The sequence below is a fragment of the Streptomyces sp. NPDC093094 genome (assembly GCF_044754345.1).
Taxonomy (GTDB): domain Bacteria; phylum Actinomycetota; class Actinomycetes; order Streptomycetales; family Streptomycetaceae; genus Streptomyces.
Genome location: NZ_JBIVOX010000027.1, coordinates 1 through 54,609, shown reverse-complemented (window position 1 = coordinate 54,609; position 54,609 = coordinate 1). Strand labels below are relative to the sequence as shown.

Sequence of the window (54,609 nt, the reverse complement as noted above, 5' to 3'; positions counted from 1 at the left end):
CTCGTAGGCGGCGGGCGCGGAGAACCGCAGGCGGACGTGGCCGCCGGGGACGAGGCGCTTGAGTTGTTCGGCGGTGCCTTCGGCGGCGATCTTCCCGTCGTGCAGGACGGCGATGCGGTCGGCGAGCTGGTCGGCCTCCTCCAGGTACTGGGTGGTGAGGAAGACGGTGGTGCCGCCGGTGACCAGTTCGCGGATGATCTGCCACATGTTGTGGCGTGAGCGGGGGTCGAGTCCGGTGGTGGGCTCGTCGAGGAAGATGATGCGGGGACTGCCGACCAGGGTCATGGCGATGTCCAGGCGGCGCTTCATGCCGCCGGAGTAGGTGGAGGCGGGCTTCTTCGCGGCCTCCACCAGGTCGAAGCGCTCCAGCAGTTCGGCCGCCACCCGCCGCCCCTCCTGCTTGGACAGGTGGTGCAGGTCGGCCATCAGGAGCATGTTCTCCTCGCCGGTGATCAGACCGTCGACGGCGGAGAACTGCCCGGTGACACCGATCGCCGCGCGGACCGCCTGGGGAGCGGTGGCGAGGTCGTGGCCGCCGACGCGGATCTCGCCCGCGTCGGCGCCGATCAGGGTGGAGAGGATCTTCACGGCGGTGGTCTTGCCCGCGCCGTTCGGGCCGAGCAGGGAGAAGATCGTGCCGGCCGGGACGGACAGGTCGATGCCGTCGAGGACGGTCTTGTCGCCGAAGGACTTGCGCAGTCCGCTCGCGGCGATGGCCAGTTCGGTCATGAGGAGAGTGCTCCGTTTCGCAGAGGCTGGGGGGCTCAGAGGCTGCGGGCGGCGATGTCGCCGTGGGCGGTGGTGGCGCGGATGGTGAGACCGGCGGCGGCGCCCTCGGTGTTGCTGAGCGCGTTGTGGACGCGGCCGTAGCCGGTGCCGGCGTCCAGGGAGGCGGAGACCCCGGCGGCGGCGTCGACCTTGATGTCGCCCATCTGCGTGGACAGGACGACCGTGCCACGCTCCGCTCGAGCGATGCTGATGTCGCCCTTCTGGGTGGTGATCTCGGCGGGACCGGTGAGACGGCCGACGAAGACGTCCGCCGCGGCGGCGGTGAGGCGCACGCCGGACGCCTCGTCGATCTTGACGCTGCCGTGCGCACCCTCGAAGACGACGTCGCCGAGGCGTCCGACGGCACGGAACTCGGCGCTGGCCGCCTTCGCCTCGACCCGGGAACCGGAGGGCAGCTGGACGGTCACCTCGACGGTGCCGGAGGGGCCGAAGTACTGGTTCTTCGCCTCCGGGGCGTCGATCCGCAGGACGCCGTCGGCGTACGCGACCGTGATCTGCTCCGCGGCCTTCACGTCACGGCTCTTGGCGGCGTTCGCGGGCAGAACCTCGACGGTGGTGTCGGTCCGGTCGGCGGCGATGAACCGGACGAGACCGGCGGGGATGTCCAGGACCGCGGTGACCGGGGCGGTGGTGTCGAACTTCTGCATGATGCTCTCCCGTTGTGTGTGCCTGCCGGCGCCTGCCTGGCGTTTCCGACATTGGAAAAGCTACGTTGCGTTCAGAGATCCGGCAACACGCTTGTTGCACCTCTCCCATGTAAATGAAGGTCAGGGCGGCAAAATCGTTGCAACGGCTCTGCTTTTAACGCAACGACACGCACGATCGGTCGTTGCAATGGAGTGGATCGAACGCTACAGTCGGCGCATCAGGCACGTACGAGAGGAAGTCCGCGATGCCGGGAGGCAGACTCACCCAGTCCGAACGTCAGCAGATCGCGCTGGGCCTGGCCGACGGCCTCGCCTACGCGGAGATCGCCAGACAGCTGGACCGCCCCACCTCGACGGTCACGCGCGAGGTCATGCGCAACGGCGGCCCCACCGGCTACCGCGCCGACCTGGCCCACCGGGCCACCGAGCACCGCGCGCACCGCCGCAGGCAGGCCACCGCTCCCCGGGAGGCACGGACGCCCGGGCAGACCCACGGACGGGACTCCGAGGCCGTGCGCCAGTACGAGGAGGTGTTCACCACCCTCCTGATGCAGCAGGGCCTGCCCAAGATGATGTCGAGGGTGCTGACCTGTCTGTTCGTCACCGACGAGGGCAGTCTCACCGCGGCCGAACTGGTGGAGCGCCTCCAGGTCAGCCCGGCGTCGATCTCCAAGTCGGTCGCGTTCCTGGAGACCCAGGGCCTGATCCGCCGGGTGCGCGACGAACGCCGCCGCGAGCGCTACCTCGTCGACAACGACGTCTGGTACCAGTCGATGATCGCCGCGGCCCATTCCAACGCGGCGCTCGCCGAGACCGCCCGCCAGGGCGTCAACGTCCTCGGCCCCGACACTCCGGCCGCCGTGCGGCTGGAGAACATAGCGCGCTTCGTCGACTTCGTCTCCGAGAGCATCTTCCGCGCCGCCGAACAGGCCCGCGACATCCTCTACACCGAACCCCCTCAGGCCCTGGACGGCCAGGACGAGGAGAAGCCCGAGTGAATCCGGGCCCGGCCGGGTGACTCCTGTGTCCTGACGGCGTTTAAGGACCCGTGACAGATTCCTGGAGACCCGGCCGGAGCTCCGCCGCAGCGATGACCCTCGCCGACGCCGAACGCACCGTCACGGAAGCGCGCCAGAAGGCTTTCAGAGCCGAGCAGGCCACGGTGGAGGCACTCGGCATCGACCCGCAGACCCTGTACCGCCAGGCGGCGGCGGACGCGGCCGAGGCGGAGGCCGACCACCCCCTGATGGACGCCCTGAGACGACGCGCGGCCGCGGCGACGGCCGCCGAACTCCCCACGATCCTCGAAGAGGCCCGGGTGCTTCTCACCCGCGCCCAGGCCCGCCGCCGGCGACGCCAGGAGCACCAGCGCGTGCTCGACCGGATCGCGGAAGCCTGGGCCGCGGTCACCGGCTGACCGGAACGGGCCCGGGGAACGCCGGCACAGCCGTCGGCACGGAACCCGGTCAGGGCCGGCCGGCCCGTGGACAACCGGTGGAGCCCGGCCCGGTGCGGGCCGCTGTGGGCCGCTGTGGCCCACACCGGATCGCTGCGGCCACAGCGGGCCACACCGGGCCGAAGCACCGCAGGCCGTGCGCGACGTCGGTGCGGGAGCGGAGACGACCGTCCCCACTCCGCGTGGACGGTCACCGGCTCCGTCGGCGCGACCGGCGTCACCGGCGGCCGTCGCGGTGTGTGCCGTGGTCAGCAAGGGGTGCCCCCGTGGGTGGCCCCGTCACGCACCGGGTCATCAGCAGCCTGAGCCTGCCACCGTGTCCCGCAGCAGCGCGCTCCAGCGCCGCGCGATGCCCGCCCAGTCGAACTCGGCCGAGCGGGCCCGGTCCCGGGCCCGCCGGCCCAGCCGGTCGGCTTGTTCCCGGTCCCGGCACAGCGGGAGCAGCACCTCGGCGACATCGGCGGGGTCGACCGGCCCGTATCCGTCGACCGCGGACGGGGCGACGGGCACGAAACCCGCCGCAGACCCCCAGATCTCGCGCAGTGCGGGGTGGCCGGGCATGACCTGTGCGACGCCCGCGGCGGCGTGCTCGAAGGCGACCATGCCCCAGCCTTCCGCCGTGCAGGTGTTCAGACCCACGTCGGCGCTGTTGTAGTAATGGTTCAGGGCCGTGTCGGTGTCGGGCGGCCGGTCGGGGATGAGGACCCGGCCCCGCAGCGACGGACGGCGCGCGTCGTCGCGCAGCCGCTGGCCGTGGGTGAGGATCAGCCGGGTGTCAGGTGCCTTGTCGGCGACCAGGGCGAATGCCTGGAGGGTCGTGCCGAGCCGCTTGCGCGGTGTGTCCCGGTTCGCGTTCAGGACGACCGTCTCCCGGTCGCCCAGGCCGAGGAGGCGACGGGCCGCCGCCCGGGCGACCGCGCGCCCGGCCCGGCGGTCGGGCAGCCCCTCGGCGTCGACGGGCCCGAAGACCTGCCGGTCCACGCCGTGCGGAATCGGCTCCGAGAGGATCGGCGCGCACAGGCCGGTCCGCGCTTGTATCCAGCGCCTCGCGGTGTCCGTGTAGCACACCAGACGGTCGGCAGAGGCGAGCTCGCGCAGCATGGAAGGATCCTGCTCCTGCCATTCCAGCGGCAGGTACAGCACGATGCGGGAGCCTCCATGTGCCCGCACGGTCTTGGTCTGGGCCGCCAGGATCTGGGGATCGTGGCAGGCGAGGACCACGTCCGGCCTGACCCTGCTGAGTACGGCCGGGAGTTCTGCCAGGCCGTACGGATCGCTGCGCAGCAGCGGCGCGATGTATCTGACTCCCGCCAGTGCGGGCGGGGCCGGGGACATCAGGCAGAGAAAGAAGACGTCGAATTCGTGGGCGAGCTCCACAGCCAGGGTTCGCAGGACCCGGGCGTAGCCGGTGTGACGCGAACCCTGGCCGACGATCAGCAGACGCACGGACGCTAGCCGGCGCCGAGGACGTACTGGCCGCCGTATGCCTGCCGGTACAGATACACCGTCATGTCGAGGCTGGGACTGCCGTCGTAGTAGTCACCGATGAAGGCTTCGATGCCGGTGCCGGGTCCGTGCCCGAAGACTCCTGCCAGGGCGTAGACCCGGGGAAAGGCGGTCCAGACGCTCGGATCGTCCTGCTGGCTGCCGGGGTCGCAGTGCGTGATCCAGTCCTGCACGACGGCGGAAGCCCCGGCCGTCTCGAACATCGCGAGCGCGCTGTCGGTCGGAGGCATGTTCAGGAACTGGCCGAACGTCACCATGAGCAGGATGTTCCCGCGCTGGTCGTAGCCCTCGAGGTCGGCGGCCATCTTGTCCCACATGGCCTGGTAGGTCATGGGCCACGCGTACTCCACCGGAAGGCAGTAGTAGCGGTCGAGCAGAACCCCGTGGGGACTGGCCGCATTGTTGCCGTCCAGGACGATGACCTGCGCGCCGACCGGGGACGCGGGCGGATCCTTCGGCTTGATCACCTTGTCGGAGATCAGGATCGGCGGACGCGCCGGAATGTCGCAGGGCCAGGGCAGCCCCGTCGACCAGCTCTGAACGCTGATCTTGAGGTGCATGATCTCCGAGTACAGCTGCCATGCCTCCTGCACCGCGGCGGCACGCTCGGGATCGGAGATCAGCTCCCACACCCCGCCCAGGTCGAAGTCCACCAGGCCGGCCGCGGATCCCAGGGACCGGGTCCACGCGGTGGCCAGGTCGGCCGATGCTTTGGAGAAGTGCCAGGGGTCCACGCCGGCGAGTTGGGCCAGCAGCGCCTGATCGCCGCCGACGCCCTCGACCATGACCCTGGAGTCGTCCCGGTAGGACGACCACTGGTTCGTGGTGATCCCGGACAGGTCCAGCTTGCCGGTGGCGTAGAGCCCGTCGTACTGCGCCTTCACCGAGAGCTCGACGCTCGCCTTGGTGATGGACTCGTTCCGGGTGACCTGGTTGAGGAACGTCAGGTTCCCGCCGAGCGTCACATGCCGCGTGTAGAAGGGCCCGAACACCGCGAAGAAGTCGAAGTAGTCCTCCTTGTTCTCCTCGCTCAGCGGCAGCGGCAGCCCGTCGACCGCCGCGGCGAAGTCGTCGCTGATCGCCTTCTTCGCCAGGTCGGGATTCGTCTCCAGGACGGCGAGCGAGTTGACCGAGCGCCAGTAGCAGAAGTAGCTGTCCGACGAGGTGTTGCGCTCGAAGCTGAAGTCAGCCTCCATCTCCCCGGAGAACGCCCCGTAGGATCCGCCGACACCGGCGTGCACGGACAGCGCGTTCTGCGCCTCCTCACGGGTCTCTGAGACGGTCCTGATCACGTAACTGCTGGGGTCCTCCACGCCGACCACGTAATCGGGGATCGTGTAGTCCACGCCCTGGAAATTGAAGACCGTCGTCCCGGCCTTGGTCGGGTCGACCAGCGGGCGCACCAGGCTTTCGGAGCTGAGAGCCCCGTACACGTTGAATCCCTGTCCGACGGCCTTGGCCTGGGAGAGGCCGGGTATGCCGGATCCTGCCGTTCTGCTCACCATGATCTGCTCCTTCGTCCTCTGCGGTTCCTCGGTGCGGAGGGGTGGGGCATCGGGTGGTCCGCACCTGCACGTGTCAGTGCGCTGCGAGCCAGGCGCGCGCGACGAGCCTTGCGCGTGACTGCAGTCCGGTCCACGGGTCGTGGTCCACCGCGGCGGCCGACGGGGCGAGCGCGTCGAGCACCTCCAGCAGGAAGAACCCGCCCGGGTCGTCGAGCTGGGCGACGACCAGCGGCACGATCCGCTCGCCGAGCGCTGTGAGATCGGTGAACTCGGGGAACTCTGCGAACGCCTCGATCCGGGACGCCGGGCTCGCGGCCACCGCGGCGAGGAACGCCTCGCGCCGACGGGTGAACTCATCGCTCAGCGCGGCGTCCGCGATCAGCTCCACGGCGATCCCGTGAAGGGCCCGACGTTCCTCGGCGGTCAGTTCCGGTTCCATGTCGGGAAGCCTGATGCGCCCTGCAGAAGGGCTGAAGCTCGTCAGGATGGAGCCGTACACATCTCCGCAGAGTTGGTTGCGTCCATGCGTGATGCGTTCCTGTGGGCCGAGCTTGGACTCCCACAGGCCGTCCTCCGAGAACCGTGGGTCCGGCGAGAGTCTGCTGGCGTGGTACATCTTCTTACCCCTGTCCGGGCCCGAGTCCGGCGATCCGAAGCCGTCGACGGTCCCCTCGGCGTACGGGGTGACGGTGAAGCCGTAGTCGTCGTAGAGGGCTTCGAAGGCGGACAGGGGAGAGACCTCTCTGATCCACCGGTCGGTGTAACCCATGCTGAAGGCGACGCAGTTGTACACGTCGGTCGGTTCCCCGGTGATCCACACATCGCCTCTGACCAGGCCGGGCCAGACCATGCTCAGTCTGTTCCATTCCTTGTCGGTCGGTCTCCGCGGCACTTCATCGGTCGTCCCGGGTTGCGCGGCGCTGTTCGAGCCGCCGGTCACCAGCTGTGAGCTGGGAGAAGATTTATCCACATATGCACGTTAACTAGGACAGGATCATATGGCGCTGCCTGAGCGCCTTTCGGGTGACCTGCCGGTACAGGACCTCTGGCCGGACGTGCGGTGGCTCTCCGCCTCGGAGCTGCACCACGCACCGCCCCTCATGAACGCGGCCCGCACCGGCGTCCTCCCGTCGGCAGCCCTTTTCACCGAAGAAGCGTGGCCGGTGCCGCAGGTGGGCCGAGGGAGGCACACGCGCGCCTGACCGGTCGACTGCGGCGCCGCTGTGGCGTGCTTTCGGTGGTGCGGGTCGTGAGGGGGCCGGATCGGCTCGATGCGCGTTGGAAGGTGGCTGGAGGAACGCATGACCTGCGTGCCCGGCGGCCGAACCCCCCCGCCTCGGCCCCGTTCCGGCGGTCAGTGACGTAGTAAGAGAGCGCGCCGCCCAAACAGCCTGTGACCTGCATGAATGCCCATCGGCACCAAGACCGTGGGAACTGCCAGGCAGTTCCTGTGGACGTGGAGGCGGTTCACAGGAGCAGGGTGCCCGGTTCCCAGGATCGTGGCACCCGGTTCCCAGGAACTGCCACCACGTCCACAGGAACCGGGTGCCACGATCCTGGGAACGCCCTAGATTGCCGTGAGGTCAATGAGCTCAGCCCGTTTTTCGGCCTTCCGGCCTTTCCTCGGGGGCAATCGACACGGCCGACAGACCGGCTTGATTGACTTCATGCACATGTGCGTTAGGTTCATCAGGTCGGCCTCGCAGCCGCCTTGATGAACCTTGTCCACAGATCCCCGTGCCCGGAGGGACCGTTGGGAGCAGTACGCAGACTGGTCGACGCCGACACGGGCGAGCCGGTCCCCTATGCGCCGTACGCCTTTGCGGGCAGGCACACCCAGGTGGACAAGGCGCGCGTCGAGGCGATCAGTGAGTCCAGGGCTTTCACGCCCAGTCAGAAGTTCCTGGTCCTGTGGTGGATCGGCGCCTCGCCGGAAGGCATGGACCCGCTCAAGGCGACCGGTGCGGACATCGCCAAGCGGGTGGGAATGTCGACCGATGCGGTCGGGAAAATCAACCGGAAGCTGGCGAAACACCGCATCCTGATCGTGCGCGGACGCATCGGTAACTACAACTTCTACCGGATCAGCCCCTACATTGCTTTCCACGGAACGGGGCTCGAGCAGCGTGAAGCGGTGAAGACGTGCAACCCGCCGGACATTCCCGGTTTCGACGAGAAGACCCCTGCGCGGTGGGAGGCCAAGTGACCAGCGACGACAAGCAGAGCAACCTGGAGCTGCTGAAGGCCACGGCCGGTATGAGCGCCAATCAGCGTCTCGTCGTCATGCTCTACGCCCTGCACCCCACCGACCGCGCGGGAGCGGTCCTGGAGACCGCCGCCAACCTCGCCGCCCTCGTCGGCATGTCGGCGCCGGTCTTCTCGCGCACCCGCAAGCAGGTCATCGAGGCGGGCTGGCTCGAGGAGTCCGACAAGCTCGCCCACATCCGCTACTACCGGCTCAGCCCCAGAGTGCTCGGCGAGAACGTCGTGGTGCCTCTTCGCCGGGCAACCTGAGCGTCCCTGCGAACGTCCCTCATTGCCGTCACGTCAATGAGGCGCGAGGCTCCGCGCACCCTCTTCATCGCCTTCCCGTCGACGATCGCCTTCCTGCCGACGGAGGACGGACGTCCCCGTGAGCGCTCCTCCTTGCCGTCAGGTCAATGAGGAGCGCCCATGAGGACGTCCTCATTGCCGTCACGTCAACAAGAAACGTTCCGCTTCGCCGTACCCGGGGCGCCACAGCCGCTTCCGGGAGCCTCCGGAAGCCCGGACCCGCGCTGACGCCGAGACTCCGCTTGACGGTGACCCAGGTCACAGTCCTTCCCCTGTCACATCACCCCGACCTCACGGGTCAGTGAGGTGAAGCAGCCGACGAGGCGGCAGACGAACCAGGGAGATGACGATGGAAGCTCGTTTCGACTACTACGGCAACGCGGTCTCGGCGAAGTTCGCCCGGTACATCAACTCGGCGGGCAAGGTCGTCAGCGACTCCACCCTCCCGGCGACGATCCAGGAACTGGTGAAGATCCGCGCGAGCCAGATGAACGGCTGCGGCTTCTGCACGGACATGCACACCAAGGACGCCGCCCACGCCGGTGAGACCCAGACCCGCCTGAACCTCGTCGCGGCCTGGCGGGAGGCGAACGTCTTCACCGACGCCGAGCGCGCCGCCCTGGAGCTGACCGAGCAGGGCACCCGCATCGCCGACGCGGCGGGCGGCGTCCCCGACGACGCCTGGGCGAACGCCGCCAAGCACTTCGACGAGGACCAGCTGGCGGCCCTGGTGTCCCTGATCGCCCTGATCAACGCCTACAACCGCATGAACGTCATCGTCCAGCAGCCCGCCGGCGACTACCGGCCCGGCCAGTGGAGCTGACCTCCCCTGCACGACGGACGGCCGTCCGTGCCGCGCCCAGGACGTGCGCGGCGCAGACGGTCAGCAGGCGTAACGGCCGTACGTGCTCCAGAAGTCGAGCGCGCTCCACGTCCTGGGACCGACGACCCCGTCGACCCCGGTGAAGCCGCAGTCATCGCCCTGGAACCTGATCACGGCGTCGTAGGTCTGACGGCCGAACACCCCGTCGATCGCCAGGTTCGTGTTGCTCATCGACGTGTTCAGCTCGCACTGCAGGGCCTTCACCGCGGCCCCCGTGGCGCCGTGACGCAGCGTCGGCTCCTGCGTCGAGTACCTGCCGCAGTTGTCGGGCGAGGTCGCGGCGGACGCCGCGGGGGCGGCCGTGAGGACGGCGCCGCCGACCACAACGGCAGCGGCGGCGGCCAGGGCGGCAAGTCTCCTGCTCATCGGAACTCCTGTCGGTACGAGGACGCACACTGACGTACGTCCTGTCGGTGCGCAGACGCCCGCGGACGCACACGGAGGTGCGCCGGGCAGGGTGCCTGCTGGAGGAGTTCAGGACTGTTCCACACCCGAGATCCGCCGGACAACGCCGGACCGTCCCAGAAGACGACGAGAGCGTCCCAGGACACGACCACACGCATCCCACGCCTGTGACCTGCGGATTCATCGGTATCCGACGGAAATCCCAGGACGCCCGGCGCCCCACCGCCCTCCCGCGCGCGGCGAGCCGTCCCGCAGGGATCCCGGTACGCGTGAGGCGCGGCGCTTCCGTGCAGGTCAGCGCCGGGGGATGTCCCAGAGCGTCCCTCTCTGCCGTGCGCGCTGGTGGGACGGAGGTGCCGTGCCCAAGGATGGTCGTCGCCGGCCGGCACTCCCCCACCCTTCATCCGTCCCTCCCGGGCACGCCCCGGAAAAGCAGGGAGAGATTCCACTTGCTTGCAACGACCCTCCGCACGCCCACGCGTGCGGCCGGCGCCCGTGTCACCTCGGTGGCACTCGCCCTCGCCGCGATACTCGTCGGCCTGCTGCTCGGCCCCGGGCTCACCCAGGCCCACGCCGTCACCGACGTACGCCTGCTCCAGCGCGACCTCGCCGGCCTCGGCTACGCCCCCCTCAGCGGCGTCGACGGCGTCTACGGGCCCCAGACCACCGAGTCGGTACGGCACTTCCAGAGCGACAACTCCCTGGACGTGGACGGCGACGCGGGCCCCGCCACCATGTCCGCGCTCACCGCGAAGGTGAAGCTGGTGCAGAGCAAGGCCGGTACACCGGCCGACGGCGACTACGGCTCCGCCACCCTCACCGCGGTCAGGAACTACCAGAGCGCCCACGGCCTGGACATCGACGGCATCGCGGGCCCCCAGACCATGGGCGCGATGGACATCGACCGCATCACCTCCAGCGGCAGCGGCACCAGCAGCGACACCAAGCTCCTCCAGCGCAACCTCGTCGGCCTGGGCTACCTGGGCTCCGGCGGCGTCGACGGCATCTACGGGCCGGCCACCAAGGACGCGGTGCTGTCCTTCCAGAGCGACAACGGCCTCCAGGTCGACGGCATCGCCGGCCCCCAGACCAACGGCGCGCTCACCGCGAAGGTGCAGCAGGTGCAGGCCAAGGCGGGCACGTCCGCCGACGGCGACTACGGCCCCGCCACCCTCGCCGCGGTCAGGACCTACCAGCACGCGCACGGCCTGGAGGAGGACGGCATCGCCGGTCCCCGGACCATGGCGTCCATGGGCATCGCCCGTGAGACGGGCGGCGGCACCCCGGCGGGCGGCAGCGGCGGTACCCCCACCGTCCCCCCGGTGTCCGGCAGCGTCCGCGAGAAGATCATCCAGGCCGCCCGCTCGCAGCTCGGCCAGCACGAGTGGTCGACCAACTGCAACCCGTACGGCCCCTGCGTGCCCTGGTGCGCCCTGTTCGCCAGCTGGACCTGGAGGCAGGCGGGCGTCAACTTCAGCACCGCGTTCAGCGGCGACTTCTACTACTACGGCCGCAACCACGGCACGCTGCACAACGGTCTGAGCAACCCGCAGCCCGGTGACGCCATCGTCTTCGGCACCGGCCCGCAGAACACCAGCACCAGCGTGCACGTCGGCATCATCGAGAAGGTCTACTCGGACGGCAGCGTCGACACCATCGAGGGCAACGCCAGCGACCAGGTGATGCGACGTCACGGCACACCCTCCGGCCGCGGCGCCTACGCCATCGTCTCCCCCGCCGGAGCCTGACCCTGCCGTCTCTGCCGCGGCAGGACTGCGCCACCCTGCCCGTGTCACCCGCGGCCTTGAAGCCGCGGGTGGCACGGGTCCCACCGTCGGCTCCACGAGGCTGTGACACCGCCGAGGCGGCGTCCTGGTCCCCGGCCGGCGCGGCTGGCGCGGCCGGCGCGGCACACGGCCTCACGAGTTCATCTGGCGGTCGGTCAGCCACCGTGCCTGAGCCACATCCCCGCCGGCCACGGTCAGGCCGGCTCTGGCAGCGACGTAGAAGCGGTCCCGGTCCTCGTCCGCGCGCCGTACGGCAGCCTCCCAGTCGAAGCCGTCGCCGGCGATTCCCCGTGCCGCCCGCTCCAGCTGCTGCACCGACCAGCGCCACTCGCGTGCGGCGGCCACCGTGTCCGCGTCGCCGAGCAGGAGCACGCCCTCCCATGCCTTGGTCCGCTGGGCGTCCGCCTGGGCCATCAGCTCAAGGCCCGTGGACCGGTCGATCGCATGCGCGCGTGACCCGGGCCGGGACTGCGCCGTGATGCGGTGCGCGAGTATGTGTACCTCCTTGAGCGCGCGCCCGAACTCGGAGTAGGCGTCCAGCCGTCGCTCGTCCCACCGCACCGAAAGAGTGCGTGTCCACTGGGCCTTGTCGTTGAGGCGCGATGTGAGCAGCGTCCCGAGGACGCCGACGACGACACCCATGAGCGCAGGCAGTTGGTTCAGAAAGGCAGTCACCTTCGCAGCGTGCCCGTCACGCGGCCCGGCCAAGTGCGGTGCTCCACGTGACCAACTGAGCCGCTCGTCACATGAGCGACGTCGTCACCGGCCTTGGTTTCCTTCGTACCCCGGGCTCGCCGCCTCCTGAGCTGTCCGCTGTCGGTCCGCCGGGCGCAGACGGTCCAGTTCGTCCCCGATCGCCCTGCGCAGCGGGTCGTGCCGCGGACCGAGTGCGTACTGCTCGTCGGTCCATCTGTCGCGGGGATAGAGCCACACCGGCATGCGCACCAGGTCGGCCGGCTCCCACTCGAACCGTGGCCATACGTGCGCGTGCAGGAACCCGTCGGTGTTGCCCAGGATCTCCAGATTGACCCGCCGGAAGGCCGTGTCCATGCGACGGGACGCCCGCTCGACTGCTTCTCCGAGTCGGTCCATGTCGGACAGGAAGGCCAGCCGCTTGTCCCTGGACAGGTCCGACAGTCTTTCCACCCGGGGATCGTCCGCCAGGAGCACCGAGTAGCCCGGCAGGAACTGCACATCGCCGATCGCTGCGAACCCGGCGTCCAAACGCCGCAGAACTGCGGGGTTCTCGCCTCGCAGGGCACTTCCGATCCGATCCGTCCGCCAGTCGTCGACCATGGCCGGACCCTACCCGGCCGCCGCTTCCTCGGTCCGGGGGGAGAGCGAGGCACCTATTACCCGGTAATAGGTGCCTCGGGCATCTACGGCGGGGCGGGGGCACTCCCCCACCCCGCTCACCGGCGCCGCCCAGGCGTCGTCGGCATCCTCCGCCGTGACCGGCCGGGCAGGTCCTAGTCGAGATCCGCCTGCCACAGGTCCGGGCCGAACACCTCGTACTGGATGTCGTTCGGTGCGACACCACGCTCGAGCAGCAGGCTCCGCAGCGGTTGCATGAACGCCAGCGGGCCGCACATGTAGTACACCGCGTGCTCGGGCAGGTCGACGTGGGAGAGGTCCATCATTCCCTCGAAGACGCCCTTCACCGGCTCATTGGTCTGCGCGCCCTTCTCGTACCAGAGGTACATCTCGGCGTTCCGCAGTTCGAGAACGTCGCTGACCACCTGGCGGCGCAGCGCGAAGGACGCCTCGTCGACGTCGGCGTGCAGCATGGTGATCGGCAGCCGGGACTCGGCCTGGACGAGGTGGGAGAGCATCCCGGCCATGGGGGTGATCCCGATGCCCGCCGTGGCGAACACCACCGGCCGTCCCGAGTCGTCGAGCACGACGTCGCCGTAGGGCAGCGACAGCGTGAGGACGTCGCCCACGTCGACCGAGTCGTGCAGGAGAGCCGACACCTCTCCCTCGGGCTCGCCATTGCCGCGGACCCGCTTCACCGAGAACTGGCGGTGCTCGCCGTCGTCGGCCCGGGTCAGGCTGTACTGGCGCGGTTGCCGCACCCCGTCGGGCATGTCGATCAGCACGGTGACGTACTGGCCGGGCAGCGAAGTCGTCACCAGGCGGTCGTCGACCCGCTTGACCACGAACGTCACGACGTCACGGGTCTCCCTGATCTTCTTCTCGACCACCCACTTCCGCCACACCGTCTCCGGCGTGACCCCTCGCGCGCTGTACAGACCGCGTTCCTGGTTGATCAGGGCGTTCGCCATCAGCCAGTAGACCTCGTCCCAGGCCGCGGCGACCTCCGGGGTGACCGCCTCGCCCAGTACGTCGACGATGGCCCACATCAGGTTGTCGTGGACGATCCGGTACTGGTCCGCACTGATGCCGAGGGACGCGTGCTTGTGCGCGATCCGCTTCAGCAGGTGCTCCGGTGTCCGCTCCGGCGTGGCCACCAGACCGCTGGCGAACGCCGCCACGGATCCGGCGAGTGCCTGCTGCTGCTCCCCGTGGGCCTGGTTGCCGCGGTTGAAGACCCCGTCCAGGAGTTCGGGATGCTCGGCGAACAGGTGACGGTAGAAACGCTGGGCGATTTCACCGATGTGCTCGGCGACGACAGGAAGCGTCGCCGCGACGACGGGGCGAGACGTGTTCGAGAGCATGACGCGTTCTCCAGCGCAGGCGTAGTGCGAGCGGACCCCGGACGACCACGACATCACCCACGCGGTACAGCTGCGGCGGAGACCGACGGCCGCCCCACGTGACTGCCGCGGCCGTCCTCGGCGACCGGACCGTCGGGACGCGCCACACGGCGGCCCGCCCCCCACGCTAGAAGCGGACGGCGCGCTTCGCATGTCAGCCTGCTGCGCCGGCGTCCTTCCCCGCCGGGCCGTCGCACAGAACTTCCGCTCATCCTCGCCGCCTGACTCCGCGTCCAGCAGACGGACGGTCAGGGACTCACCCTCCGCCACACCCCAACCGAGGCGCTCTGCGGCCCGCAACAAGACCTCCGTCTGCCGCACACCCTCCCCCACTCCCTCACTCCCCCGCCGTCCGCCGTCCGCCGTCCGCCGTCCGCCTGACGATCGTCGTGCTGCGTGGGTCGACGAAGTTCGCCTTGCATGAGCGGAAGACCGACAGAGCCGACTGCACAGCACAACGACACCCCCTCTCAGGGCACGGCGGCTATTACCCGGTAATAGTTGCTTTAGGCTCCCATGGGTGGCCGTCTGGCAAGTGTGGCGGGCGAACTATTACCGAGTAATAGCCGGCAGATGCATCTGACGAGCGAGCGGCGGGATCGAGGTGAGCTATTACCCGGTAATAGGTGGCTGGGGCACCCAGCTGCCCGACGGTCCGGTCTCACCGCCCCTTCGACCGATCGCCGTCGGCCTGCTTGCTGTGGACGGTCGGCCACCTGGCTCTCGATCGGACCTCAGTGGCCGGTCGGTCAGTCGATGGCGGGGGCGGTGCCTAAGAGAGAATCGAGCAGGCTCGCTCTCGTGTCCGATGACAACACAGGCCGCGGCCTCTGGCCCCCGGGAGAGCTCCATGAGCCGGGCCAGGGCTGCCGCCTCGGAAGGCGCTTCGGTCGGGCCGAGACCGAGCACCCGGGTCGCACGCTCGCGCCGTCTGTCGAGGTCGGGCAGATCCTCCCGGCACTCCTCGGTGACCATCTGGAACTGTTCGGCCGTCCGGCCGGGAGCGTCCCGCCGCCACGGCGCCACAAGACGCAGCCGAACCAACTCGGGCAGCCCGACCGCGAGTGGGGCGGCTTCACCGTCGAAGCTCACGTACACCACCGGGCGCCGACCGTCAGGGATCGATCAGGCGAACAGGCCGCCCGTCGATCTGCGGCGAGACCGGTCGACCTCCGGTGCGCCAGGACCGCCTCGCCGGCTCTGGCTCCTGCCGCACAAGCAGTCTGGTGGCCTATTACCCGGTAATAGTTGCTTGAGGTATCTATTGAGGCGTCGGCAGCGGTGAGTCGGTACCGGGTAGTAGCCGGCTCACGCGCCCAGCGGATGGATGCCAACCGAAGGCGAGCTATTACCCGGTAATAGATGACCGGAGCACCCGGTGGTGTGACCGGAAGGTTCACCGTGCCGTAGCGCCCGGCGGCGCGTCATCAGCTGGTCCAGGGCAGGCGGACGGCTTCGATCTCGAGGTCCGCGAGCAGCGTCTCGACAAGCGGGCGAGGGCCGCAGACCTTGGCGCCCCAGAGGTCGTAGTCGGTACAGGCGACCCAGGAGCGGTCCGCGGCCCACAGGTTGGACGGGGTATGGAGGACGTCCGGGTTGTCGAAGAGGGACCGGGCGTCTCCCAGGCGGCCGGAGCGGACATGCTCCTTCTCGAAGTCCCGTACGACGATCGGGTTGTAGTACGCCAGGCAGGCGGTGTCCGCTCCCCGAGGGCTGTGCGCGGTGAGGAACCGGATCAGCTGGTCCCATGTCGGCCTGTCTAGACTGCCCTCGGCGGGCCATTCGACAGAGCCGGGCCGGATGCCCGCCTCCTGCGCGGAGGGGAAGCAGCGAGACCAGGGGTACAGGCCCTGCGGTACCACCGGATCACCGATACGGGCGGCCAGCTCCGCCCAGCGCAGCCGCTCCCACCCCGGGCCGGGGTGCTCGTCCCGGCCCTGTGCCTCGTTGACCGAATCCCCCGCGGCTGCCCCGCGTTCGTACATGCCGCCGAGCACCCAGGCGGCGTCGGGCAGCCCTGGTGCCTCGTAGCCGGTGAGGCCGTCGTCCTGAGCGAGCGCGGCGAGCCAGTCGGTCTCAAAGGCGGGCGCGAGGGGCCACAGGGCGAGAATGTCGTCGGGCATCCGGCCAGGCTATGGCCCGGCGGGAGCGACCGGCAGACGGTGGTGAGCTATTACCGGGTAATAGATGGCATGCACAACCAGTGGGTGTGCATCAGTCGGAGGCGAGCTATTACCCGGTAATAGATGACCGGGGCACCTGAGTGCCCCGGTCTCGGTCGGCCTGCCGGGAGCGACCGGCAGACGGTGGTGAGCTATTACCGGGTAATAGCCGCCCCTCACTCAGGCCGGTCCGGCCGGACCGGAAACCGCCGCCTGGACGAAGTCCTCGTAGTCCTCCGGGTACAGGACCCGGGCCCGGGCGTTGACGAGCCGGACCAGCTCCAGGAAGTGCTCCTTGTCCATCCGCTGAGCCACCAGCATCCCGATGTGGGTCGGGTCGTCGAAGCGAAGCCGACGAGCGCGGCACTCCGCACAGGTCTCCCGCCGTTCCTCGTCCGCGGCATTCGTACGCGGCTCCGGCACCTGCCCGTCCCCGGCCTGGGCGGCTGCCTCCGCAGGTCCGGCCGAACCCGGCGCAGCGCTCGTGCCGGTGAGGGACGAGTGCGTGTGGTGCTCCCCCACCGGGTTCTGGGGCACGGTCACCTCGGCCCGGACGGGCTCGGGTTCAGCCACTGCACGGGTCTGTGCCGGTGCGCTCGCGGGTGCTTCCTGAGCGGTGGCCTGCTGCGCGGCCTGCCTGACCTGCTTCTCGGCGTCCCGCGCCGCTGCGTCCTTCTGCTTCAGCTTCTCGAGCGCGGCTTCCTGCTCCGCTTCCGGCTTGTTGCCGACCGCGCGCAGGTGCTTGATGTTCTCGCTGCCGATGCGCTCCTGCAGTTCGGGCTTGAGGCTGAGCAGCGCGAGCCGCTGCGAGATCCATCCCTGGGACTTGTGCAGCCGCCTCGCCAGGGCGCTCTGGCTGTTGTCGTGCAGGGCGAGCAGACGCTGCAGTGCGTGCGCCTCGTCGAGCGGCGACAGGTCCCTGCGGTGGATGTTGGCCACCAGAGCGGACTCGAGGAGTTCCTCCGAGGTGCCGCCCTGTTCGTCGTTGACCCAGACCTGAATGTGGGGCAGGCCGGCTTCCCGGGCGGCGGCCAGCCGGCTGCTGCCGTCGATGACGACGTGTGTGGTGTCCGGTTCGAGCTCGGTCTCGTGAGCCGGGTTCGCCTTCACATAGGCGTCCCGGTTCATGACGACGATCGGCTGCTTCTGCCCGTGCTCCTTCATACTGGCGGCCAGTTCCGCCAGGTCCCCCAGGCTGGAACGGGGGTTGTCGGGGTTGGGGCTGACCTTGCCGACGGGAAGCCGGGTGGGAGGAGCGATGCCGTCGGTGGGCACACCCGTGGCGGCGGCGACCGCCTGGCGCCGTGCGCTGACGGGGGCGGCGGCGCTGCTGCCGAATCGTCCGGCGCCGAGCTGACTGGCTTTGCTCATGAGATCTCCCGCGCCAGAGCACGCATGCTGACGGCCTGCTGGCTGCTGGGGGCGTACGACAGCAAGGGCCGCTTGACGCGTACGGCTTCCTTCTGTTCCTTCAGATCGCCGACCAGACCGACCACCCGGGGATCCTTTATGTCGACCCAGCCCTGAAGGGAAGAGGTGGCGATGTACCCGCGGCGCCCGTCGTACAGGTTGACGACGATGCCGAGGTAGTCGATGTCCAGCTTCAGGTCGTTGCGCAGGTCCTCGATCTGAGTGGTGAGCAGATCGTAGGCGTCGGCGGAGGAGTCCTCGGCCTGGACGACGACGAGCGGACCGGAGTTCCCGGGCTCCTCACCGTCACGGCGCCGTCCGTAGTACACGGCGGCGTCCATGCTCAGGCCCAGGCTGGGCGGGCAGTCGACGACGATGACGTCGTAGTCCGCTTCGAGCGGTTCCAGGGCGCGTTCGAGCGCCGCTTCCCGGGCCCGCACGCTGGACAGGCGCACGTCCAGGAGGAACGCGTCGTGGCAGGCGGGCAGGAGATGCAGCCGGTCGCCGAAGGTCTCGGGCTCCACGGCGACGATCAGGTCCCGCAGGTCGCCCTTGGGAGTGCTGCCCATGTGGTTGGTGAGGCTGTCACCGTTCATCGGCAGGGGAGTGGCGCCCAGCTGGTTGGTGAGGTGGCACTGCGGGTCGAAGTCGACGAGCAGCACACGCTTGCCGAGCCCGGGAAGCTGCTCCACGTCCAGGTCGTCCTCCTGCGCCGGTGCGTCGGCACCGGTGTCGGACGCGCGCAGCGCCTTCAGCAACTGCTTGGCCACGCGGACCGGGAGGAGACTGCCCCGGTCCTCGGCGAGGGCCTCGCCGAGACCGGCGGTGATGGCGGTCTTGCCGACCCCGCCCTTCTGGTTGCAGACCACGATGCGTCGCGTGGCGGCCGCCGACTCGACACCGGGGGAGGGGTTCACGTCCAGCCACAGCTTGACGGACTGGGCGAGCCCCTGGGTGAGGGAGACGCCTCGGTCACCGGCGATGCGCCGGAACTCGTCCCACTGACCCTGCGGCAGGAAGGTCCCGAACGACTCGGCGCCGTCCGTCTCGACCGTCTCGGTGGCGGAAGCGAGGCGGCACCAGCGGGTGATGCCCTGTTCGACGGCCTGCTGGATCTCGAGGCCGTGCTGGGCGGCTCTGACCTTGAGGTCCTGCTTCAGCCGTCCAGGCAGCTTGGACACGACCTTCTCGCGGTCGGGCGTGGCTGGAGTAGTCATGGGGGTTACCTTACTAACACGCAAGATCAAATGTGTGGTCGCCACGCCAACTTTCTAGTTCTGCTCGATCGGGGCACCAGCTATTACCGGGTAATAGCTGCCGCGCGACTCGCGCCTCGGCAGGTGGCCGCACCACAAGTTCGCCCGACGTACCAGCAGTTCGAAGACCGCGGCTTCGGCCGGCACAGCCTCTGCCCGACGCGGGGCGGGACAGCGATGCAGAGCGGAGAAGGGGAGGGCAGGGGAGGGGAGGAGGGGAACGGGGGAGAACGGGTACCGGCCTGTTGTCCGCGGCAGCACGCTCCACAGGCCCCAGCGGCTGCCGCCGAAAGTTCCGCGTCCCGGACGTGATGCCGCCCGAGAGACGGGGCGATGAGGAAGGGTGCGACCATCCTCAGATGCGAGAGATCGACGAGTTGGTCCATGTGGAGGACCCTGCGTGGCCGGAGCTTCGGGAAATGCTTTCGGCGAGCCCCGTACCCGTTCGGATGCTGCCCGCCGACGTCGACGAGGGTCGTCGGTGCCTTCTGCAGATGCAGGTCACGGCGCGATCGGCACTGGGGGCTCTGGCGTTGAACACCGGCGGACTGCTCGTGGACAACGGGTGGGTGCGCGTGTTCGGCGGTGGTTCGGTCACGGGGGCGGGGCTCCCGAGTCTGGCGCAGGTCAACCGTTTTCCCGCGGACTTCGATCCGCTCTGGCGTCCCACGAGCGGCCTTGTCGTCGGCCACGACGTCGTCGGTGGGGTCTTCGCGTTGAACGGTGGCGATCCTGCGGCCATGGGCCGCCCCGGGGCACCTGGGCAGATGACGTACTTCGCTCCCGACACCCTGGAGTGGGAGGCGATGGAGACGGGCCACTCCGGGTGGCTCTCCTGGTTGCTCTCGGGCGGTTCGAAGACGTTCTACGACGGGCTGCGATGGCCGGGCTGGCAGGAGGAGACCTCGGCCTTGGCCTTCTCGCAGGGGATCTCCGTGTATCCGTTCCTGTGGTCGAAGGAGGCACATGCCGACCTCGCGGCGACGAGTCGGCAGTCTGTGCCGATGCGCGAGGTCATCGGGGTCTCCGCGGACTTCGCCCGGCAGATGGGACCGTCCGATCCTGGATTCCTCGGCGACGTGTGACCGAAAGTCCTGGCCTCGGGCGACGAGTGACCGCACATGGGCGAGCGCGCCGATCAAGAGGTGGGGGAACACCTCCACCAGGCCGGTCGGGCGTCCATCCTGGAAGAGCAGGCTGATCAGGCCGTGACCACGGGCCCTGCCGGTCGCCGGGTGACCGGCGACCCGGAAACCTCGATCCTGCCCGCCCGCCCCACCTCACCGGCGTCGGCTCCGAGGAAACGGTGCGCTGCGGCGTTTCTACGTCTGGGCTATGGCGGCTGATCTGTGCTGGGAGCGGGGTGTCTTGGCTCCGGGCTGTTTCGGTTCGATGGTGCGGGGGTCGACGGCTTCGCCCGGGGCGCCCTGGTGGTAGACGCCGTCGGGGTCGCTGTCGCGGTCGTGGGGGAGGAGGAAGAACACGCGCCGCTTGTAGAGCCCGCTGTCGGGGTCGGGTTCCGCCTGGTCATCGAGGACGACGTAGCCGACCATGCGGCCGTCGCGGAGGTAGGGCGGTTTGGTGTTGCGGCGGCGGGTCTTGTCCAGGGCCTGGCGGACGTAGTCGAGTCTGTCGAGGTCCTCCAGCCACACCACCTTCTCCTCGTGGAGGAGGTCGCTCTCCGTAAGTAGCGAGCTCATGGCTGCAGCCCCTCCTTCTTCTGTCGGCTCCTGCGCTGGGGTGGGGCCTGGCGTGTGCTGGTGGTGCGGTGCCCGGGCCGGAGCCCGGTGCTGTCCGGTCGGGTGCGGGCGGTCGAGTCGGTGACCTCGTACTGCCCATCGTAGAGCGGCCGCAGTGCGCGGGGCAGGGCGCGCGGCCTTGCGGAGTGCCGCGTGCGCCGGGTGCCGGTCATCTGGTCTCCAGCAGGGCGATGCCGGGGTAGTACTTGCGTCCGTTGGATTTGAGCATGTCGGCCGGTGAGGCGAGATTGAGTTCCTGGCGGACACGGATGGCGAAGGCGCGGGGGGTGGCGGCCCGTACGCCCTCACCGGCGTTGCACCAGGCGGTGTACTGCGCGTAGAGCAGGCCCTGCTCTACGCGCAGGTCGGCTGTGGGGTCGGTGTCGTGGGCGCAGCATTCGGCGAGGAAGCGGCCGATGTGGTCCTCGGTGGTGGCGTAGGCGCTGGTGGCCAGGCGGACGCGGTCGGGGCCTTCGAGGGAGTCGTGGGTGGCGAGATAGCGGCCGGCGCCGTCGATGAGCCACTGCAGGATGCCGGGGCCCTCGTCGCGGACGAGTTCGTAGGCGAGGTTGTCGATGCGCCGCTCGTCGGGGACGATCCGGGTGAAGGGGACCAGGCGGATGCGGCGCCAGAAGGCGAAACCGCCGGTGGACACCTCGGGCCGGTGGTTGCCGTGGAGCCAGAGGTGATGGGTGGGCGGGAAGGAGAAGTAGTCCTGCCGCATCCGGCGGGCTTTGATCTTGTCTCCGCCGGTCAGGAGCTTGACGCGTGCCTCGTCGAACTTGTCGTTGGGCTTGAGCTCCGAGCACACCACCAGGCGGCGGCCGTGGAGCTCGGTGAGCTCGGTGGAGTGCTCGCTGTAGGAGCCCCGGTCCATCAGGAAGCCGGGCGGGGCGGCGTCCGCGTAGTCGCCGAGGATCTGGACGACGGTCTCCAGCAGGACCGACTTGCCGTTCCTGCCCTCTCCGTACAGGAAGGGCATGACCTGGGCGCCGACGTCGCCCGTGATCGAGTAGCCGAGCAGCAGGTGCACAAAATCGATCATCTCGCGGCCCTCGGCGTCGTCTCCGAAGGTGTCGTCGAGGAACTGCCGCCACCGGGGGGTGGGCATGGTCTTCGGGGCGACGCTGGCGGCCCGGGAGTGGAAGTCGGTCGTGGGGTCCGCTTTGCGGAGGCTGCCCGTGCGCAGGTCGGCCACGCCCGCCGGGGTGCACAGGGCGTAGGGGTCGCCGTCCAGGACATCGGGGTCGACGGACAGATCCGGGGACGCCTTGGCCTGGGCGAGCAGTGCTGTCATGCCTGCGGTGGACATGGACTTGCGTTTGTGGTGGGCGAGTTCCCGGTTGCTGAAGACGCCCCGCGGGTCGGTGTCGGCGAGGTCCTCGGCCATTTCCCCCGCCGCCCACAGGACGGCTTTCTCCCCTCCGCCGCGTTTCCAGCGGTAGCCGTCCCACACGAACCAGCCGAGACCTTCGACGTGACGGAACTTGTCCCGGTAGAGCTGGATGAACAGGCGGGCGTTGCCGCGCTCGCTCAGCGAAGGCGGCAGCAGACCTGGGTGGGTCCAGCCGGAGGGCGCCGCGGGGGTGAAGGAGAACTGCACGGGCAGCACGGCCGGGGAGCCGTCGGCCGCTTGAAGGTCGAGCATCTGCTGCGCGGCCGCCTGCGGGTCGAACCGCGGGGTGCTCTCGCTGTCGGTGCTGCTCATGAACGTCCTTCAAGGTGGAACGGACGGATGGTCCCGGCGGCCATGCCGTCGTCGACGATCTTCTCGTTGCGTGCGGTCTGCCATGGACGGGCTGTGTTGGCGACGTCCAGGAGCTGCGCGCGGGCTGCCTGGGGGGACAGGTGTCCGGCGGCGGCCAGGCCGCCTGCGGTGTACGCGGCCCGGTTCAGCTTCTCGGTGAAAGCCGTTCCCTGTGACGCGGCCCCGCACCGGGCGACCACGTCGAGCAGGGGGTTGAGGACGTGGTCACCGGCCGGTGCGCCGCGTCCGGGACGGGAGGGCCGCACGACCGGGGCCGGTTGCGGGACCGAGGCCGTTGAGGTGTGTCCGGTGCGCACGAGTTCGTCGTACAGCCAGGCGGGAACCGGTCCGGGCATCCTTGCGGGGCCTTCCGGCTGGTAGGAGCCGTTCTGGGTGCGGGTGGTCGGGGCGACGATGTATCCGCCGTCGGCGCGGACGTCGACCTGCCAGGCGAGCGCCACCTTGGTACTGGAGCCGGTCGAACACCGCAGCCTGGTCTCCGGACGGGGGTTGCTGTACCAGATGTGCAGCCCGCCGGACGGGGTGCGCACGCGCAAGGTGCTCTCGTCGTCCGCGGGGTTCGGCCGGCCCCGGTAGGCGGCGAGCAGCGCGAGGGTGTCGAATCCGGAGGCCAGACCGTCCAGGTTCACCTGGTCGTGGATCGGGATGCCGGGCAGCAGCCTGCTCCGGTCCGGGACCGGAGCGGGGTGGGCGTCGACGTCGATGACCACGAGCCCTGCCGGACCGCACGCGATCCCCACTCCGGCGGCGGGCGTCGCCTCCCACCAGGTGTCGATGAGGGCGGGGCGGGTGGTCGCCGCGTGGAAGCCGTGACAGGGCCTGCCCGCGGGGAGGCAGGGGCACGCGTCCGGGGTGTGCCGGTCCCTGCGGCAGTGGTCGCAGTTCGCGGCAGGCGTCTTGCGGCCCCGGGCCAGAGGGTGGACCGGCCAGCCCTGCGCGGCACACCAGCGGGCCACCTCATGCGGCCGGGCCTGCCTGGGCTCCGAGGCAGTCATCGGCGTCTCGCGCGGCACAGGGGTCCTTCGTCGGGCTCGTCGTCTTCGGTCCCTGCGGGTGTATTGGCGGGCCACCAGCAGGGGCTGACGCTCTTACAGGGACCGAAGGGACTGGGCTTCGGAAGAGAGTGTAGAACCCTGAAGGGCCGGCCGGCCGCAACTTCGCACTGCTGCGTGCCGCCCTATCGGTTTCCCGGTCCCTTCAGTCCCTCAGTCCCTGCCGGGCGGGGCGGGCGGGCTCTTTGCGCCGTCACGCAGCTTTCGCGAGTGGCTGCAGAGAGTGGTGATCCTGAAGAGAGTGCTTGCCCCGGCCTGGCAGGGACCGACAGGGACGGACCGGAGCCCGGAGCCCGACACCTTCAGTCCCTGTATATCACCGCAAGTCAGAGCGATTCCGTGCCAAAAACAGGGACTGAAGGGACTCAACTTCCTAATTATCAGCTACGTAGACACTTCTCTTCGTACGCGCGTGCGACACGAACAATGCTCTATGCGGCTGATAATAGAGAACTTGAGTCCCTTCGGTCCCTGCAAAAGAGGCTGTATGCCCTCTGACCTGCGGTTATGGCTAAGGGACTGAAGAATGGCTCCAGGCACTCCGACCCTCGCTTCGATCCCTGGTCACTCCTTGGTCACTGCCTGACCCTCACAGAACGACCGCCAGTCGGCCTCCGCACGGAGGGACCGAACGACTTCCGTCAGCCTCCAGCAGGAAACAGGGACTGAACCGGCAGGCCTCCCGAGGCTCTGGTCCCCTGCGGAGAATCCCAGGGACCGAACAGCAACAGGGCGCCGCCCGCCCCGGCGTACCAGCTGGGCGGCGCTCTTGTCAGTGGCGGCCGTCAGACTGGGGCGCATGGCTTCGGTGACCGCTCATGACTACGCCTGGATACGTTCTTCTCCCGTGTTCCGCCATGCGCTGGAGGTCGGATACACAGGGACGGCAGCGCTCCTGACGCTCTCAACTCAGTGATGGGTGAGGTCGGTTTCGTCCTCTCGGAGAGCAAGGGGGATTCCAGCGGGCACGTCGACACCAAAGCGGCCGTCCTCGCTCTTGCCGAGCGGCTGACCGGTGTGCGGGTGACGGAGGAACTGCTCCAGAACGCCGAGTACCAGTTCGGTCTGGTCTCGGAGGGGCCCGCGGGGGAGTGAACCGGTGCGGCTGCGCCCCGGCTTGTCGCCCCTGGTGTGAAGAAGCCTGCGGCTCTCTCACGTCAGGGTGACGTGCATGCCGCCCTCGGACAGGGCGTCGAGCACCGCAGCGAAGAGGTCGTAGCGGTGGCCCTCCGGTGTCAGGGCCTGGGACAGATGCTTCCGGGCGGTTGCGGCGTTCCGCCAGAGGAGAACCGCGGGAGCCGTGTAGCCGAAGGTGCCGCGCAGGCAGTCGTCGAGGGCGGACACGCAGCCGCCGAAGTAGCCGCCCGGCCCGTTCACCGCTTCGCCGAGCGCCAGGTGGAGACCTGGTTCGTCGGTGATGTGCCTGCCGTCGAGCTCGTAGGCGTGTCCGGCAGGCCGGTTGTTGTGGGTGCGCAGGCAGCCGCGTGTCCGGACGAGGTCGAGCCATGCAGCGCGGTGCCGTGTGTCGAGGGCTGCCCGGGTGTTCAGGGTGTCCGGCGGGGCGGCGAGCCAACTCTCCCAGAGGGGCCGTGCGTGTTCCGGGAGGAGCGGGAAGGAGTTCCCTTCGAGCTCCAGATCGATCAGGTCCGGCCCGTGGGGAGAGGAGTGCCAGGCACTGACTCTGGCGGCCTGGAACGCGTGTTCGGCTAGGGTCTCGCCTCGGTCGTTCCGTGTCTCCAGGGAGACTTGCCCCAGGTCCAACGCCCGCTGCGTGGCCTTCAGCAGTGCCGCCCGCAGCCGGGCACCTGGAGCGAGCCCCCGTAGGACCAGCGGAGGCGCCGGTCGCTCGGGCGCGAGGATCCGGGTGAACTCCTGGCAGGAGCCCAGCCAGCGGTGTTCGTCGTGGACACGGACGCGGCCCCGGTGGCCTTCGGGCGGACCTTCGTGGTCGTCCAGGCCGGTGAGGACGAGGCTGTCCGTGCCGGGGTGGTGGCCCGGGCACCGCGCGTCCGCCAGCAGCCAGGGGCCGAGTGCCCGGTCGTCCGGGACCAGCCACACCCGGTCACCGGTCCAGCCGTGCACTTCTGCCTGCTGAGCCCAGCCGAACAGTTCGTAGATGCCGTGCTGAGGCTCTCCGAAGAGCCCCTCCACCTCGGCGCAGACACCCCAGGGACGTCCATGTTCCGTTTCCGTGAGCGTGTACCGCCCCGCCGGGGTCCGGTGGTCTTCGGCTTCGTGCACGGGGGAATCACGCCGAGCCCCGGTTTGCCCGCGCGATGTCTTTTCCCTTCCGGCCCGGGGAGCGGGTCAGAGACCTCGGGCGTCCGCGAGACCGGCGGCGTCGGCGACCATGCGGACGGGGATCCGGCTCGTGCCGTGTGCGTCGTTGAAGGACGGTACGGACTCGACGTCGTCGCCGAAACTGCGGCGGACCGCGTCCAGGAGCACGGCAGCGGCGTCGGCTTCCAGGCCGCGGTCGCCGTGGGCCTCCGCCCGGACGGCGCCGAGCATGCAGCGGGCGCCGTCCTCGTCGACCAGGGTGCCGGAGCACCAGCCGCCGGTGAGCAGGCGGTGGTGAGCCCGTTGCAGAAGAGCCGCGACCGGTGTCGGGTACAGGGCGGGCAGCGGCTCGGGGACGGTGCCGGCGGGAACGGTGACGACATCGGCCAGGTCCAGAGGGCCGGTGGGGATGTGAGCGGTGTTGACCTCGTAGGCGACGCCGGCTTCTTCCAGCCGCACGGTCATCACCGCGTCGACGAGGGCCAGACGTTCCTCCAGGGAAAGCTCCGCCGGAGGCGTGACCGACTGGGGGACCGAGGTGCCCTGATCGGAGGCGCGGGTGTGGGGCATGGGAGGTCCCGAGGAAGGAGTGGTTCCGAACGGTAAATATCGTATGAGACTTGAACATATCGGGCATTTTCTGAGGAAGTGGCCACTGGGGCCGACGTGGCCTCCCGCGGGCGTGTCCCTCGTGCAAGGCAGCCCCGCGGACGGAGACGGTCCTGTGAGAGCCGGGGCGGATGCCTGGAGTGCCGAAACGGGTACCGGATGCCGGTGGCCGGGGAACGGGGTGGGTGAGCGCCGCTCCCGGTGCAGTCCTGTTCCGGGCGCGGAAAAGCGCCCGGCCGGAGAATCGTTTCTGGCGAACAATCTGACGGGGGGTCATCCGGGCGGCCCTTGCCCTTCGTGGGGCCCGATGGGGCCCGATGAGGGCGTACGCCGTGGCTGCGCCAGATCTTCGGCCGCTGTCGGGTGGAGCGTCGGCCGCACCCAGCCGACGTCCTGCCCCCGAGAAGTTTTGGGTGGTGTGTAAAGAATCCGGGGGCCGGGCGGCTGTGGGGGTGCGTACGGCCGCTGCTTCACCGTGAAGCACCGACGGGCCGCGGACTGGGAGGGGTTTCCGGTGGAGATGACGGGCATCGGTGTCGCCGTGTTCTTGGTGCTGCTGTTCGCGCCGGGGGTGAGCGGGGTGCTGAAGAGCATCGCGTTCCGTATCCGCGCGGCGGGGAAGGCCGAACTCGTACGGGCCGGACAGGACGCGGACGGCCGCGCACGGGGTGAGCGCAAGGGCATGCGGGGGCGGCGTGGATGAGGAGCGGAGGGTAGGGCGTGCCGAGGCGCTCGCGGTCCTGGTCGCGGAGCGGCAGGGACAGATGGTCGGCTACGCCCGCAAGCGGCTGCGCTGCTCGGGGGTCCCGCCGTCCTCGGCGGAAGCCCGGGACGTCGTGCAGAACGCCCTCACGAGCGTGCTGGCCTGCCCCGAACCGGTCGAGCAACTGCGTCCGTACGTCTTCGCCGCCATCAGGAACGAGGTCCGGCACGCGGTCCGGCGCCACCGCACCGGCCGGGGATACGCGTCCCTGGACGCGGACGTCCGGTTGGAGAGCGGCACCTGCGCGGCCGACCCGTGCGCCGCGGCGGACCTGCGCCTGGACCTCGACGCCGCGATCGACGCCCTGCCGCCCCAGCAGCGCACGGCAGTGCTGCTGCACAAGAAGCTGGGGCTCACCCAGGCGCAGACCGCGAAGGCGATGGGCGCGGCGCCGGGAACGGTGGCCACCCACGTGGCCCGGGCACTCGTCACCCTGCGGATCACCCTGGGCGTGCTGGCTGTGGCGGCCGCCTGTGGCGCGGCGGCGCTGGGGATGCGGTCCGGACTGCTGCCGGTCGGTCCCGCCGCGGGAGGGAAGGCGCTGGAGCGGCTGCTGTACTCGCCGACGGGTGCGGTGGCGGGTGCCGCTGTCGGCGCGGCGCTGGGATGGATGCTGTGGAAGCCGCTCCTCCTGCGACCCGCTCGGTGGGCCGCTTCACAGATCCGCAGCCGGCGGCGGGCCGAGGAGTCGTCGGTGGACTGGCAGGGCGAGAGCTGGACCGTGCGGCGGGTGGCGGGGCCGAGTGCCGGGGACCGGATGTACCGCTGTCCCGGTTGCGACCAGGTGATCGCCTCCGGCGTCGCGCATGTGGTGGCGTGGCCCGCGCACGGCGGCGTCGAGGATCGTCGGCACTGGCACACGGCCTGCTGGAACGCGCGGGACCGTCGCAGCGCACGCGTGAGGCGGCCGAGGTCTGCTCCGGAGGCGTAGGGCCGGGCCGCCGCCGAGACACCGCACGGCGCTACGTCCGGGAACGGTGCTACATCCGGGAACGGTGCTACATCCGGGAATGGTGCTACGTCCGGGAATGGGCGAGCAGGTAGTCGACGGCCTCGGTGACGTCGTCGGCGGTGTGGTGCGGGACGGCGAGTCCGTCGGGCCAGGCGCGGCCGCGGACCCAGATCACGCGCAGGCCCGCGTCGTGGCCTCCGGCGATGTCCGTCTCAGGGTTGTCGCCGGTCATCCAGTCGCCGGAGGTGAGCTGGGTGCCGCACCGGGCGGCGGCGAGTTCGAAGAGTCTTGGGTCGGGCTTTCGGACGTCGATGTCTCCGGAAGCCGCGATTCCGTCGATGAGGTCGGCGAGTCCGGTGGCACGGACCTTGGCGCGCTGGATGTCGCTGGCACCGTTCGTCGCGATGCCGATGCTCCAGCCGGCGTCCTTGAGCCGGGTCAGGCTCTTGATCACGGCGGGGCGGCAGGTGACCGCGGCCGCCATGCGGTCGATGTAGACGCGCCAGAGATGCTCGCTGGTCTCCTTGACCGGGAACGCGACGCGCAGGCGGTCGAAGTACGAACGATCGGCATGGTCGGCGAGCTCGGTCAGCAGCCAGTTCTCGATCTCCGGGCCGTAACCGTGGTCGTGGCTGAGAGTTGCTATGGCGTCCGCGAAGGCGGCGGTTCGGTCGACAAGGGTGCCGTCCAGATCGAAGAGAGCGAGGCGCATGCCTCTGACCATAGCCATGGGCCGACCGCGCTTCTCACCGAAGAATTCTGCGGGCCGTGTAAAGAATCCGGGAGCCGGACGACTGTCGGAGGATGTACGGCCGCTGCTTCACCGTGAGGCGCTCAAGGGGCCGCAGACTGGAGGGGTTTCCGGTGGAGATGACGGGCATCGGCGTGGCCGTGTTCTTGGTGCTGCTGTTCGCGCCGGGGGTGAGCGGGGTGCTGAAGAGCATCGCGTTCCGTATCCGCGCGGCGGGGAAAGCCGAACTCGTACGGGCCGAGCGGGAGACGCGCGGCGGACGGCGTGCGGGGGAGCGGGGGCGGCGTGGATGAGGAGCGGAGGGTAGGGCGTGCCGAGGCGCTCGCGGCCCTGGTCGCGGAGCGGCAGGGACAGATGGTCGGCTACGCCCGCAAGCGGCTGCGCTGCTCGGGGGTCCCGCCGTCCTCGGCGGAAGCCCGGGACGTCGTGCAGAACGCCCTCACGAGCGTGCTGGCCTGCCCCGAACCGGTCGAGCAACTGCGTCCGTACGTCTTCGCGGCCATCAGGAACGAGGTGTCACAGGCTGCCCGGCGTTATCACCGCGCCGGTCAGGCGTACGGGTCCCTGGACGCGGACGTGCGGCTGGAGGCCGACGAACCGGCGGTCGACCCGTGCGGCGCCGCCGAGCTGCGCGTGGTCGTCGGCGCGGCACTGACCGCGCTGCCGCAGCAGCAGCGCACAGCGATGCTGCTGCACAAGGAGCTGGGGCTCACCCAGGCGGAGACCGCCCGGGCGATGGGCGCGGCGCCGGGGACGGTGGCCACGCACGTCTCCCGGGCGATGGTCACGCTGCGCGTCAGCCTCGGCGCCCTGGCTGTGGTGGTGACCGTCGTGACGGCGCTGCGGCTGGGATCCACCGGCGCTCTGCCGAGCGCTCCTGCCGCGGGAGGCGAAGCGGTGAGGCGGCTGCTGTTCTCGCCGGTGGGTGCGGCCGTGGGCGCGATTGTCGGTGCGGTGCTCGGGCGGGTGCTGTGGAAGCCGCTTCTCCTGCGGCCCGTGCAGCGGGCCGCGTCCCGGATCCGCGACCGGTGGGCGACCGGTGTCTCCGGCAGCCCCGTGCCGCACACGCAGCTGGAGGAGACCATGCCGGAGATCTTGGAGGCCGGGTTGATCCACGGGACGCCGTGACACAGGGGTGGCGGATCCGCACGGCAGATCCGCCACCCGGAGCGCGAGACCGAACAGCAGGACCGCGGACCTCGGCACCGCGGACGTCGGCACCGCGGACGTCGGCACCGCGGACGTCGGGACGGTAGACGTCGGGACGGTAGACGTCAGGACCATGGAGGGGAGTCAGGCATGGCGGCAGAGAACATCGACGACGTGGTGGACGGGCTTGCCGGGATCGTCCGGGAGGCCCGCCGGACCGGCGACCGGGTCGGGTACTTCGCGGCGCTGTACCGGCAGGTGACCGTCGAGGTCCGCACGGCCATTCACGGCGGGCTGTTCGACGACGGCGCCCGGATGGACCGGTTCGACACGCTCTTCGGCAACCGCTACCTCGACGCGTACGACGCCTGGCGGCGTGACCGGAGCGGGCCGCGCTGCTGGCGCGAGACGTTCGGGTTGCTCGACGACTCCGACCACATCATCGTCCAGCACCTGGTCCTCGGCGTGAACGCGCACATCAACCTCGACCTGGCCGTCGCCGCCGCACGGACCGCCCCGGGCAAGGCCATCCACGGGTTACGGCGGGACTTTCTGCTGGTCGACGACATTCTCGCGCGGGTGGCGCTGGCGGTTCAGGACTCGGTCGGTGCCCTGTCGCCGTTCCTGTCCCTGCTGGACCGGGTCGGAGCCCGCACCGACGAACGGATCCTCGACTTCAGCATCCGTCAGTCCCGCGAGGAGGCGTGGTACAACGCGGTCCTGCTCGCGGGCCAGAATGAACAGGAGCGTGAGGCCACGATCGAGCGGCTCGACGTCCGGGCCACCGTGCTCGCCCGGCTGATCGCACGGCCGGGCGGTCTCGTCCGGCCGGCCCTGCAGCTGATCCGGAGCACCGAGAGCGATGACGTGCCGGCCGTCATCGCCCATCTGGACCACGCCGTGGAGCGGCCCTCCGCCCGGCGGGGGAGGGGATGAGGGGCGGGACGAGCTCCAGCGGGGGAGGGGATGAGGCCCGGCCACGGACCTGCTGTCGGGCCGGCGCCGAGGTCGACTCGGGGATGACCACGGCACCGGCTCCCGCACCGCGGTCACGCGCACGCGCCACCGGGGCTCGGGCGACGTCTGCCCCCGTCGTGCGCACGAAGGCTCGGCCGAGCGGGTGAAACGTCGCCCGCGGCGGCTCAGGACCGTTCCTCTGCGTCCTGCCGGTCCTGGGGAGCACCGGTGAAGAAGTCGACGAAGCCCTGGGGGGCGCTGTCGCCGAGGCAGAGGTCCAGGATCTCGCGGGCGTCGGCGTAGAAGCTCTCGCTGCGCGGGAACAGCGCCTTCTCGTAGGCGGTGAGGGCCGCCTCGATGTCGTCGGGGTGCTCGGCGATCGCCCTGGCGAGCTCGGCGCCGTCGAACATCGCCAGGTTCGCCCCGTCGCCGGACGGGGGCATCAGGTGGGCGGCGTCGCCGATGAGGGTCACACCGGGGACGCGGTCCCAGCGGTGTCCGTCCGGAAGGGTGTGGATCATGCGGGCGACCGGGGCGGTCTCGCCGTCGGTGATCAGGGCGGTGAGGTGCGGGGCCCAGCCCTCGAACTCGGCCGCGATCCGGGCGCGTACGGCGTCGGGGTCGCCGAAGTCGAGGGCGGCGACCCGTTCGGGGGACGGGCCGCGGTGAGCTCGCGGCCCCACCGGACGGTCCCGGCGGGCAGGGAGTCGAGCAGGATCCGGCGCAGATCGCCACGGAGCACTTCCGGGCGGGCGGCCGTGCCGTCGTCGGGGACGTCGAGCAGTATCGCGCCGCTGCGGCCGAGCACGCGAGCGGCCGGCAGGCCCTGTGACCTGCCGGCCGCTCGCCTTACGGGCTTCCCGTCAGGAACAGGCGTTCGCGCGCGTGTAGCTGGCGTCGATCTTGAGACCCGACGGCATCTGGAAGGAGTAGTGGCCGTCCTCCAGGCTGCGCCAGAAGGTGGTGCCCTGGGTCGTCGTGCCGCTCCAGTACTCGACACGTTCCACGTTCCACTCCTTCACGGGGCCCAGGAGGTTGCTTCCGGCACGGTGGAACGTCTTCGGACCGACGATCCCGTCGGCCGAGAGACTGAACTTGCGCTGCCAGTCCTTGGTGGCGTACTCGGTCGTGGGCCCGAACCGGCAGTCGACGTCGGCGGCGGTGAAGAGGGACCCGTCGGGGCGGTGCGCCTTGTCGGCCACCAGGATCAGCTGCCACATGGCGACGGCGTTGCTGTGCGAGTAGGACGTGCGGGAGAGGGTTCCTTCGTCGTCGAAGTCGTCCCACTGCTTGTCCCAGCCGTTCACGAAGCCCTGGGCGACGGCCGCCTGGGAGGACGTGGCGGCGGGCAGGACGGCGGCCAGGGCGAGCGCCATGGCGCCGAGAGTCGTGGTGAGGCGCAGGGACATGTGTTCCTCCTGGAACGGGGGCTCACGCTCATGAGGCAGTTGTCCCTCACGAACGTGAGCACGAGCGGACGGCGATGCGTCCATCCTTGGGCGGACGGCCTGTCCCAGGGAGAGTCCCGCTGTCTCTGGGAGTGCCACCGTCGTCCCTGGGAGAGCCCCCCTCCTGTCCCAGAGACGGCCTCCGCGGTCCCTGGGAGAGCCTCACCGTCCCAGGGACGACGGGCTCGTGGTGGGACGACGGGGGAGCGGCCTAGCGTGACGGCGATCGTTCTCATCGAATCGGTTGAACCCGGAGGAACCTGTGTCTTTCCACCCCTTGGTCAAGAAGGCCGCCCTGCTGGCGGCCTCCGTCACCGTCGCCGTCACGGGATCCGCGGGCATCGCGGGCGCCAGCACCAGCGCGCCCTACCTGCAGTACGGAAGCCGCGGCGAGGGCGTCAAGTGCGTGCAGATCGCGGTCAACTGGGCCAACGCCTTCCAGGTGGAACTCGCGGAGGACGGCATCTGGGGCAAGCAGACCCAGTACGCCGTGGTGGCCTTCCAGCGCTGGAAGCTGGGCGACTCCCAGGCCGACGGCATCGTCGGCCCCAACACCGGCGACAAGCTCATGGAGACCCTGCGGGAGTACAACGTGGCGACGGCGAACTACTGCTACCGGTACCTCCCCACCCACTGACACCACGGCCCGGACACGCCCGCGCCCCGCTTCCCCGCGCATTCTCCGGCGCAGGGAAGCGGGGCGCGGGCGTCGGTCTGCCCCATGTCCGCCTGCCCCGTGTCCACGGCCGGGCGCGGTGCCGACGGACCCCCTCGGCCGGCTCACCCCCGGTGATGAGTTTTCGCGCCTGTGCCCGTCACACCTACGACGGGACACGACGAGGCGGAAGGATGACGTGATGGGTGCGGACACGCGGCTGAAGGAGCTGGACGTGAGCGGTCCGGGCGGAAGCAGGCTGGACGAGGCCGACGAGCCGGCGTTCTCGGGACTGGCGGAGCGGCACCGGCGGGAGCTGCACGTGCACTGCTACCGGATGCTCGGATCGTTCGAGGACGCCGAGGACACCGTGCAGGAGACGTTCCTGCGTGCCTGGCGACGACGGGAGACCTTCGAAGGGCGGTCGACGTTCCGGGCCTGGCTGTACGGGATCGCCACCAACGCCTGCCTGGACCTGCTCGCCAAGCACCGCCCGGAGCCCGCGACCGGCGGCGAGGTGCTGTGGCTGCAGCCCTACCCGGACCGGCTGCTCGACGAGCTGCCCGCGGGCGACGCGGACGAGCCGGAGGCCGTCGCCGTCGCGCGGGAGACGATCGAGCTGGCGTACGTGGTCGCGGTCCAGCACCTCGCACCGCGCCCGCGGGCCGTGCTGATCCTGCGGGACGTGCTCGGCTGGCCGGCGAAGGACGTCGCGAAGCTCCTGGGAGACTCCGTCAACTCCGTGAACAGCGCGCTGCAGCGGGCCCGCGCCGGCATGCGGGAGCACCTGCCCGCCGAGCGGCAGGACTGGACCGGCAGCGAGCAGGACGCCGGGACGCGCGAGCTGGTGCGCCGCTACACGGACGCCAGCGTGGCCACGGACATCGACGAGCTCACCGCGATGCTGCGGGACGACGTCCGCTGCTCGATGCCGCCCACGCCGGGCCTGCACATCGGCCGGGACGCGGTCGTGAACGACTGGGCCGAGAGCGGCTTCGAGGGCATGAAGGGCCTGCGCGCCGTCCTCACCTGCGTGAACCGGCAGCCCGCCGCCGCCTTCTACCTCTGGCAGAAGCAGGAGGGCGCGTACCTCCCGCTGACGATCGACGTCCTGCGCGTCACCGGCGGGGCGATCACCGAGATCGTCACGTTCCACGACGACCGCTTCCCGTCGCTCGGGCTGCCGCAGCGCCTGCCGGCGGACGGCACGGAGTAGCCCCGGCGCGGACGCTCGCACTGCGCGGCGGCACGCATGCCGCGGTGATCACGGCCAGGGGGCGCGACGCGTTCGGCGCCGTCACCCGCGGGCGGGTGCAGGTGCAGGTGCGGGTGCGGCCGGGGCCGCACGACGGCGGGCCCGGACCGGCCCCCGGACGCGACACCGGGTCCCGGCTCCGCGGCACCGCCGTCCGCGCCCTGCTGCTCAGCCGGGCCGTCGTCGTACGGCGAGCAGGCCGTCGTCGTACGGCGAGGGCGCGCGTCGCCCCGCCCAGGACCAGAACCGCCACCTGCCGGTCGGCACCCCGCACGCCGGCCACCGGACAACGGAGGAACGGCATGAACAGCATGAACAGCATGAACAGCATGAATGACACCGCCGTCGCCGCAGGCCCGACCGCGGGCCCGACCGGCCGCACCCACCGGCTCCGCAGGCTCGTCGGCACCGGCTTCGTCGCCACACTCGCGGCGATGACGGCCACCACCCTCGCCGCGGCGCCGGCCCGGGCCGCCGGCGCCGACTTCGAGCTCCCCGACGGCGGCGAGACGATCCCGTTGTCCGGGTTCGCCGTGGTGACCGGCTTCTTCTCGGTCGTGGGCGTCGCCATCGCCGCCGCGCTTCTCCGGTGGAGCGCCCGCCCCGCCGAGCGGTTCGTGCGGACGGCGGTGTCGCTGACCGCGATCTCGCTGGTCCCGCCCCTCCTCTCCGGGGCGAACCCCGCCACCATCACCGCCCTGATCGGGCTGCACCTCGTCCCTGCGACGGTGATGATCCCCGCCCTGGCGCGGAGCCTGCGCACCCGGACCGACTGACGATCCGCAGCGGACAGCAGTGTGCGGCGCAAGGGCGTGTGCGAGGGCACCGAGCCGGCCTCCGGTGCTCCGTCCTCCCCGCCGGGGTGTCCACGGAGGAATCCCGGCGAGCGCTACGATGCCGGGCCGACCAGAAGGCCGGCGTGATCACGGCGTACTGCCGCAACCGGCGGGGAAACGGATGTCCGGCATGGGTCATGACGCGAACGCTCCTGAACCCGACGGCGAACAGGCGGCCGCGAACCGACTGCTGACCGTCCTCCGCGCCCTCATCACCCCGTATGCGTCGTACCAGCCGCTGTGCATCGGCGCGATCGTCACCGGCGACGACCGCATGCGCCTCTACCTCCGTACACCTGAGCGCGACCGCACGTACGGTGTGGACGTCGTGATCAGTCATACGGGGCCGGGCCTGATGGGCGCCCTGGGCTCGCCCCCTTTCCTGGCGAACGAGCACCTGCATCAGCCGTCCGACGATCCGCACTGCGACGTGATCGTGGACCTCACCGACTACTGAGCGCCGCCGGCGTCACACCTCGGCGCGGCACCGACGGCCTGCTGAACCGACGGTGCCGGCCCAGCGCCTTCTCCTCGACGGCCTGACAGGCGTCGCCGCGCAGGCCGTCCATCTGCGCCCCGAACGAGGCGACCCGACTTCACCCATGGCTGATCCGCAGCGCACCGTATTCGGCCAGCTCCGATGGCTTTGTGCCATTCGTCTGCAATCCACCTCCAACATCAACAAGGCGCCGCTACACAAGAAGCGGGGGGCGGCGTGCTGCCGTCTCCCGTCGACGGCCGATCGTTGGGGGAGGTCTGGACGGTTGCTGACCATCAATGTGGCCGTGCTGCTCGCAGTCGTCGTCTTCTTCCGGCTGCGCCGCCGTACGCAGGCCCGCAGCCGGAACGAGGAGAGGACCACGGCGGTCATCATCCTGGCGCTGGGCGTTCTGATCGCTCCCACCCCGGTCGGCCAGGGAATCCTGAGCATCCTGGGACAGCTCGCGAGCGGCGTCACGCAGGCCGCCCGGTGAGCCCCCGCCCGCGCAAAGGCCGGACGACGCCGGCCAGGCGGCCACCGGCACGGCGGCGCACGCGCAGGCCGGGCAGGCGACGACAGCGGGCCGACGACCGGCTGATCGGCCTCCTGGCGGCTGCTTTCTTCGCCGTCGCCCTGGTGGTGACCGTCGTCGACTGGCTGCTGGCCCACTGGTGGATCCTCGCCGTCGTCGGAGGGCTCGGGGTACTGGCCGGGGGCGGCCGGCTGCACAGCAAGAAACAGCGGGCACGGTGGGAAGCGGTCCGCGCGCAGGGCCTGCGCTACGGCCTGTCCCAACTGGACGCCCTCCATCACTCCCGGTTCGAGGACGCGGTGCGCGACCTGATGCGGCGGGACGGCTGCCCGGACGCGGTCCGCGTCGGGGGCGGCGGCGACCTCGGCGCCGACGTGAAAGCCACCGACCCCTACGGGCGGCGCTGGGTGATCCAGTGCAAACACCGGCGCAACGGCCTCGCCGGCTCCGCCGTGGGCACACCGGACCTCCAGGTCCTCAACGGCACCGCCCGCCAGGTCCACGGCGCCGATGTCGCGGTCATCGTGACGAACGGACGGGTCACCCGGCCCGCCGTGGCCTTCGCCGAGCAGCAGCGCCTCCACGTGGTCGACCGCCACACCCTCGGAGTCTGGGCATCCGGCTCACGCCCCCTGTGGGAACTGCTCCGCGCCGTCCCTCCACCGCGCAAGCCGACAGCCCGCTCCTGAGCCGCCCACGACCGCTCCTGAGCCGCCCACGACCGCTCCTGAGCCGCCCACGACCGCTCTGCCGCCCACGACCGCTCTGTCGTCCCCTGCCTTCGACAGGTCCCGGTCCCGTCACCGCAACGCCGTCGAGCGGTGGGTGAACAAGTGGAGGCAGTTCCGTCTTGTCACCCCCTCGTCCTGCCGCTTGTCGACTCCCGGGTCAGAGGCGCAGACTCCCTGCCATGAGCACCACACGCCGTCTTCTCGGCACCGGCCCCGCAACCCCGGCTCCCCCCGCCCCGACGCAGGGACCGGCCCGGCTCCTGCCCGCCGAGCGGGCCGCCGCCGGGGAGCACCAGGAGCACGACGACCCTCACGCGCAAGCGGCCCGCGGGCCGGTCCCCGAGCGCCGACCCCTGGGCGTTCCCACGGGGAACACCGGCGAGCAGGTGCCGTAGACCGTTCGCGCCGAGCGGGGGACGGGACCGGCGGCCCGGGAGTCCGGCCCGGAGCCGCGACGCTCTCGGAGAACCGGTCACGGCCGGGCCCGCGACCGTTCGGTGCGCACGGGCATGTCCGGTGCACACGGGCGCACGGGCATGTCCGGTGCACACGGGCACACGCATGCGCATGGGAAGGGCGGCGCCCGGAAGGTCCGGGCGGCCAGGAAAGCCCGGAAGGTCCCGGGCGAGGGGTCTCGGACGGCGCTGCCGAAGGAGCGGCACCTGCCGGTGCGCGAGCCGCAGTCGAAGAGGGGACCGAGACCGAGGGGGCCGGCGTTCTCGACGCCGCCCCCCTTCACGTCCGCCCGCTCCGGATCAGGTGATGACCCAGAACAGCCCGAAGCCGCCCAGCCAGCCCTCGTACCGCTGCGGCATGCCGAGCGAGTCCAGGGTGAAGACGCGGCTGCCGGTGCCGGTCGGGCGGGACGCGCCGCCCGGCAGCATGAACACCGCGCCGTTGTGGCGGTTCTCGCAGGCCGCGCCGATGAACAGCTCCGGCCTGCCGTCCCGGTCCACGTCCCCGGCGGACACCGTGGTGCCGAAGCAGTCCGTGGTCTCGTTGACGCTGGGGACACCGGGGGTGTTCTGGTGGAAGGAGTACCCGCCCGCACCGAGCGGGCCGGTCCGGCGGCCCGGGATCACGGTGACCATGCCGGTCCGGCTGACCTCGCCGACGCTCTCGTGCGGCGCTCCGACGATGATCTCGGCGGCGCCGTCACGGTTGAGGTCGGCCACCGCGACGGCGGCACCGAAGATGTCGCCCTTCTCGCCGGTGCCGGGCACCCCCTCCGTGTCCTGGCTGATCACCTCGGGCGCCGCGTCGGCGGCGATACCGCTCGCCGAGCCGCGCCACACCAGCACACGGCCGCCCAGCTCGCCGTCGACACCTGGGGTCCAGGGCGTCAGCGGGTCGCCGGCCACCAGGTCGGTGTAGCCGTCGCCGTTGACGTCACCGGTGGCGGCGATGAACCCGTTGCCCTTATCCAGCACCGTCCCGGCAGGGGCGCCGGTCTGGTTCACCCGGACCTCGCTGCCGGTCAGGGCGCGCTGGCGCGAGCTGAAGTCGACCTGGTCGGGCATGCCGTCGCGGTTGAAGTCACCGAGTGCCACCGAGCCGGCCATGGGTGACCGCTCGCTCGGGCCCCACGTGACCGGGCCGTAGGTGCCGGAGCTGCTGAAGGGGCCTTTGAAGACCACGGTGGTGTGCTCCGACGCCACCATGACCTGGGCCTTCCCGCCCGGTCCCGCGCTGACGGCCGCCACGTCCTCGCCGTAGAGGCTGATGTACGACAGCGGTTTGGGCAGCAGGGTGCCCTTGCGCAGGCCGTTCCTGCTGCCCCACATGACGGTGACGGTTCCTGTGGCGTGGCCGCCCCTGGGAGCGCCGATGACCAGGTCGGCGAATCCGTCGCGGTTCAGGTCGGCCGTGGCGGTGGACTGGCCGAAGCTGGATCCTTTGGCGACCTGCACCGGAACGCCGGGCGACGCCTCGGTGATCACCTGACGCCGGCCGCCGGCCGACACCCCGTTCGCGGAGCCGTACAGGATGACGACGGCACCCCCACGCGTGTTGCTGCCGATGTTCGCGCTCGGTACCGGCAGCACCGCGTCCCGGTACCCGTCACCGTCGAAGTCGCCCGGCACGGCTCCGTGCACGGCCGCCGCGGGACCGGCCGGCGCCAGTGTCCCCGCGACCAGGCCGGCGGCAACCAGCGCGGCCGCCCCCCATCTGCCCATGTGCGTGTCCCCTTCCCCATGGCGTGCCCGGGGCCCCGGCTTCCAGGCCGTCGGGCGTCCCGCCCTCACACGTGGGACCGGTCACGGCGCCAGGAGGTTGTACGCCGGGAACCCGCTTCCGTGAGGAACACCGGACGCGCGCCCCAGGAGCGCACAGAGCCGCACGACGGCGGCACAAGGCGCGGGCGTGATGCCACGACGCGCGGATCGCCCCTGCGCGGCCGATGCTGGAAGCCAGCCCCACATCGTGCCGAGGAGGCGCCGACGATGAGATTCGTTCAGATCATCGAGTACAGGACCAGCCGCATCGACGAGTTCAACGCCCTGCTGGACACCTGGGTCGAGAAGAACGAGGGCAGCCGCCTGGCCACGCGGGCACTGCAGGCACGCGACCGCGACACGGAGAACGTCTACATGAACATCGTGGAGTTCCCCTCCTACGAGCAGGCCATGGACAACTCCAACCGCCCCGAGACGGCCGAGTTCGCCGCCCAGGCCGCAGCCCTGTGCGACGGACCTCCCGTCTTCCGCAACCTCGACCTCCTGAACGAGCGGACCTTCGAGGACTGAGCCCGCCGAAACCCTCAGCCGCCATCGGCACCGCCCGCCGGGTGGTGCGGTGACCGGGCCCGGCGACCTGTGGCGGTGCGGCGAGGGGCGTGCTGTCCTGGAGATGTACGCAGGGGAGCGCACCGATGCGGCACCTCCGGAATTCCACCCCCGGCTCCGTCCGGCAGCCCGCCCCCACCCAAGCGGGCGGGGGACTGCTGCCGGCGCGGGAACTCGCGGTCGCCTGGTCACTGGTCGTCCTGATCGCCGTACCCGCCTGGGTCCTGACCGTCGGACAGGCCCGGGACATGGGGGTCGAGCCCGGCACGATGGGGTTGGCGCTCCCGCTGTTCCTGCTGCTCTGGGTCACGATGATGGCGGCCATGATGCTGCCGTCCATGGCGCCGGTGGCCCTCACCTGGGTACGGGGGATCGGGCGGCGATCGTCCGGATGGAGCCGGGCAGGACGCACCCTGGAGTTCGTGGCCGGGTACCTGCTGGTGTGGACAGCCTTCGGGCTGCTCGCCTACGCGGCTCTCCACCTCACCGGCAACCTGGTGGACGACCACCCCACGGCGGGACGCTGGATCGGCGCGGCGGCCTTCCTGCTGGCGGGCCTCTACCAGCTGGGCCCCCTCAAGAACGTCTGTCTGCGGCACTGCCGCGACCCCATGAGCCAGCTGGTGCGCTACGCCGGGTTCCACCAGCCGGCCCGCGATCTACGGGTGGGCATCCACCACGGCGGCTACTGCGTCGGCTGCTGCGCCGGACTGATGGTCGTCCTCGTCCCCCTCGGCGTGATGAACGTGGCGGCGATGGCCGGGCTGGCGACAGTGATCTTCGTGGAGAAGCTGTGGTCACGAGGGCCGCTGCTCGCCCGGACGGTGGGCGTCGTCTTCCTCGTCCTCGCCGTGCTGGCCCCGTTCCAGAACTGGCTGCTGCCGGGACTCCAGGAAACAGCGCCCTCGATGGACGGCATGTGAGCACCTGCGGCAAGCTGGAAGGAAGAGGCCGCCTCGCGATCCGCGCGCGGGCTCGGGACACGCGGTCTCGCCACTCCGAAGAAGCTCCCTCGGGCTCGACGGGAGGGAAGCGAGATGACGGAACAGAGCACCACCACAACCCGCTGGCATCTGGCCGGCGACTGGTTCGACGTGTGCAAATGCGCCATACCGTGCCCCTGCACGTTCGCGCAGCTCCCGACCTACGGCGACTGCGAAGGCGTGCTGGTCTGGCACATCCGTGAGGGCAACTACGGCGACGTACGGCTCGACGGTCTCAACGTCCTGATGCTGGGTGCCTTCGTGGGCAATGTCTGGGCCGGCGAGCACACCGACGCCTACGCCGCGGTCTTCCTCGACGAACGCGCCGACGACCGGCAGCGCGCCGCGCTCGGGGCGGTCTTCGGCGGTGAGGCGGGCGGCTGGCCGGCACAGTTCGGGGAGATGCTCCAGCCCGAGATGCGCGGCATGGACATCGCGCCGATCCATGTGGAGGTCGACGAGGACCTCGCCACCTGGCGAGCCGAGATTCCCGGCCGGGTCACGGCCACCGCCGAGGCGCTCACCGGCCCGACGACACCGCAAGGCACCCGCGTCCAGGTCCACAACGCCCCGGGCGCCGAGGTCGGACCGGGCCAGGTCGCCACCTGGGGACGGGCCACCGCCGACCACGCCGACGCGTTCGGCTTCTCCTGGGAACGCTCGGGAAAGTCGAGCAAGTACTTCCCCTTCGACTGGACAGGACCCGGCTGAACACACGGATCATGAGCGCAGGGACCGGAACCCGACCCGAAGACCCACCGACCGATAAGCGCGACTGAGGAAGCCCACGGCTCCGACCGGCTCAGACGCCGTGGCCCTCTGCCGTTCCCGGCCGGTGAAGAAGGCGCAGCGGGACCTGTCCCGCAAGCAGAGAGGCATCGGTGCCGCGGTACGAATCGGCCTCATCTCGCCTGGTCAGCCGAGGTACGGCCGCTTGCGGTTCTCCAGGAGGTGCCGAAGTCGTAGCCGCTGTGTGGTGCATGGGCAGCTCGGCCGGCTCATCTGCCGGAACGAATCGCAGCTCCGTGGATTCGCGGGAGACCGCGAGTTTCCCGCCGGCCATGCGCGCGGTGAAGCAGACGTTGAACTGTCTTCGCACCTCACCGTCCGTATAGGCGATGACGTGGCGAGGGTCGGTGTATGTTCCCACGAGCCCGATGATCTCTACGTCCAGGCCCGTTTCTTCCTTCACTTCGCGGACGGCGGTCCCCGGTAGCGAGTCGGTCATCTCCATGCCGCCGCCGGGCAGGGCCCAAAGGCCGTTGTCCCGTCGACCAGCACATACAGCAGCCCCACGAGTGACCCGCTGCTCACGATCTCCCGGCGGTCGATCATGCCGCGCACCTCGGACAGCGGAATCCACTCGACGCGGTCGGACTCGTTCATCTCCGTGGGCGGCCCGGCGCAGATCAGAGACTTGACCGGTCCGGGACGCCGGCCCGTCCCCTCCAGCACTTCGCGGGCCGCCGCGTCTGAAGGAGCGCCCATCCCGGCCGGCCGCGATCACCGCCCGCACCGCCGCGCGGGACGGGCGCACCCGCCGCCCCGCCGGCGAGCCGGACCATGCGTGGTCGGGTCTGGTCGGGGTGCTGTACGGCTGTTCTCGGAGGCCGGTCAGCTGCCGCAGGCGCATCCGGCGGCGGTCTTCGCCTCGGCGGGGGTCTGGGCGGGGTCGGCGGCCTGGTCTGGCTGGTCTTCGGCCTCGCCCGCACCGGCCGCCCGCACCTGGCGCCGCTGCTGGTCGCCTCCTGCATCGGGGCGGCGTACTGGTTCACCTCCTCCACCTCCTTCGCCAACCCGGCCGTCACGATCGGCCGGACGTTCACCGACACCTTCGCCGGTATCGCCCCCGCCTCCCTCCCGCCGTTCCTCGCCGCCCAACTCGTGGGCGCCGCCACCGGCCTGGCCCTGGCCGCCGTCTGCTTCGGCCGCCCGGCCGCCGTGAACGAGGACGACACCGCCGTTCCCCACGGCGGGCAGCAGCCCGTCACCCCTCCCCGTCCCACCGAAGAAGGCGTCCCGACCCGATGAGCACCTCCGCCGAACCCTCCGTGCTGTTCGTCTGCGTCCACAACGCCGGACGCTCCCAGATGGGCGCCGCCTTCCTCACCCACCTCGGCGCAGGCCGTGTGCAGGTCCGCTCGGCCGATCCGCGACGAGATCGAGCGCCGTGTCCGCGGCCTGCTCGCCGAACTCGGCATCGAGGCGGCGGCGTGAGCTCCCCCGTGCCCGGCATGCGGATCACACCGATGCGGCCCGAGCACACCGCGCAGGTCCTGGAGATCTACCAGCGGGGCATCGACGAGGGCGACGCCACCTTCGAGACCACCGCCCCGACCTGGGAAGCGTTCGACGCCGCCAAGCTGCCCGACCACCGCCTGGCCGCCCTCGACGCCGACGGCCGGGTCCTGGGCTGGGCCGCCGTGGTCCCGGTCTCCGACCGGTGCGCGTACGCCGGCGTCGTCGAGCACTCCGTCTACGTCCACCCCGACGCCCGCGGCCGCGGCGTGGGCCTGGCCCTGCTGACCGCCCTGCTCGCCTCCACCGACGCCGCCGGGATCTGGACGGTGCAGTCCGGCATCTTCCCGGAGAACACCGCCGGCCTCTCCCTGCACCAGAAGGCAGGGTTCCGCATCATCGGCACCCGCGAGCGCATCGGCCGCCACCACGGCACATGGCGCGACGTCGTCCTCGTCGAACACCGCAGCCCCACCGTCGACTGAGCCTCACGGCCGGCACTTCTCGCAGGAAGCCGGCCACGGACAGGCTGCGGGTTGCGTGGAGGGCGCTGACGCGGTTCTCGACTCCCTCCGGGCCGAATCCGGCTCGGCCGAACCTCTGGCGGACCACTGGCCGCCCCGTCGGCAGGACATCACAGACCCCGGAGGTGACCGGTGCGGACAGCCCTCGGCCAGGGTGCCGGGATGCTGGAGAAGGCGAGTGCCGAGGTCCTGGCCGAGCGCGAGCGCACGGCAGCCCGGGTGCGGGACGAACTGGTGGCCGCCGGGTTGCCGGTCGTCCCGCCAGGGCCCGATCCGGAACCGAACCCCTACCAGGCTGAGGCGCCTGGCTGCAGGCCGTGCTGCCCGCTTGTCTCGTCTCGCTGACGTCTGCTCACGTCTCATCGAAGCTGAGCGAGTACCCGTGCTCACTTGAGTAGTTGTACTCAGGTGGAGGCGGTGGCTTGATCGCAGACTTGGCGCATGAGACGAACCCCGGCCCCGACCGACACGATCACCTGCTGCCCGCGCCGCCTGCGGCCCGTGCTCGCGATGACGGCTCTCGCCGCGCTGACGCTCACCGCCTGCGGTGCCGGGACGACAGGTGCCGAGAAGCTGAGCGCCGGCGGACCGCAGAGCACGCCCGCTGCAACCGTCGGGGCCCGGTCCGGCGCGGCCTTCACGGAGATGCTGGGCGAGGTCGCGCGGTCGTGTCCTTCGATCGCGCCGCCCGAGGCGCCGCCGGCCGGTCCGGCACGGACGCTGCCGGCCGGGCAGACGCCGCCGGACGACGCGATCGAGCCGGTCGTGCCCACCGCGGGGCCGGAGGTGGAGCTGAACGCCCGCGACTGGTGCGCGGGCAGCCTCCACGAGGAGCGCATCGCCCGGGCGCTGTGGGATCTGGCGGACCCCACCCCCGCGAAGGTCAGGACGGTCCTGCACGACCTCGGCTACGTCGACGAGCGCATCCACGGCCTGCGGCGGTCGGGGACGGCCACGCGGTTCTTCCTCGACCTGCGCGAGAAGGGCGGACGGCTCTGCCTGGACGGCTCGGCGGCCGGCGAACAGACCGTCGTCGACAAGTGCGTGGCCCCCGCGACCGGCCCGTTCAAAGCCGGAGAGCGGAAAGAATGACGACCGGCTTCGTCGGGTGTCTCCAACTGTTCCGCGGGATGAGCGGCTCGTTCAAGAGCAGTGCGGACGCTTGAGCAGCTTGATCCTGTTGCCGTCTGGCCAGGCTCCGCACGTCGGGGCTGTGGCCGCACCTCCGTCGACATCCCGGTCTCCGCCATGCCGAGTCCGGGGTTGCGCCAGGTCGGACCGCACGGGCAAGGCGTACTGGTGAGCTCACGCGTCCACCAGGTGAAGAGAGTGGTCGATCGGCCTCCGCGGCCGGGCTCGCCCGGAGACAACGTCTCCTGCGGTATCCCCTGAACCATCTCCTGACGCATCTCCTGACGCATCTCCTGGACGAGCCTCCGGGCCGTTCCCCTGACGCCGCAGGTCCCACGGTGATTCGGGCGTGGCCGGGGTCGGACATCCCCCTCGGAGCACCCCACGACCACCTCACCCGGAGAAGAAGGCGGGTGGGACATGGGGAGCGCGCCGGGGGGATCGGGGCTGGCCTTTCTTGGCTCGCGCTCGGCGGGGCCTCGCGCGGGCTCCGCTGCCGCCCTTCGGGTCAGCGTGCCGCTGCCAGAGCGAGGGCCAGGACGGCGGCCAGGGCGGAGACGGTGGCGACGGCGGCGGTGACGGGGCCGTTGAGGGCGGGGCGGCGGTGCACGGCGTAGAAGACACCGCCGACGAGGAGAGCGCCGACCAGGACGGCGAGAGTGATGACGACCGCGTAGAGCGCAGGCATGGGTGGTTCCTCTTCGATGTCGGGCACGTGGCGGGGCCACGTGCAGCCGGGGCGCGGAGGCCGCACTGGGACCGCTCCGGCCGGCCGGAGCGGTTTGTGGCGGCTGCTCTCAACGCTCCGGGCCGGTGCCGGGTTGCCGGAAGAGGGGCGAGAACAGGCAAGGCCCGCAATGTTCCCCACCGCATGAGACGGCGGGCGTTGCGGCGGCGGGCAACCTGCAAAGAGAAGAGGCGCTGTCCCGGCCCGGCCGGGACAGCGCCATGTGACCCAGGGTCACACCCAGGTCGCGAAGCCCTGCTCCGAGTAGATGTCCGAATGGGCCGGCGGGAAGAACCCGCGGTTGTCCAAGGCCAGTATCGCGCCCAGCAAGGCCGAGAAGCCGAGGACAGCGGCCGCCAGCGCGGCCCAGCCCGCCCCTGCGCTGCCCCTGAGCGCATCGACCACAGCCCAGTCCAGTTCAGCAGCCGCCTCGGGGTGCATGACAGTGGCCAGCCCGACCAGAGCACCCGCAACCATGACGACGAAACCCGCACTGCCCAGGGCGAGGGGCCCGGAGGTCGACTCCCGGCGGGCCGTCTTCTTCCCGGGGGCAGGCGTCCCGACGACCTCGGCACGCGCCTTCTCCGCCGCCAGGGCCTGCTCGGTGACCGCGATCGCCTCGGCCAGCACCGCCTCCTCCCGCTCATGCCGGCACGGCTCCTCCCGCAACGCAGCCACCACCGAGTACGCCTCGTCGAGCGCACCGCGCAGCGCCTCGATCGTGGAATGCGCGTCGACCAGCTCCCCGCGCAGGGCCTCGATCGTCGCCTGATCCACCCGGCGTCCGTGGCGCTCGGCGGCGAGCTGCCGGGTCCGCTCACTGATCCTGGTCTGCGCTGCGGCCAGATCCGCAGCCCATTCCTGCTCCCGCTCCTGCGCTGCGGCCAGGCCCGCGGCGCGTTCCCGCTCGCACCGTTCCAGTTTGCTTTTCAGACGGGCCACCTCGTGCGCGTGCTGCTTCGCCTGCTGCGCCATGTGCACGCGAAGGTCCTCCAGCGCCCGGAGTGCTTCTCGGCAGCGGATCTCTGTGGCTGCGGCCCGGTCGGCGGCCACGTAGTCGGCGTGCCGGGCCGCATCGATCGTGGCCAGCGCCTCCATGTACAGCTTCCCGGTCCGCTCACGCACCTCGTCGCTGACCTTGCACGCTGCCAGGACGACGTCGACGAACTCGCGGCTGGGCATGCGGGTGCTGCCGTTGCCGTCCACGGCGTTCAGCCCCCGCGACAGCCACGTCTCGCTCTTGCCCCCGCACGCCGCGGCAGCCTTCTTCTGCGTGTCGAAGGCTTGTTTCACCAGCGCCCGCATGTGCGTGCACCAGATCTCCAGCTGCGGCGTCCGGCCCTTGCCTGCCGGCTGCGCCGGCTCTCGGTCCCCCTGTTGCCCTTCATCTCCCATCGCTCCCCCACGCTCGTGATCGATTGCCCCTCCAGGCAACTCCTTGGTCGTCGCCCACACGGTAGGCGGGAGAGAGGACGACTGTGAGGACACCGGCGAGTAGCCGTCCCGAAGAGCCAGGATCAGGCGCCCGATCCCCGGACACGAGACCTCTCACGCATCCGCACCCCCCGGAACCCGGCCGCACGCCCCCTCGTACGGTGCAGCACCGGCCTGCCCGGCACCGTACGTACGGACGACGCCGTCAGGCGCCCCTCCACGGGACCGTCCGCCGGATGGCCGACGACCGGGTCGAGAGGTTCTTTCCAGCTGGGTGTCAGCTGCTGAGGTCGAACACTTCCCACGTGGTGAACGGTTCGGCCTGGACGTAGATCCTGCTTCCCCGGCCGACCACGCGTCGTCGGCCGGGAAGAGGGCCGTCGTGCAAGGTGAGCACGCCGACGTCCGTCGGCTCGACGGATGTCTCGGTCAGCTCTGCGTGAGCGAGTCGGTCCCGTTCCTCGCCGTAGCCGCCGTAGAAGGCGACCCGCTCACCGTGGACGGCCACCGCACGGGCGCCCCGTACGCGGTTCGCCCACACCCTCACGGGCCGGTCGGGGCGCAGCTCGACGAGCGGGAAGTCCGTGTACGGGCACGCCCATGCGGCGGTGCCCGACACGTTCAGGGCGTAGCAGTCGAACAGACCGGGGATGGGGGCGCCGTCCGACGTCCAGACGAGCCGGCCCGTGGCGCTCCAGCGGCGGATTCCGGCCGGGTTCTCGTCGAAATGCCCGACCCAGACGTGACCGGCCCCGTCCACGAGCAGGTGCTCGATGGCGTCCCCGACGGAGAAGGACGAGGTCTCGCGGCCGAGCGTGTCGAAGACCTGGACCTGGTCGGCGTCCTCGTAGCGGCGGGTGCGAGACGCGGCGACGACGAACCCGCCGTCGGGCAGGCGGTCCAGGTGCGGCCAGCGGGCCCGCACGGCGCTCAGCTCGGTGAGTTCGACGGTGCCGCCCGGATGGACGGAGACGACCAGGGCGTCGAAGGGCAGGACATCACCGCCGGGCTGCGGAGCGCGCTCGGCAAGGAGCCAGTGGGCGGCACCGGAGACGTCGACGGTACTGGCCAGGACATGGCAGTCATGGTGCGCTCGGGGGAGGTGGGCGTGGGGGACGAGGGCGGTCTTGTGCACGGGCGGGCTCTCCTGGGTGGACGGTCACGGCCATCGGGCGCTGAGGTGAGCGACGGCCGGCGGCGCACGAGCGGCGGAGAGGGGAGCGGGGCGCCTAGACGGCATGGCCCTTTCTGGTCGTCATGAGGTGATCATCGTCGACGTCCGACCTCGTGGACAAACCATTTCGGCGCGCCGTCCCCGTCGGCTGAATGGTGCGAGAGCGTGGACCCGACCGTACTCCCAGTACTACCGAGACCACCTCTCTGCGGAGGGTGTGCCGAGCTGAGCGCCCTAGGGCAGAAGCTGGGTCCAGTGGCCGGCAGTGCCGATGAGGCCGCTGATGCTGGCGGTCCAAGTGAGCAGGGGCAGAGAGAGGGCGAGGTGGAGGTGGCGTCCGGCGTGGACGCGCAGTCCCTGCCGACCGAGGTGGAGCTGCCAGGCAGAGGCGTCGGACGCTGCGGGCGTGGTGGTCTTGTGCTTGCTCATGGATGCTCTTCCTTCTCGTTCCACCCCGCCTGCTGCGCGCCTGGTTCGGCCCGAGTGCGGGGTGCTGTTCCCTCCATCTCAGTGCCCCCGGCGGGCTGGTTTCCAGGAATGCGCAGCGAACTCGTCGAGCGGTGAATGCGCAGGTCAGGGCGGGATGACCGGCGAAGGAGAGGAAAGTTTTGTGATGCGGTGATTTCTTCGGATTCCTTCGCGGACTGTCGTTAGACTTCGGTGATCGGCGTGCGAGTGTCCGGGGGGATCAGTGCCGCAGGAGTTCCCGGCGGCCGCCGGAGAAGACGACCCGATCGCACGGTTCGACACCACCCGTGAGGCGTTCGCCGCAGCGCTGCGGGATCTGCACATCCAGTGCGGAAAGCCGAAGCAGAGCGTGCTCGTCCAAGCCGCGAACCGCAGTGCTGCCGCGAAGAGCAACGACCGGTTCCGTCTGCATCCCGGCACTCTGTCGCAGGTGCTGAGCGGGAAGAAGACACCCACCCACGACTTCCTGTCCGCGCTGATCCTTCAACTCGTCCAGGCACGGCCGACGGTCGGTGAGTACAACCAGGTGTGGCCGGCGTGGGACAGGCGCTGGCAGGGCCTGATGCGTCTGAAGGGCGAGGCCGATCGTGCCCGGCAGAGGAACGATGCCGCGCAGCAGGCGGCCGAAGCCGAAGCCTATGCGCGGGCCGCGGCCCTGGAAGCATCCGCCCGTGCCGCAGAGGATGCGGAGGCGGTCCGCGCTGCGGCTGCCGAGGAAGCGGCCCGGATCATCGCCGACGCCCGCCAGAAGGCACAGACACTCACGGACGAGGCCGCCAGGATCCTGGCCGAAGCCCACGAACAGGCTGAACGAGCCCGCATCGAAGCATCCGCCGAGGCCCGCGAGGACGCCACCCGCATCATCGCCGACGCGCGCAGGGAAGCCGAGTCGATCATCAGTGCGGCCTCGGACGAGGCCGCCGGATCGATGGCCGGGGCCCGGGAGGAAACCCAGACAGCGCGCGCCGACGCCGCCAGGCACGTGGACGACGCCCACGAGCGGGTCGAGACGGTCCGGGCTCTTGCCGCGGATGAGACGGCCAAGCCGGCAGCCGGTGACAGTGGGCGGACAGAACCTGCTGATGCTGCTGCTCCTGAGCAGGAGCACCGCGACGCTGCGCCTTACAAACAGGATCCCGGTGCTTCTCGTTACGACTTCACCCCGCTCGTCGACAGTCGGGCCGGAGGTGTATCCGGTGTCGTCTTTGAGGCCCCAGCCCCTGCTGATGCTGCTGGTGAGGGCGAGCGCGCATCGGCTGGCGTCGGCGAGAAGGACGAGCGTACTCCTGGCGTCGGCTCTGATTTCGCCCCGAGGGACCTCCTGAGAGACGCCTGGAGAGAGTTGCAGGAGTGGGGTGAGGTCCGGCCGGAAGTCCCGAGCGCCGAGGTCCACGAGGAGTCTGCCGTGCCGTACGTACCGGCCGGTCGCCCCGCGCGGTTGGACACAGTGCTGTTCCGTTGGATGCGTACATCGCGGAGCAGTTGGGGATTCCAGCCGGTGGCGTATTCCGTGGACGAAGGCCGGGCGCAGGATCTGCGGGAGCGCTTGGCGCCGCTGATGCGAGGCGATGACGGGCGCAGCGGAACACCGAGCGTTGTCCGGTACATACTCGACTCCGGCGAAGCCGCAGTCATCCACCGCATGCCCACGGCAGACCAGGTCGGGCGGCCTTGTACGATCGCGCGCGCCGTGATCGGCCCCGCCGGTGTGCTCTCAGCAAGCCGAGTCGCCTTGCTGGACTACCCCGACCCGGCCTTGCTCGAGAGCCTCTCCGGGTCGGTCCAGGAGTGCTCCGTGGAGCGGCTGTTTCGGGTACAGCACAACCAGGCACGGTACATCGAGCAGATCCCGCTGATCCGCCAGCAACTGGAGGTGGTCACAGCACAACTGCTGAGAACATCGAAGCGAAGGCTGTCCATTCGGCGGCCGGCGAACATCCATACCCTCGCCCCGATGGACGTGGACTTCGGACACCTGCTGATCTGGGGGTTGTGCACCATGCTGGAAAGGGTCGTAGGGGAGGGCTTTTTCACTTACGCCAGCTACGACATGCAGGACTCGCTCGGGCTGAGACTGGTCTGCGTGCCCCAGTGGACGGTGTCGGCCCAGGGCGATGGCAGCCTTGTACGTATCGACCCCGGCGACATCACCCAGGACGGGTACCACCAGCTTGCCTGCGAACTGGTACGCATGTTCCTCGAGAACCCCGACCGTCCGGAAGAGATCCTCGGAGCGCTGGGCCTGAACCTTGATCTTGGCTTGCCACGCACTCCGCAGCAGCGTCTCGAGGAATTCACGAGCGTCCTGTGGAGAGCACGTCGGCGCCGGAAAACATGACGCAGCGATCGGAAAAGGGCGATTCAGGTTGCTCCCGAGCAGAGATGGATCGTACTGCGGGAGGTCTCACAGACCACCAACCTCAAGCTCCGCCGAGCCGAGACTCGGTAGCTGTCATCAGCAGAAATCGGGGGAGCTGCCAGAAGGGGTCGGTCGAAGCATCCTGGTTGTCACAGGCGAGGCATCCGACTGGCCACACAGCCTCATCCAGCGGCCCTGCTGCCACCAGAAGCTGCCCCTTGCGGCCCGCACGACGCTAGCGTCAGGTGCATGATCGTATGGCTCAACGGCACCCACGGCGCAGGCAAGACGACGACCAGCGCGCTCGTGCAGCTGATCCCGGATTCACGGGTGTTCGACGCCGAGAAGGTCGGCGAGACACTCATGGACATCACACCGGGGCTACCCGCGACGGACAACTTCCAGCACTGGCCGCCGTGGCGGCCCCTCGTGGTCGAGACCGCCCGACACGTCCTCGACTACACCGGCGGCACCCTGGTGATTCCCATGACGGTCCTGGTCGAACAGTACTGGCGCGAGATCAGCTCCGGCCTCGCCCAGCACGCCGTTCCCCTGCGGCACTTCGTCCTCCATGCCGACCAGGACACCCTCCGAGGGCGCATCGCAGGTGACACCGTCCTCGGCCCCAACTCCCCGTTCCGTCTCCGATACCTTGAGCCCTACGCCGAGGCGGCCCGCACATGGCTGCACGCCGAGGCCGAAGTCGTCGACACCACGCACCTCACACCCGCCCAGGCCGCCCAGCAGATCGCGGACGCCGTCAAGAACTGAGAGAACGACCTTTTGGCGCCGAACCCCGAAGGTGACAACAACACCCATGTGACAACCATCGCGCCTCGGCTCACGATGCGCCTCGCGTCCACCGCTCCGTCCGACCCTCACCACCTCATGTCGAGGGCGTCGAGGTCTGCGCGTCGTTGTGGGGTGAGTGTGTTGGCTCGTCGGCGTGTGTTGTCGAGCCAGCCGCCGAGTTTGACCTCCACCCCGTCTTCCAGGCGTTCGACATGTTTGCGGGGTACGACGAGGTGCCCCTCACGGGCGTGAAATCGGCGTGCGGCGGCGAGGTTGGCGGCCCACCGGTCACCCAGACTCCGCCGCTGGGGCTGTTCCTGCGGTTCGGCCGGTTCCAGCCCGAGGGTGGCTTGGAGGAGCCACTGCTGGGCGGGCAGGAGCTTGTCCCACCCCAGCCGCTGGGCTTTCACCCACGCGCCGAGGTCTTCTCCCTGGACGATGACCTCGCCCGCAGAGCAGGGGAGGGGGCTTCCCGCCTCCAAGTGGGCGCGGACGAGGCGAAAAGCGCGCTGCCAGCCGGTGTCCCACCCGATGGGGCACCAGGACGCATCGAGGTCTTCCAGGGCCGTGATCCGGCTGTCGGGAAGCTCTCCGGCACAGGACACGGCTTCGCCCGCGGCACGCCGCTCCGCGTTCTGCCGGGCCTTCTTCGCCGCCGCCCGCTGGTTCTTGATCCATACCCCGATGGGGTAACCGTCCCAGACGGCGTTGGTGGGCGGGAGCAGGTGCCCGTGCACGGCCGCGTAGGACCGCGCGACGGCAAGCCCTTCCTCCCACGCCACATCATGGTGGGACCACACCATCCCCAGTGCCTCGAGCTGCTTCACCCGCGCGGCCTCAAGGGTCTCGGCGTTGTAGTAGCGGCGCAGATCCGCCAGCCACACCCCGAGCGGGAACCCTGCGACACCGGCCCAGCCGTGGGGAGTCTTGTAGCCATAGGGCACGCGCAGCTGCTCGCTGCCGGTCTCACGCAGCCACCGGGTGGCGGCCTGGATCCCGCGCCGCCAGTAGGTGTTCTCCGGGTCGATGACCCGCAACCGCACGAACTGCGCGATCACCACAGGGTCACGTTCCTCACTGAACCGCAAAAGCCCCGCCGCGCCAGCACTCGCCGCAACGCCTCCTCCCTCGCCCACGGACAGCTCGTCTTCCTGCCCCTGCTCCTCGTTCTCGCCGGCCTCGCTGTCCTCAGGGTGTCTGTATCGGCGTCCGGTGCGGGGGCGGGGGTCGGCGAGGGCCTCGATGGTGTCGGTGTCGTGTGCCCGCAGGGCTCCGAGGACCTTCGTGAGGGTGCTGTAAGCGTTTGAAGTGAGCATTTCGCCAGGTTCCTCGCCCGGTGCGAGGAAAACCGGAACGACCAGAGTGGCGATCTTCCCGTGCCCCGGCCGGATACGGAGCGCCCGCCCCACCATCTGCACGATGTCGACCATCGAGCCACGCGCATCACAAAATGTCACAGCATCACATTCAGCGGTATCGACACCCTCGCCGAGAACTTTCACCGAACTGAGAACCCGCAACGCGGCAGGAACATCTGAAAGGCCGTCGGAGCTGTCGGTGATGAAGTCGGAGGCGAACTCGTCGAGCACCTGGCGTCTGCGTCCGGCCGGGTGCTCCCCGTACAGCCACTGCGCCCACACCTGCTCCGCCGGCGGAAACACCTCCGGGTCCTCGGCGTGCAGCCGTGCCGCGACCCCGGGCACGCCCGCAGCCATCGCCTCAGCCTCGGCGACGCGGCTGTGGAACGTCAGCACACGCCGCAGCCGCTCCTCCGCCGCCGCGGTCAGCAGTCCCGTCTGCAGCGCGGCCAGCCGCGCCCCGCGTACAGAGTCCGAGGCGGCCGAGCCCACCGCCGTGGCCGTGTACAGCTCCGGGTCACGAATATCGAGACAGACAACCTGGTACGGCGCCACCAGTCCGCGCTGGATGGCCTCGGACAGCTTCAGCTTGTACGCCACCGGCCCGAACACGGGGCTGTCCTCGTCCATGCTGGCCACCAGCCGCGGCTCCACGTGACCGTCGGCTTCCCACACCCGGGCGGTCGCGGTCATGTACAGCCTGCGCACCGCCGGCACCCGCGCCTGGTCGTGCACGGCTGCCCACGGCCGCCCCGCATCCCCACTGGTGCGGTGCGCCTCGTCGACGACCATCAGGTCCCACACACCCAGGCCGGCCTCGTGGGCACGCTGCAGGATGCCCAGCCCGACGGCCGCATACGTCGCGAACACCGTTACGTTCTCCAAGCCCCGCACCCAGTCGGTGAGTTCGCCGGGGTCGGTGGTGCAGGGAATCCCGTCGCTGTCTTCGGCACGCAGCGAGCACACTCCGACCATCGCACCGCGTCGGCCGCCCTGACGCCAGGCAGCAGCCATCTGCGTCAGCAGATCGAGTGTCGGCACCAGCACCAGCACACGCCGCGCGGACAACCGCCGCGCCGACTCTACGGCGATCAGAGTCTTTCCGGATCCGGTCGCGGCGATTACCTGCGCACGTAGTCCTTCAGGAGAGATGTTTCCGCCAGGGGGATTCTGCAGATGACGCACAACCCCATCCACCGCCTCCACTTGATGGGGCCTCAACTCCATCCTGACCATTTCGGAGTTCCTCCACACTCAATCCGGAATCCAGGCGGCGACACATATCACAGCGCTACTTCACACTCTGCCGCAAGCTGCTGAAACTCTGACGTCGCCGGTACGCCCTGGTAGTGCTGTAGCCCAAATTCTAGCCCAGAAATACAATGACGCACTCTTCTTCCGACTCCAGATTCCCCGTCAAACAGGAACAAGGAGCCGCCCCTCCCGACACCCCACCCCTCCCATACGGACAGCCCCTGACGCGCGCGGAGCGTGCGTCAGATTCCGTACCGGGCTGCGGAGCAGACCAGTACGGAACCGATCCGGCGTCAGCCGGATCGCCGGACCACGGAGTGGTCCGGCAGGCGGGACGGAGTCCCGCC

Annotated in this window: 54 protein-coding genes and 4 pseudogenes (1 of these 58 only partly in view); 30 read left to right on the top strand and 28 right to left on the bottom strand. The window is 70.2% G+C overall.

Annotation, left to right across the window (positions count from 1 at the left end; all coding sequences use genetic code 11):
• On the bottom strand, window positions 1–729 hold the 5' portion of the coding sequence (locus ACIQGV_RS36225) for an ATP-binding cassette domain-containing protein (RefSeq protein WP_402502850.1). 228 nt of this gene lie to the left of the window's left edge; 729 of the gene's 957 nt are visible here — the first part of the coding sequence; the start codon lies at window positions 727–729; its stop codon lies off the left edge, out of view.
• Between the two features lie 35 nt (window positions 730–764).
• Window positions 765–1,436 carry a DUF4097 family beta strand repeat-containing protein gene (locus tag ACIQGV_RS36220; RefSeq protein WP_402502848.1) on the bottom strand — a complete coding sequence of 224 codons (672 nt, stop codon included), beginning with the start codon at window positions 1,434–1,436 and terminating at the stop codon, window positions 765–767.
• 245 nt (window positions 1,437–1,681) lie between these two features.
• Between ACIQGV_RS36220 and ACIQGV_RS36215 the strand changes: the two genes are divergently transcribed.
• Window positions 1,682–2,434: a helix-turn-helix domain-containing protein gene (locus tag ACIQGV_RS36215; protein ID WP_402502846.1), complete on the top strand. Its 753-nt coding sequence runs from the start codon at window positions 1,682–1,684 to the stop codon at window positions 2,432–2,434.
• 50 nt (window positions 2,435–2,484) lie between these two features.
• Window positions 2,485–2,853, top strand: a complete 369-nt coding sequence (locus tag ACIQGV_RS36210) for a hypothetical protein (RefSeq protein WP_402502844.1) — start codon at window positions 2,485–2,487, stop codon at window positions 2,851–2,853.
• A 333-nt stretch (window positions 2,854–3,186) separates the two neighbouring features.
• On the opposite strand, the gene ACIQGV_RS36205 is transcribed toward ACIQGV_RS36210, so the two are convergent.
• From ACIQGV_RS36205 to ACIQGV_RS36195, 3 genes are all read right to left on the bottom strand, one after another.
• Window positions 3,187–4,338, bottom strand: coding sequence for a glycosyltransferase family 4 protein (locus ACIQGV_RS36205; protein WP_402502842.1), 1,152 nt, complete (start codon window positions 4,336–4,338; stop codon window positions 3,187–3,189).
• 5 nt (window positions 4,339–4,343) lie between these two features.
• On the bottom strand, window positions 4,344–5,903 hold the full coding sequence (locus ACIQGV_RS36200) for an MAC/perforin domain-containing protein (protein ID WP_402502840.1): 1,560 nt from the start codon (window positions 5,901–5,903) through the stop codon (window positions 4,344–4,346).
• A 73-nt stretch (window positions 5,904–5,976) separates the two neighbouring features.
• Window positions 5,977–6,753 (bottom strand): hypothetical protein, encoded by a 777-nt coding sequence (locus ACIQGV_RS36195; protein WP_402502837.1) that lies wholly within the window; start codon window positions 6,751–6,753, stop codon window positions 5,977–5,979.
• A 903-nt stretch (window positions 6,754–7,656) separates the two neighbouring features.
• On the opposite strand from ACIQGV_RS36195, the gene ACIQGV_RS36190 reads away from it, so the two are divergent.
• The 3 genes from ACIQGV_RS36190 to ACIQGV_RS36180 all read left to right on the top strand — a co-directional run bounded on the left by ACIQGV_RS36190 (window position 7,657) and on the right by ACIQGV_RS36180 (window position 9,279).
• A complete protein-coding gene (locus ACIQGV_RS36190) occupies window positions 7,657–8,109 on the top strand; it encodes a MarR family transcriptional regulator (RefSeq protein WP_402502834.1) in 453 nt (150 codons plus the stop codon).
• Window positions 8,106–8,417 carry a replication initiation protein, RepL2 gene (locus ACIQGV_RS36185; RefSeq protein WP_402502832.1) on the top strand — a complete coding sequence of 104 codons (312 nt, stop codon included), beginning with the start codon at window positions 8,106–8,108 and terminating at the stop codon, window positions 8,415–8,417. Before ACIQGV_RS36190 ends, ACIQGV_RS36185 begins: the two co-directional genes overlap by 4 nt.
• A gap of 388 nt (window positions 8,418–8,805) precedes the next feature.
• Window positions 8,806–9,279, top strand: coding sequence for a carboxymuconolactone decarboxylase family protein (locus ACIQGV_RS36180; RefSeq protein WP_402502830.1), 474 nt, complete (start codon window positions 8,806–8,808; stop codon window positions 9,277–9,279).
• 60 nt (window positions 9,280–9,339) lie between these two features.
• Here the strand turns inward: ACIQGV_RS36180 and ACIQGV_RS36175 are convergent, their stop codons facing one another.
• Window positions 9,340–9,705 (bottom strand): peptidoglycan-binding protein, encoded by a 366-nt coding sequence (locus ACIQGV_RS36175; RefSeq protein WP_402502827.1) that lies wholly within the window; start codon window positions 9,703–9,705, stop codon window positions 9,340–9,342.
• 488 nt (window positions 9,706–10,193) lie between these two features.
• Between ACIQGV_RS36175 and ACIQGV_RS36170 the strand changes: the two genes are divergently transcribed.
• Window positions 10,194–11,492: a peptidoglycan-binding protein gene (locus tag ACIQGV_RS36170; protein ID WP_402502825.1), complete on the top strand. Its 1,299-nt coding sequence runs from the start codon at window positions 10,194–10,196 to the stop codon at window positions 11,490–11,492.
• Between the two features lie 171 nt (window positions 11,493–11,663).
• On the opposite strand, the gene ACIQGV_RS36165 is transcribed toward ACIQGV_RS36170, so the two are convergent.
• The 6 genes from ACIQGV_RS36165 to ACIQGV_RS36140 all read right to left on the bottom strand — a co-directional run bounded on the left by ACIQGV_RS36165 (window position 11,664) and on the right by ACIQGV_RS36140 (window position 19,037).
• A complete protein-coding gene (locus ACIQGV_RS36165) occupies window positions 11,664–12,206 on the bottom strand; it encodes a hypothetical protein (RefSeq protein WP_402502823.1) in 543 nt (180 codons plus the stop codon).
• An 84-nt stretch (window positions 12,207–12,290) separates the two neighbouring features.
• Window positions 12,291–12,827, bottom strand: a complete 537-nt coding sequence (locus tag ACIQGV_RS36160) for an HIT family protein (RefSeq protein ID WP_402502821.1) — start codon at window positions 12,825–12,827, stop codon at window positions 12,291–12,293.
• 173 nt (window positions 12,828–13,000) lie between these two features.
• Window positions 13,001–14,209 (bottom strand): globin domain-containing protein, encoded by a 1,209-nt coding sequence (locus tag ACIQGV_RS36155; RefSeq protein ID WP_402502818.1) that lies wholly within the window; start codon window positions 14,207–14,209, stop codon window positions 13,001–13,003.
• A gap of 1,466 nt (window positions 14,210–15,675) precedes the next feature.
• Window positions 15,676–16,371 carry a hypothetical protein gene (locus ACIQGV_RS36150; RefSeq protein ID WP_402502816.1) on the bottom strand — a complete coding sequence of 232 codons (696 nt, stop codon included), beginning with the start codon at window positions 16,369–16,371 and terminating at the stop codon, window positions 15,676–15,678.
• A gap of 219 nt (window positions 16,372–16,590) precedes the next feature.
• The gene (locus ACIQGV_RS36145; RefSeq protein ID WP_402502814.1) at window positions 16,591–17,781 is read right to left on the bottom strand and encodes a ParB/RepB/Spo0J family partition protein; all 1,191 of its coding nucleotides are present in this window, start codon (window positions 17,779–17,781) and stop codon (window positions 16,591–16,593) included.
• Window positions 17,778–19,037 carry a ParA family protein gene (locus tag ACIQGV_RS36140; RefSeq protein ID WP_402502811.1) on the bottom strand — a complete coding sequence of 420 codons (1,260 nt, stop codon included), beginning with the start codon at window positions 19,035–19,037 and terminating at the stop codon, window positions 17,778–17,780. The genes ACIQGV_RS36145 and ACIQGV_RS36140 overlap by 4 nt, the downstream gene beginning before the upstream one ends.
• Window positions 19,038–19,435: 398 nt before the next feature.
• On the opposite strand from ACIQGV_RS36140, the gene ACIQGV_RS36135 reads away from it, so the two are divergent.
• Window positions 19,436–20,161 (top strand): DUF2625 family protein, encoded by a 726-nt coding sequence (locus tag ACIQGV_RS36135; RefSeq protein ID WP_402502808.1) that lies wholly within the window; start codon window positions 19,436–19,438, stop codon window positions 20,159–20,161.
• A gap of 237 nt (window positions 20,162–20,398) precedes the next feature.
• On the opposite strand, the gene ACIQGV_RS36130 is transcribed toward ACIQGV_RS36135, so the two are convergent.
• From ACIQGV_RS36130 to ACIQGV_RS36120, 3 genes are all read right to left on the bottom strand, one after another.
• Window positions 20,399–20,776, bottom strand: coding sequence for a DUF6009 family protein (locus tag ACIQGV_RS36130; protein WP_402502806.1), 378 nt, complete (start codon window positions 20,774–20,776; stop codon window positions 20,399–20,401).
• Window positions 20,777–20,984: 208 nt separating this feature from the next.
• Entirely contained in the window at window positions 20,985–22,523 is a 1,539-nt protein-coding gene (locus ACIQGV_RS36125; protein ID WP_402502804.1) for a phage/plasmid primase, P4 family, read from the bottom strand.
• Window positions 22,520–23,578, bottom strand: coding sequence for a bifunctional DNA primase/polymerase (locus ACIQGV_RS36120; RefSeq protein ID WP_402502801.1), 1,059 nt, complete (start codon window positions 23,576–23,578; stop codon window positions 22,520–22,522). Before ACIQGV_RS36120 ends, ACIQGV_RS36125 begins: the two co-directional genes overlap by 4 nt.
• Before the next feature lie 972 nt (window positions 23,579–24,550).
• On the opposite strand from ACIQGV_RS36120, the gene ACIQGV_RS36115 reads away from it, so the two are divergent.
• Window positions 24,551–24,730 (top strand): DUF6461 domain-containing protein, encoded by a 180-nt coding sequence (locus tag ACIQGV_RS36115; protein ID WP_402502798.1) that lies wholly within the window; start codon window positions 24,551–24,553, stop codon window positions 24,728–24,730.
• 57 nt (window positions 24,731–24,787) lie between these two features.
• On the opposite strand, the gene ACIQGV_RS36110 is transcribed toward ACIQGV_RS36115, so the two are convergent.
• Both ACIQGV_RS36110 and ACIQGV_RS36105 read right to left on the bottom strand, forming a co-directional pair.
• Window positions 24,788–25,876, bottom strand: a complete 1,089-nt coding sequence (locus ACIQGV_RS36110; protein ID WP_402502796.1) for a barstar family protein — start codon at window positions 25,874–25,876, stop codon at window positions 24,788–24,790.
• 66 nt (window positions 25,877–25,942) lie between these two features.
• Window positions 25,943–26,485, bottom strand: coding sequence for a hypothetical protein (locus ACIQGV_RS36105; RefSeq protein WP_402502794.1), 543 nt, complete (start codon window positions 26,483–26,485; stop codon window positions 25,943–25,945).
• A gap of 559 nt (window positions 26,486–27,044) precedes the next feature.
• On the opposite strand from ACIQGV_RS36105, the gene ACIQGV_RS36100 reads away from it, so the two are divergent.
• The 3 genes and pseudogenes from ACIQGV_RS36100 to ACIQGV_RS36090 all read left to right on the top strand — a co-directional run bounded on the left by ACIQGV_RS36100 (window position 27,045) and on the right by ACIQGV_RS36090 (window position 28,218).
• On the top strand, window positions 27,045–27,227 hold the full coding sequence (locus ACIQGV_RS36100; protein ID WP_402502907.1) for a hypothetical protein: 183 nt from the start codon (window positions 27,045–27,047) through the stop codon (window positions 27,225–27,227).
• Window positions 27,193–27,714, top strand: a pseudogene (locus tag ACIQGV_RS36095) (sigma-70 family RNA polymerase sigma factor); the annotation flags it as partial. The gene ACIQGV_RS36100 and the pseudogene ACIQGV_RS36095, both read left to right, overlap by 35 nt.
• A gap of 183 nt (window positions 27,715–27,897) precedes the next feature.
• Entirely contained in the window at window positions 27,898–28,218 is a 321-nt protein-coding gene (locus ACIQGV_RS36090; RefSeq protein WP_402502905.1) for an ATP/GTP-binding protein, read from the top strand.
• A gap of 85 nt (window positions 28,219–28,303) precedes the next feature.
• Here the strand turns inward: ACIQGV_RS36090 and ACIQGV_RS36085 are convergent, their stop codons facing one another.
• Window positions 28,304–28,951: an HAD family hydrolase gene (locus ACIQGV_RS36085; protein WP_402502792.1), complete on the bottom strand. Its 648-nt coding sequence runs from the start codon at window positions 28,949–28,951 to the stop codon at window positions 28,304–28,306.
• Between the two features lie 152 nt (window positions 28,952–29,103).
• Between ACIQGV_RS36085 and ACIQGV_RS36080 the strand changes: the two genes are divergently transcribed.
• The 3 genes from ACIQGV_RS36080 (at window position 29,104) to ACIQGV_RS36070 (ending at window position 31,075) form a co-directional block, all read left to right on the top strand.
• The gene (locus ACIQGV_RS36080) at window positions 29,104–29,283 is read left to right on the top strand and encodes a hypothetical protein (protein ID WP_402502911.1); all 180 of its coding nucleotides are present in this window, start codon (window positions 29,104–29,106) and stop codon (window positions 29,281–29,283) included.
• Complete coding sequence (locus ACIQGV_RS36075; RefSeq protein WP_402502790.1) at window positions 29,276–30,118, top strand: RNA polymerase sigma factor; 843 nt, start codon at window positions 29,276–29,278, stop codon at window positions 30,116–30,118. The genes ACIQGV_RS36080 and ACIQGV_RS36075 overlap by 8 nt, the downstream gene beginning before the upstream one ends.
• 171 nt (window positions 30,119–30,289) lie before the next feature.
• Window positions 30,290–31,075, top strand: coding sequence for a DUF5995 family protein (locus ACIQGV_RS36070; protein WP_402502788.1), 786 nt, complete (start codon window positions 30,290–30,292; stop codon window positions 31,073–31,075).
• Between the two features lie 206 nt (window positions 31,076–31,281).
• Here the strand turns inward: ACIQGV_RS36070 and ACIQGV_RS36065 are convergent.
• Both ACIQGV_RS36065 and ACIQGV_RS36060 read right to left on the bottom strand, forming a co-directional pair.
• Window positions 31,282–31,925, bottom strand: a pseudogene (locus ACIQGV_RS36065) (FAD-dependent oxidoreductase); the annotation flags it as partial.
• A 34-nt stretch (window positions 31,926–31,959) separates the two neighbouring features.
• Window positions 31,960–32,505, bottom strand: a complete 546-nt coding sequence (locus ACIQGV_RS36060) for a peptidoglycan-binding protein (RefSeq protein ID WP_402502786.1) — start codon at window positions 32,503–32,505, stop codon at window positions 31,960–31,962.
• Between the two features lie 301 nt (window positions 32,506–32,806).
• Here ACIQGV_RS36060 and ACIQGV_RS36055 point away from each other — a divergent pair, with 301 nt between their 5' ends.
• From ACIQGV_RS36055 to ACIQGV_RS36025, 7 genes are all read left to right on the top strand, one after another.
• Window positions 32,807–33,181, top strand: a complete 375-nt coding sequence (locus ACIQGV_RS36055) for a peptidoglycan-binding protein (protein WP_402502784.1) — start codon at window positions 32,807–32,809, stop codon at window positions 33,179–33,181.
• A 220-nt stretch (window positions 33,182–33,401) separates the two neighbouring features.
• Window positions 33,402–34,415 carry an RNA polymerase subunit sigma-70 gene (locus ACIQGV_RS36050; RefSeq protein ID WP_402502782.1) on the top strand — a complete coding sequence of 338 codons (1,014 nt, stop codon included), beginning with the start codon at window positions 33,402–33,404 and terminating at the stop codon, window positions 34,413–34,415.
• Window positions 34,416–34,774: 359 nt separating this feature from the next.
• Window positions 34,775–35,230 carry a DUF6069 family protein gene (locus ACIQGV_RS36045; protein ID WP_402502778.1) on the top strand — a complete coding sequence of 152 codons (456 nt, stop codon included), beginning with the start codon at window positions 34,775–34,777 and terminating at the stop codon, window positions 35,228–35,230.
• A gap of 190 nt (window positions 35,231–35,420) precedes the next feature.
• Window positions 35,421–35,747: a hypothetical protein gene (locus ACIQGV_RS36040; protein ID WP_402502775.1), complete on the top strand. Its 327-nt coding sequence runs from the start codon at window positions 35,421–35,423 to the stop codon at window positions 35,745–35,747.
• A 307-nt stretch (window positions 35,748–36,054) separates the two neighbouring features.
• Entirely contained in the window at window positions 36,055–36,264 is a 210-nt protein-coding gene (locus ACIQGV_RS36035; RefSeq protein WP_402502903.1) for a hypothetical protein, read from the top strand.
• Complete coding sequence (locus tag ACIQGV_RS36030; RefSeq protein WP_402502772.1) at window positions 36,261–36,992, top strand: restriction endonuclease; 732 nt, start codon at window positions 36,261–36,263, stop codon at window positions 36,990–36,992. The genes ACIQGV_RS36035 and ACIQGV_RS36030 overlap by 4 nt, the downstream gene beginning before the upstream one ends.
• A gap of 221 nt (window positions 36,993–37,213) precedes the next feature.
• On the top strand, window positions 37,214–37,429 hold the full coding sequence (locus tag ACIQGV_RS36025; protein ID WP_402502770.1) for a hypothetical protein: 216 nt from the start codon (window positions 37,214–37,216) through the stop codon (window positions 37,427–37,429).
• A gap of 360 nt (window positions 37,430–37,789) precedes the next feature.
• On the opposite strand, the gene ACIQGV_RS36020 is transcribed toward ACIQGV_RS36025, so the two are convergent.
• Window positions 37,790–39,211, bottom strand: a complete 1,422-nt coding sequence (locus ACIQGV_RS36020; RefSeq protein WP_402502767.1) for a VCBS repeat-containing protein — start codon at window positions 39,209–39,211, stop codon at window positions 37,790–37,792.
• Window positions 39,212–39,478: 267 nt separating this feature from the next.
• Between ACIQGV_RS36020 and ACIQGV_RS36015 the strand changes: the two genes are divergently transcribed.
• The 3 genes from ACIQGV_RS36015 (at window position 39,479) to ACIQGV_RS36005 (ending at window position 41,514) form a co-directional block, all read left to right on the top strand.
• Window positions 39,479–39,781, top strand: a complete 303-nt coding sequence (locus tag ACIQGV_RS36015; protein WP_402502765.1) for a hypothetical protein — start codon at window positions 39,479–39,481, stop codon at window positions 39,779–39,781.
• A gap of 125 nt (window positions 39,782–39,906) precedes the next feature.
• Complete coding sequence (locus tag ACIQGV_RS36010) at window positions 39,907–40,743, top strand: DUF2182 domain-containing protein (protein ID WP_402502761.1); 837 nt, start codon at window positions 39,907–39,909, stop codon at window positions 40,741–40,743.
• A gap of 114 nt (window positions 40,744–40,857) precedes the next feature.
• The gene (locus tag ACIQGV_RS36005) at window positions 40,858–41,514 is read left to right on the top strand and encodes a DUF1326 domain-containing protein (protein WP_402502758.1); all 657 of its coding nucleotides are present in this window, start codon (window positions 40,858–40,860) and stop codon (window positions 41,512–41,514) included.
• A gap of 204 nt (window positions 41,515–41,718) precedes the next feature.
• Here ACIQGV_RS36005 and ACIQGV_RS36000 read toward each other — a convergent pair.
• Both ACIQGV_RS36000 and ACIQGV_RS35995 read right to left on the bottom strand, forming a co-directional pair.
• Window positions 41,719–42,079, bottom strand: a pseudogene (locus tag ACIQGV_RS36000) (NUDIX domain-containing protein); the annotation flags it as partial.
• Complete coding sequence (locus ACIQGV_RS35995) at window positions 42,028–42,189, bottom strand: hypothetical protein (RefSeq protein WP_402502908.1); 162 nt, start codon at window positions 42,187–42,189, stop codon at window positions 42,028–42,030. The pseudogene ACIQGV_RS36000 and the gene ACIQGV_RS35995, both read right to left, overlap by 52 nt.
• Window positions 42,190–42,366: 177 nt before the next feature.
• Here ACIQGV_RS35995 and ACIQGV_RS35990 point away from each other — a divergent pair, with 177 nt between their 5' ends.
• The 4 genes and pseudogenes from ACIQGV_RS35990 to ACIQGV_RS35975 all read left to right on the top strand — a co-directional run bounded on the left by ACIQGV_RS35990 (window position 42,367) and on the right by ACIQGV_RS35975 (window position 44,657).
• The gene (locus tag ACIQGV_RS35990) at window positions 42,367–42,834 is read left to right on the top strand and encodes a hypothetical protein (RefSeq protein WP_402502755.1); all 468 of its coding nucleotides are present in this window, start codon (window positions 42,367–42,369) and stop codon (window positions 42,832–42,834) included.
• Window positions 42,831–42,954, top strand: a pseudogene (locus ACIQGV_RS35985) (phosphotyrosine protein phosphatase); the annotation flags it as partial. The gene ACIQGV_RS35990 and the pseudogene ACIQGV_RS35985, both read left to right, overlap by 4 nt.
• A gap of 83 nt (window positions 42,955–43,037) precedes the next feature.
• Window positions 43,038–43,526 carry a GNAT family N-acetyltransferase gene (locus tag ACIQGV_RS35980; RefSeq protein ID WP_402502901.1) on the top strand — a complete coding sequence of 163 codons (489 nt, stop codon included), beginning with the start codon at window positions 43,038–43,040 and terminating at the stop codon, window positions 43,524–43,526.
• Window positions 43,527–44,006: 480 nt separating this feature from the next.
• Window positions 44,007–44,657, top strand: coding sequence for a hypothetical protein (locus tag ACIQGV_RS35975; RefSeq protein WP_402502753.1), 651 nt, complete (start codon window positions 44,007–44,009; stop codon window positions 44,655–44,657).
• Window positions 44,658–45,204: 547 nt separating this feature from the next.
• On the opposite strand, the gene ACIQGV_RS35970 is transcribed toward ACIQGV_RS35975, so the two are convergent.
• From ACIQGV_RS35970 to ACIQGV_RS35955, 4 genes are all read right to left on the bottom strand, one after another.
• A complete protein-coding gene (locus ACIQGV_RS35970) occupies window positions 45,205–45,384 on the bottom strand; it encodes a hypothetical protein (protein WP_402502752.1) in 180 nt (59 codons plus the stop codon).
• Window positions 45,385–45,657: 273 nt separating this feature from the next.
• Complete coding sequence (locus tag ACIQGV_RS35965) at window positions 45,658–46,818, bottom strand: hypothetical protein (protein ID WP_402502750.1); 1,161 nt, start codon at window positions 46,816–46,818, stop codon at window positions 45,658–45,660.
• Window positions 46,819–47,134: 316 nt separating this feature from the next.
• Window positions 47,135–47,992, bottom strand: a complete 858-nt coding sequence (locus ACIQGV_RS35960) for a hypothetical protein (protein WP_402502748.1) — start codon at window positions 47,990–47,992, stop codon at window positions 47,135–47,137.
• Window positions 47,993–48,265: 273 nt separating this feature from the next.
• The gene (locus tag ACIQGV_RS35955; protein ID WP_402502746.1) at window positions 48,266–48,460 is read right to left on the bottom strand and encodes a hypothetical protein; all 195 of its coding nucleotides are present in this window, start codon (window positions 48,458–48,460) and stop codon (window positions 48,266–48,268) included.
• Between the two features lie 262 nt (window positions 48,461–48,722).
• On the opposite strand from ACIQGV_RS35955, the gene ACIQGV_RS35950 reads away from it, so the two are divergent.
• Both ACIQGV_RS35950 and ACIQGV_RS35945 read left to right on the top strand, forming a co-directional pair.
• Window positions 48,723–50,837, top strand: coding sequence for a hypothetical protein (locus ACIQGV_RS35950; RefSeq protein ID WP_402502744.1), 2,115 nt, complete (start codon window positions 48,723–48,725; stop codon window positions 50,835–50,837).
• A 270-nt stretch (window positions 50,838–51,107) separates the two neighbouring features.
• A complete protein-coding gene (locus ACIQGV_RS35945; protein ID WP_402502742.1) occupies window positions 51,108–51,629 on the top strand; it encodes an ATP-binding protein in 522 nt (173 codons plus the stop codon).
• 107 nt (window positions 51,630–51,736) lie between these two features.
• On the opposite strand, the gene ACIQGV_RS35940 is transcribed toward ACIQGV_RS35945, so the two are convergent.
• Window positions 51,737–54,244 (bottom strand): Helicase associated domain protein, encoded by a 2,508-nt coding sequence (locus tag ACIQGV_RS35940; RefSeq protein WP_402502739.1) that lies wholly within the window; start codon window positions 54,242–54,244, stop codon window positions 51,737–51,739.
• Window positions 54,245–54,609 lie beyond the last annotated feature (365 nt).

Bases quoted from the DNA above. Each gene is read 5' to 3' on its own strand.
- ACIQGV_RS36130 (WP_402502806.1), bottom strand. From the start codon at position 20,776: ATGAGCTCGCTACTTACGGAGAGCGACCTCCTCCACGAGGAGAAGGTG.
- ACIQGV_RS36010 (WP_402502761.1), top strand. From the start codon at position 39,907: ATGCGGCACCTCCGGAATTCCACCCCCGGCTCCGTCCGGCAGCCCGCC.
- ACIQGV_RS35945 (WP_402502742.1), top strand. From the start codon at position 51,108: ATGATCGTATGGCTCAACGGCACCCACGGCGCAGGCAAGACGACGACC.
- ACIQGV_RS36090 (WP_402502905.1), top strand. From the start codon at position 27,898: ATGCTGTGGAAGCCGCTCCTCCTGCGACCCGCTCGGTGGGCCGCTTCA.
- ACIQGV_RS36085 (WP_402502792.1), bottom strand. From the start codon at position 28,951: ATGCGCCTCGCTCTCTTCGATCTGGACGGCACCCTTGTCGACCGAACC.
- ACIQGV_RS36005 (WP_402502758.1), top strand. From the start codon at position 40,858: ATGACGGAACAGAGCACCACCACAACCCGCTGGCATCTGGCCGGCGAC.
- ACIQGV_RS35995 (WP_402502908.1), bottom strand. From the start codon at position 42,189: ATGAACGAGTCCGACCGCGTCGAGTGGATTCCGCTGTCCGAGGTGCGC.
- ACIQGV_RS36120 (WP_402502801.1), bottom strand. From the start codon at position 23,578: ATGACTGCCTCGGAGCCCAGGCAGGCCCGGCCGCATGAGGTGGCCCGC.
- ACIQGV_RS36155 (WP_402502818.1), bottom strand. From the start codon at position 14,209: ATGCTCTCGAACACGTCTCGCCCCGTCGTCGCGGCGACGCTTCCTGTC.
- ACIQGV_RS36070 (WP_402502788.1), top strand. From the start codon at position 30,290: ATGGCGGCAGAGAACATCGACGACGTGGTGGACGGGCTTGCCGGGATC.
- ACIQGV_RS36115 (WP_402502798.1), top strand. From the start codon at position 24,551: ATGGGTGAGGTCGGTTTCGTCCTCTCGGAGAGCAAGGGGGATTCCAGC.
- ACIQGV_RS36125 (WP_402502804.1), bottom strand. From the start codon at position 22,523: ATGAGCAGCACCGACAGCGAGAGCACCCCGCGGTTCGACCCGCAGGCG.
- ACIQGV_RS36015 (WP_402502765.1), top strand. From the start codon at position 39,479: ATGAGATTCGTTCAGATCATCGAGTACAGGACCAGCCGCATCGACGAG.
- ACIQGV_RS36135 (WP_402502808.1), top strand. From the start codon at position 19,436: ATGCGAGAGATCGACGAGTTGGTCCATGTGGAGGACCCTGCGTGGCCG.
- ACIQGV_RS36160 (WP_402502821.1), bottom strand. From the start codon at position 12,827: ATGGTCGACGACTGGCGGACGGATCGGATCGGAAGTGCCCTGCGAGGC.
- ACIQGV_RS35955 (WP_402502746.1), bottom strand. From the start codon at position 48,460: ATGAGCAAGCACAAGACCACCACGCCCGCAGCGTCCGACGCCTCTGCC.
- ACIQGV_RS35940 (WP_402502739.1), bottom strand. From the start codon at position 54,244: ATGGTCAGGATGGAGTTGAGGCCCCATCAAGTGGAGGCGGTGGATGGG.
- ACIQGV_RS36150 (WP_402502816.1), bottom strand. From the start codon at position 16,371: ATGCCCGACGACATTCTCGCCCTGTGGCCCCTCGCGCCCGCCTTTGAG.
- ACIQGV_RS36060 (WP_402502786.1), bottom strand. From the start codon at position 32,505: ATGTCCCTGCGCCTCACCACGACTCTCGGCGCCATGGCGCTCGCCCTG.
- ACIQGV_RS36180 (WP_402502830.1), top strand. From the start codon at position 8,806: ATGGAAGCTCGTTTCGACTACTACGGCAACGCGGTCTCGGCGAAGTTC.
- ACIQGV_RS36175 (WP_402502827.1), bottom strand. From the start codon at position 9,705: ATGAGCAGGAGACTTGCCGCCCTGGCCGCCGCCGCTGCCGTTGTGGTC.
- ACIQGV_RS35980 (WP_402502901.1), top strand. From the start codon at position 43,038: ATGCGGATCACACCGATGCGGCCCGAGCACACCGCGCAGGTCCTGGAG.
- ACIQGV_RS36045 (WP_402502778.1), top strand. From the start codon at position 34,775: ATGAACAGCATGAATGACACCGCCGTCGCCGCAGGCCCGACCGCGGGC.
- ACIQGV_RS36200 (WP_402502840.1), bottom strand. From the start codon at position 5,903: ATGGTGAGCAGAACGGCAGGATCCGGCATACCCGGCCTCTCCCAGGCC.
- ACIQGV_RS36145 (WP_402502814.1), bottom strand. From the start codon at position 17,781: ATGAGCAAAGCCAGTCAGCTCGGCGCCGGACGATTCGGCAGCAGCGCC.
- ACIQGV_RS36025 (WP_402502770.1), top strand. From the start codon at position 37,214: ATGAGCACCACACGCCGTCTTCTCGGCACCGGCCCCGCAACCCCGGCT.
- ACIQGV_RS36100 (WP_402502907.1), top strand. From the start codon at position 27,045: ATGACGGGCATCGGTGTCGCCGTGTTCTTGGTGCTGCTGTTCGCGCCG.
- ACIQGV_RS36020 (WP_402502767.1), bottom strand. From the start codon at position 39,211: ATGGGCAGATGGGGGGCGGCCGCGCTGGTTGCCGCCGGCCTGGTCGCG.
- ACIQGV_RS35970 (WP_402502752.1), bottom strand. From the start codon at position 45,384: ATGCCTGCGCTCTACGCGGTCGTCATCACTCTCGCCGTCCTGGTCGGC.
- ACIQGV_RS35990 (WP_402502755.1), top strand. From the start codon at position 42,367: ATGCGTGGTCGGGTCTGGTCGGGGTGCTGTACGGCTGTTCTCGGAGGC.
- ACIQGV_RS36050 (WP_402502782.1), top strand. From the start codon at position 33,402: ATGGGTGCGGACACGCGGCTGAAGGAGCTGGACGTGAGCGGTCCGGGC.
- ACIQGV_RS36140 (WP_402502811.1), bottom strand. From the start codon at position 19,037: ATGACTACTCCAGCCACGCCCGACCGCGAGAAGGTCGTGTCCAAGCTG.
- ACIQGV_RS36195 (WP_402502837.1), bottom strand. From the start codon at position 6,753: ATGGTCTGGCCCGGCCTGGTCAGAGGCGATGTGTGGATCACCGGGGAA.
- ACIQGV_RS35975 (WP_402502753.1), top strand. From the start codon at position 44,007: ATGAGACGAACCCCGGCCCCGACCGACACGATCACCTGCTGCCCGCGC.
- ACIQGV_RS36220 (WP_402502848.1), bottom strand. From the start codon at position 1,436: ATGCAGAAGTTCGACACCACCGCCCCGGTCACCGCGGTCCTGGACATC.
- ACIQGV_RS36040 (WP_402502775.1), top strand. From the start codon at position 35,421: ATGGGTCATGACGCGAACGCTCCTGAACCCGACGGCGAACAGGCGGCC.
- ACIQGV_RS35965 (WP_402502750.1), bottom strand. From the start codon at position 46,818: ATGGGAGATGAAGGGCAACAGGGGGACCGAGAGCCGGCGCAGCCGGCA.
- ACIQGV_RS36105 (WP_402502794.1), bottom strand. From the start codon at position 26,485: ATGCCCCACACCCGCGCCTCCGATCAGGGCACCTCGGTCCCCCAGTCG.
- ACIQGV_RS36215 (WP_402502846.1), top strand. From the start codon at position 1,682: ATGCCGGGAGGCAGACTCACCCAGTCCGAACGTCAGCAGATCGCGCTG.